Source organism: Enterobacter sp. BIDMC109 (assembly GCF_001037885.1).
Lineage (GTDB): Bacteria > Pseudomonadota > Gammaproteobacteria > Enterobacterales > Enterobacteriaceae > Enterobacter > Enterobacter hormaechei_C.
Window position 1 is genome coordinate 1658395 of sequence record NZ_KQ090002.1, and the last position, 56284, is coordinate 1714678.

At 52.7% G+C, this 56284-nt stretch carries 62 protein-coding genes and 3 tRNA genes (2 of these 65 running past the window's edge); 48 read left to right on the forward strand and 17 right to left on the reverse strand.

Annotation, left to right across the window (positions count from 1 at the left end; translation table 11 throughout):
• From SK62_RS07875 to yedD, 24 genes are all read left to right on the forward strand, one after another.
• Positions 1 to 946, forward strand: the 3' portion of a protein-coding gene (locus SK62_RS07875; protein ID WP_048249437.1) for a DUF2213 domain-containing protein. 443 nt of this gene lie to the left of the window's left edge; 946 of the gene's 1389 nt are visible here — the last part of the coding sequence; its start codon lies beyond the left edge, outside the window; the stop codon is at positions 944 to 946.
• A gap of 3 nt (positions 947 to 949) precedes the next feature.
• On the forward strand, positions 950 to 1378 hold the full coding sequence (locus SK62_RS07880; RefSeq protein WP_032104751.1) for a hypothetical protein: 429 nt from the start codon (positions 950 to 952) through the stop codon (positions 1376 to 1378).
• An 11-nt stretch (positions 1379 to 1389) separates the two neighbouring features.
• Positions 1390 to 2484, forward strand: coding sequence for a major capsid protein (locus SK62_RS07885; RefSeq protein WP_048249438.1), 1095 nt, complete (start codon positions 1390 to 1392; stop codon positions 2482 to 2484).
• 10 nt (positions 2485 to 2494) lie between these two features.
• Positions 2495 to 2860: a hypothetical protein gene (locus SK62_RS07890; RefSeq protein WP_048249440.1), complete on the forward strand. Its 366-nt coding sequence runs from the start codon at positions 2495 to 2497 to the stop codon at positions 2858 to 2860.
• A gap of 2 nt (positions 2861 to 2862) precedes the next feature.
• Entirely contained in the window at positions 2863 to 3243 is a 381-nt protein-coding gene (locus SK62_RS07895) for a DUF7370 family protein (protein WP_048249442.1), read from the forward strand.
• Positions 3243 to 3416, forward strand: a complete 174-nt coding sequence (locus SK62_RS07900; RefSeq protein WP_048249444.1) for a hypothetical protein — start codon at positions 3243 to 3245, stop codon at positions 3414 to 3416. The genes SK62_RS07895 and SK62_RS07900 overlap by 1 nt, the downstream gene beginning before the upstream one ends.
• Positions 3416 to 3766: a hypothetical protein gene (locus tag SK62_RS07905; RefSeq protein ID WP_048249445.1), complete on the forward strand. Its 351-nt coding sequence runs from the start codon at positions 3416 to 3418 to the stop codon at positions 3764 to 3766. Before SK62_RS07900 ends, SK62_RS07905 begins: the two co-directional genes overlap by 1 nt.
• A gap of 2 nt (positions 3767 to 3768) precedes the next feature.
• A complete protein-coding gene (locus tag SK62_RS07910) occupies positions 3769 to 4137 on the forward strand; it encodes a hypothetical protein (protein ID WP_032668719.1) in 369 nt (122 codons plus the stop codon).
• Positions 4134 to 4523, forward strand: coding sequence for a phage tail termination protein (locus SK62_RS07915; RefSeq protein WP_045332036.1), 390 nt, complete (start codon positions 4134 to 4136; stop codon positions 4521 to 4523). Before SK62_RS07910 ends, SK62_RS07915 begins: the two co-directional genes overlap by 4 nt.
• Before the next feature lie 69 nt (positions 4524 to 4592).
• On the forward strand, positions 4593 to 5345 hold the full coding sequence (locus SK62_RS07920) for an Ig-like domain-containing protein (protein WP_048249447.1): 753 nt from the start codon (positions 4593 to 4595) through the stop codon (positions 5343 to 5345).
• Positions 5346 to 5395: 50 nt separating this feature from the next.
• Entirely contained in the window at positions 5396 to 6091 is a 696-nt protein-coding gene (locus SK62_RS07925) for a DUF6246 family protein (RefSeq protein WP_032668721.1), read from the forward strand.
• 108 nt (positions 6092 to 6199) lie between these two features.
• Complete coding sequence (locus SK62_RS07930; RefSeq protein WP_045623203.1) at positions 6200 to 6529, forward strand: hypothetical protein; 330 nt, start codon at positions 6200 to 6202, stop codon at positions 6527 to 6529.
• A 43-nt stretch (positions 6530 to 6572) separates the two neighbouring features.
• On the forward strand, positions 6573 to 9248 hold the full coding sequence (locus tag SK62_RS07935; RefSeq protein ID WP_048249449.1) for a tape measure protein: 2676 nt from the start codon (positions 6573 to 6575) through the stop codon (positions 9246 to 9248).
• Between the two features lie 10 nt (positions 9249 to 9258).
• Complete coding sequence (locus tag SK62_RS07940) at positions 9259 to 9486, forward strand: hypothetical protein (protein WP_032673497.1); 228 nt, start codon at positions 9259 to 9261, stop codon at positions 9484 to 9486.
• Positions 9487 to 9527: 41 nt separating this feature from the next.
• Entirely contained in the window at positions 9528 to 10025 is a 498-nt protein-coding gene (locus tag SK62_RS07945) for a hypothetical protein (RefSeq protein ID WP_048249451.1), read from the forward strand.
• Between the two features lie 118 nt (positions 10026 to 10143).
• Positions 10144 to 10704 (forward strand): HNH endonuclease, encoded by a 561-nt coding sequence (locus SK62_RS07950; RefSeq protein ID WP_048249452.1) that lies wholly within the window; start codon positions 10144 to 10146, stop codon positions 10702 to 10704.
• Positions 10682 to 11152 (forward strand): hypothetical protein, encoded by a 471-nt coding sequence (locus SK62_RS07955; protein WP_048249454.1) that lies wholly within the window; start codon positions 10682 to 10684, stop codon positions 11150 to 11152. Before SK62_RS07950 ends, SK62_RS07955 begins: the two co-directional genes overlap by 23 nt.
• Positions 11153 to 11165: 13 nt before the next feature.
• A complete protein-coding gene (locus SK62_RS07960; RefSeq protein ID WP_048249456.1) occupies positions 11166 to 11531 on the forward strand; it encodes an NlpC/P60 family protein in 366 nt (121 codons plus the stop codon).
• Positions 11518 to 13995, forward strand: a complete 2478-nt coding sequence (locus SK62_RS07965) for a host specificity factor TipJ family phage tail protein (RefSeq protein WP_048249458.1) — start codon at positions 11518 to 11520, stop codon at positions 13993 to 13995. Before SK62_RS07960 ends, SK62_RS07965 begins: the two co-directional genes overlap by 14 nt.
• A gap of 55 nt (positions 13996 to 14050) precedes the next feature.
• Positions 14051 to 16219: a tail fiber/spike domain-containing protein gene (locus SK62_RS07970; protein WP_048249460.1), complete on the forward strand. Its 2169-nt coding sequence runs from the start codon at positions 14051 to 14053 to the stop codon at positions 16217 to 16219.
• Between the two features lie 90 nt (positions 16220 to 16309).
• Positions 16310 to 17281 (forward strand): acyltransferase family protein, encoded by a 972-nt coding sequence (locus tag SK62_RS07975; protein ID WP_048249463.1) that lies wholly within the window; start codon positions 16310 to 16312, stop codon positions 17279 to 17281.
• A gap of 283 nt (positions 17282 to 17564) precedes the next feature.
• A complete protein-coding gene (locus SK62_RS23045; RefSeq protein ID WP_181008176.1) occupies positions 17565 to 17735 on the forward strand; it encodes a hypothetical protein in 171 nt (56 codons plus the stop codon).
• Positions 17735 to 19003, forward strand: coding sequence for a Y-family DNA polymerase (locus tag SK62_RS07985; RefSeq protein WP_048249465.1), 1269 nt, complete (start codon positions 17735 to 17737; stop codon positions 19001 to 19003). Before SK62_RS23045 ends, SK62_RS07985 begins: the two co-directional genes overlap by 1 nt.
• Before the next feature lie 348 nt (positions 19004 to 19351).
• The gene (yedD, locus tag SK62_RS07990) at positions 19352 to 19765 is read left to right on the forward strand and encodes a lipoprotein YedD (protein ID WP_003859613.1); all 414 of its coding nucleotides are present in this window, start codon (positions 19352 to 19354) and stop codon (positions 19763 to 19765) included.
• A 102-nt stretch (positions 19766 to 19867) separates the two neighbouring features.
• Here the strand turns inward: yedD and amyA are convergent, their stop codons facing one another.
• The 4 genes from amyA to fliD all read right to left on the reverse strand — a co-directional run bounded on the left by amyA (position 19868) and on the right by fliD (position 23678).
• Positions 19868 to 21355, reverse strand: a complete 1488-nt coding sequence (amyA, locus tag SK62_RS07995; RefSeq protein WP_003859614.1) for an alpha-amylase — start codon at positions 21353 to 21355, stop codon at positions 19868 to 19870.
• Between the two features lie 98 nt (positions 21356 to 21453).
• Positions 21454 to 21825 (reverse strand): flagella biosynthesis regulatory protein FliT, encoded by a 372-nt coding sequence (gene fliT, locus SK62_RS08000; protein WP_006811148.1) that lies wholly within the window; start codon positions 21823 to 21825, stop codon positions 21454 to 21456.
• Positions 21825 to 22235 carry a flagellar export chaperone FliS gene (gene fliS / locus SK62_RS08005; RefSeq protein WP_003859616.1) on the reverse strand — a complete coding sequence of 137 codons (411 nt, stop codon included), beginning with the start codon at positions 22233 to 22235 and terminating at the stop codon, positions 21825 to 21827. The genes fliT and fliS overlap by 1 nt, the downstream gene beginning before the upstream one ends.
• Positions 22236 to 22265: 30 nt before the next feature.
• Positions 22266 to 23678, reverse strand: coding sequence for a flagellar filament capping protein FliD (fliD, locus tag SK62_RS08010; protein ID WP_017693218.1), 1413 nt, complete (start codon positions 23676 to 23678; stop codon positions 22266 to 22268).
• Between the two features lie 269 nt (positions 23679 to 23947).
• Between fliD and SK62_RS08015 the strand changes: the two genes are divergently transcribed.
• The 8 genes from SK62_RS08015 (at position 23948) to sdiA (ending at position 31109) form a co-directional block, all read left to right on the forward strand.
• Positions 23948 to 25258 (forward strand): FliC/FljB family flagellin, encoded by a 1311-nt coding sequence (locus SK62_RS08015; protein ID WP_045328696.1) that lies wholly within the window; start codon positions 23948 to 23950, stop codon positions 25256 to 25258.
• Positions 25259 to 25421: 163 nt separating this feature from the next.
• Positions 25422 to 26141 carry an RNA polymerase sigma factor FliA gene (locus tag SK62_RS08020; RefSeq protein ID WP_003859623.1) on the forward strand — a complete coding sequence of 240 codons (720 nt, stop codon included), beginning with the start codon at positions 25422 to 25424 and terminating at the stop codon, positions 26139 to 26141.
• 54 nt (positions 26142 to 26195) lie between these two features.
• A complete protein-coding gene (gene fliZ / locus SK62_RS08025; RefSeq protein ID WP_015570235.1) occupies positions 26196 to 26747 on the forward strand; it encodes a flagella biosynthesis regulatory protein FliZ in 552 nt (183 codons plus the stop codon).
• Positions 26748 to 26833: 86 nt separating this feature from the next.
• Positions 26834 to 27634: a cystine ABC transporter substrate-binding protein gene (gene tcyJ / locus SK62_RS08030; RefSeq protein ID WP_003859627.1), complete on the forward strand. Its 801-nt coding sequence runs from the start codon at positions 26834 to 26836 to the stop codon at positions 27632 to 27634.
• 103 nt (positions 27635 to 27737) lie between these two features.
• The gene (gene dcyD, locus SK62_RS08035; RefSeq protein WP_017693220.1) at positions 27738 to 28724 is read left to right on the forward strand and encodes a D-cysteine desulfhydrase; all 987 of its coding nucleotides are present in this window, start codon (positions 27738 to 27740) and stop codon (positions 28722 to 28724) included.
• 21 nt (positions 28725 to 28745) lie between these two features.
• Entirely contained in the window at positions 28746 to 29414 is a 669-nt protein-coding gene (gene tcyL, locus SK62_RS08040; RefSeq protein WP_003859632.1) for a cystine ABC transporter permease, read from the forward strand.
• Positions 29411 to 30163: an L-cystine ABC transporter ATP-binding protein TcyN gene (tcyN, locus tag SK62_RS08045; RefSeq protein WP_003859634.1), complete on the forward strand. Its 753-nt coding sequence runs from the start codon at positions 29411 to 29413 to the stop codon at positions 30161 to 30163. Before tcyL ends, tcyN begins: the two co-directional genes overlap by 4 nt.
• 223 nt (positions 30164 to 30386) lie before the next feature.
• Complete coding sequence (sdiA, locus tag SK62_RS08050) at positions 30387 to 31109, forward strand: transcriptional regulator SdiA (protein ID WP_047719438.1); 723 nt, start codon at positions 30387 to 30389, stop codon at positions 31107 to 31109.
• A gap of 64 nt (positions 31110 to 31173) precedes the next feature.
• Here the strand turns inward: sdiA and SK62_RS08055 are convergent, their stop codons facing one another.
• Complete coding sequence (locus tag SK62_RS08055) at positions 31174 to 31398, reverse strand: DUF2594 family protein (RefSeq protein WP_003859644.1); 225 nt, start codon at positions 31396 to 31398, stop codon at positions 31174 to 31176.
• A gap of 464 nt (positions 31399 to 31862) precedes the next feature.
• On the opposite strand from SK62_RS08055, the gene uvrY reads away from it, so the two are divergent.
• From uvrY to SK62_RS08090, 7 genes are all read left to right on the forward strand, one after another.
• Positions 31863 to 32519 carry a UvrY/SirA/GacA family response regulator transcription factor gene (uvrY, locus tag SK62_RS08060; protein ID WP_017384478.1) on the forward strand — a complete coding sequence of 219 codons (657 nt, stop codon included), beginning with the start codon at positions 31863 to 31865 and terminating at the stop codon, positions 32517 to 32519.
• Positions 32516 to 34348, forward strand: a complete 1833-nt coding sequence (gene uvrC, locus SK62_RS08065) for an excinuclease ABC subunit UvrC (RefSeq protein WP_017384477.1) — start codon at positions 32516 to 32518, stop codon at positions 34346 to 34348. The genes uvrY and uvrC overlap by 4 nt, the downstream gene beginning before the upstream one ends.
• A 56-nt stretch (positions 34349 to 34404) precedes the next feature.
• Positions 34405 to 34953, forward strand: coding sequence for a CDP-diacylglycerol--glycerol-3-phosphate 3-phosphatidyltransferase (pgsA, locus tag SK62_RS08070; RefSeq protein ID WP_003859652.1), 549 nt, complete (start codon positions 34405 to 34407; stop codon positions 34951 to 34953).
• 163 nt (positions 34954 to 35116) lie between these two features.
• Positions 35117 to 35192: transfer RNA gene (locus tag SK62_RS08075), tRNA-Gly, on the forward strand.
• A gap of 51 nt (positions 35193 to 35243) precedes the next feature.
• Positions 35244 to 35317: transfer RNA gene (locus tag SK62_RS08080), tRNA-Cys, on the forward strand.
• A gap of 11 nt (positions 35318 to 35328) precedes the next feature.
• Positions 35329 to 35415: transfer RNA gene (locus SK62_RS08085), tRNA-Leu, on the forward strand.
• A gap of 250 nt (positions 35416 to 35665) precedes the next feature.
• Positions 35666 to 36592, forward strand: a complete 927-nt coding sequence (locus SK62_RS08090) for a LysR substrate-binding domain-containing protein (protein WP_039270517.1) — start codon at positions 35666 to 35668, stop codon at positions 36590 to 36592.
• A gap of 5 nt (positions 36593 to 36597) precedes the next feature.
• On the opposite strand, the gene SK62_RS08095 is transcribed toward SK62_RS08090, so the two are convergent.
• The 6 genes from SK62_RS08095 to SK62_RS08120 all read right to left on the reverse strand — a co-directional run bounded on the left by SK62_RS08095 (position 36598) and on the right by SK62_RS08120 (position 42209).
• Positions 36598 to 37068: a hypothetical protein gene (locus tag SK62_RS08095; protein WP_017384432.1), complete on the reverse strand. Its 471-nt coding sequence runs from the start codon at positions 37066 to 37068 to the stop codon at positions 36598 to 36600.
• Positions 37069 to 37233: 165 nt separating this feature from the next.
• A complete protein-coding gene (locus tag SK62_RS08100) occupies positions 37234 to 37950 on the reverse strand; it encodes an ABC transporter ATP-binding protein (protein WP_047719439.1) in 717 nt (238 codons plus the stop codon).
• Positions 37947 to 38822 carry an ABC transporter ATP-binding protein gene (locus SK62_RS08105; RefSeq protein ID WP_017384430.1) on the reverse strand — a complete coding sequence of 292 codons (876 nt, stop codon included), beginning with the start codon at positions 38820 to 38822 and terminating at the stop codon, positions 37947 to 37949. The genes SK62_RS08100 and SK62_RS08105 overlap by 4 nt, the downstream gene beginning before the upstream one ends.
• Positions 38819 to 40093 (reverse strand): high-affinity branched-chain amino acid ABC transporter permease LivM, encoded by a 1275-nt coding sequence (gene livM, locus SK62_RS08110; RefSeq protein ID WP_015570245.1) that lies wholly within the window; start codon positions 40091 to 40093, stop codon positions 38819 to 38821. Before livM ends, SK62_RS08105 begins: the two co-directional genes overlap by 4 nt.
• Before the next feature lie 11 nt (positions 40094 to 40104).
• Entirely contained in the window at positions 40105 to 41019 is a 915-nt protein-coding gene (locus SK62_RS08115; protein WP_003859667.1) for an ABC transporter permease subunit, read from the reverse strand.
• Positions 41020 to 41087: 68 nt separating this feature from the next.
• A complete protein-coding gene (locus SK62_RS08120; RefSeq protein ID WP_015570246.1) occupies positions 41088 to 42209 on the reverse strand; it encodes a branched-chain amino acid ABC transporter substrate-binding protein in 1122 nt (373 codons plus the stop codon).
• 411 nt (positions 42210 to 42620) lie between these two features.
• On the opposite strand from SK62_RS08120, the gene SK62_RS08125 reads away from it, so the two are divergent.
• Complete coding sequence (locus tag SK62_RS08125) at positions 42621 to 43289, forward strand: YecA/YgfB family protein (protein ID WP_003859671.1); 669 nt, start codon at positions 42621 to 42623, stop codon at positions 43287 to 43289.
• A gap of 316 nt (positions 43290 to 43605) precedes the next feature.
• On the opposite strand, the gene tyrP is transcribed toward SK62_RS08125, so the two are convergent.
• Positions 43606 to 44817 (reverse strand): tyrosine transporter TyrP, encoded by a 1212-nt coding sequence (gene tyrP / locus SK62_RS08130; protein WP_047719602.1) that lies wholly within the window; start codon positions 44815 to 44817, stop codon positions 43606 to 43608.
• 191 nt (positions 44818 to 45008) lie between these two features.
• Here tyrP and SK62_RS08135 point away from each other — a divergent pair, with 191 nt between their 5' ends.
• On the forward strand, positions 45009 to 45245 hold the full coding sequence (locus SK62_RS08135; protein ID WP_003859673.1) for a YecH family metal-binding protein: 237 nt from the start codon (positions 45009 to 45011) through the stop codon (positions 45243 to 45245).
• Between the two features lie 36 nt (positions 45246 to 45281).
• Here SK62_RS08135 and ftnA read toward each other — a convergent pair whose 3' ends face one another.
• Complete coding sequence (gene ftnA, locus SK62_RS08140; RefSeq protein WP_003859676.1) at positions 45282 to 45779, reverse strand: non-heme ferritin; 498 nt, start codon at positions 45777 to 45779, stop codon at positions 45282 to 45284.
• Between the two features lie 200 nt (positions 45780 to 45979).
• The gene (gene yecR, locus SK62_RS08145; RefSeq protein ID WP_015570249.1) at positions 45980 to 46318 is read right to left on the reverse strand and encodes a YecR family lipoprotein; all 339 of its coding nucleotides are present in this window, start codon (positions 46316 to 46318) and stop codon (positions 45980 to 45982) included.
• Positions 46319 to 46563: 245 nt separating this feature from the next.
• Here yecR and SK62_RS08150 point away from each other — a divergent pair, with 245 nt between their 5' ends.
• A complete protein-coding gene (locus tag SK62_RS08150; protein ID WP_003859680.1) occupies positions 46564 to 47202 on the forward strand; it encodes an RpiB/LacA/LacB family sugar-phosphate isomerase in 639 nt (212 codons plus the stop codon).
• Positions 47203 to 47244: 42 nt separating this feature from the next.
• Here SK62_RS08150 and SK62_RS08155 read toward each other — a convergent pair whose 3' ends face one another.
• Complete coding sequence (locus SK62_RS08155) at positions 47245 to 48663, reverse strand: MFS transporter (RefSeq protein ID WP_047719441.1); 1419 nt, start codon at positions 48661 to 48663, stop codon at positions 47245 to 47247.
• Between the two features lie 214 nt (positions 48664 to 48877).
• Here SK62_RS08155 and azuC point away from each other — a divergent pair, with 214 nt between their 5' ends.
• Together azuC and SK62_RS08160 are read left to right on the forward strand one after the other, a co-directional pair.
• Positions 48878 to 48961, forward strand: coding sequence for a stress response protein AzuC (gene azuC, locus SK62_RS22845; RefSeq protein ID WP_003859682.1), 84 nt, complete (start codon positions 48878 to 48880; stop codon positions 48959 to 48961).
• Between the two features lie 106 nt (positions 48962 to 49067).
• The gene (locus tag SK62_RS08160; protein ID WP_003859683.1) at positions 49068 to 49319 is read left to right on the forward strand and encodes a DUF2766 family protein; all 252 of its coding nucleotides are present in this window, start codon (positions 49068 to 49070) and stop codon (positions 49317 to 49319) included.
• Positions 49320 to 49399: 80 nt separating this feature from the next.
• Here SK62_RS08160 and SK62_RS08165 read toward each other — a convergent pair whose 3' ends face one another.
• Both SK62_RS08165 and SK62_RS08170 read right to left on the reverse strand, forming a co-directional pair.
• Entirely contained in the window at positions 49400 to 50743 is a 1344-nt protein-coding gene (locus tag SK62_RS08165) for an anaerobic C4-dicarboxylate transporter (RefSeq protein ID WP_017693227.1), read from the reverse strand.
• A gap of 576 nt (positions 50744 to 51319) precedes the next feature.
• The gene (locus SK62_RS08170; RefSeq protein WP_047719442.1) at positions 51320 to 51823 is read right to left on the reverse strand and encodes a non-heme ferritin-like protein; all 504 of its coding nucleotides are present in this window, start codon (positions 51821 to 51823) and stop codon (positions 51320 to 51322) included.
• Between the two features lie 503 nt (positions 51824 to 52326).
• On the opposite strand from SK62_RS08170, the gene SK62_RS08175 reads away from it, so the two are divergent.
• From SK62_RS08175 to araH, 4 genes are all read left to right on the forward strand, one after another.
• Positions 52327 to 52884 carry a DJ-1/PfpI family protein gene (locus tag SK62_RS08175; protein WP_047719443.1) on the forward strand — a complete coding sequence of 186 codons (558 nt, stop codon included), beginning with the start codon at positions 52327 to 52329 and terminating at the stop codon, positions 52882 to 52884.
• 316 nt (positions 52885 to 53200) lie between these two features.
• Complete coding sequence (gene araF, locus SK62_RS08180) at positions 53201 to 54190, forward strand: arabinose ABC transporter substrate-binding protein AraF (protein ID WP_017384422.1); 990 nt, start codon at positions 53201 to 53203, stop codon at positions 54188 to 54190.
• 71 nt (positions 54191 to 54261) lie between these two features.
• Entirely contained in the window at positions 54262 to 55776 is a 1515-nt protein-coding gene (gene araG / locus SK62_RS08185) for an L-arabinose ABC transporter ATP-binding protein AraG (RefSeq protein WP_047719444.1), read from the forward strand.
• Between the two features lie 14 nt (positions 55777 to 55790).
• Positions 55791 to 56284 carry the 5' portion of an arabinose ABC transporter permease AraH gene (gene araH / locus SK62_RS08190; RefSeq protein WP_003859689.1) on the forward strand. Its footprint extends 487 nt past the window's final position, so only the first 494 of its 981 coding nucleotides appear in the window; its start codon is at positions 55791 to 55793; the stop codon falls past the right edge of the window.

The following is a 56284-nucleotide window of genomic DNA, read 5'->3' on the forward strand; positions in this document are numbered from 1 at the left end:
TTCCGGCATAGCAGCCAACGGCGAGTCGAAGGGGAAAAAGTACAACGAAATCGCCACAAACATGATGTTTGACCATGTGGCTGTGCTGCTTGATGAGCCAGGTGCCGGAACGCCGGAGGAGGGCGTTGGCATCTTTGTTAACTCAGAAGGTGATGAGCAGCAGATCGAAGTTGCCCGCCTGGCTGACGGAATCGACTGCACCCGCGATGGCCTGATCAACAAAACCAAATTCTTCTTTACCAATGCCTCCAACTTTTCCTTCGACGACATCCAGCGCGCAATCAGTGAAAAGCTGCGAGAGGGTCGATCTGATGACAACTGGCTTTGGCCAGAGTCGGTATGGCCTGACACCTTCGTATATCGGGATGATTCCCGTTATTTCAAACAGAAGTACATCATCGACGATGACGGCAACGCCCAATTCGTCGGCGAACCTGTAGAAGTCGTGCGCAAACAACCTGAGTACGAGATTAAAACCAACGGAGAGAACGATCCGATGAAAGAGCTGATTATCAATGCGCTGCAAGCCGCTGGTAAGCCGACCGAAGGCAAGTCCGACGCCGAGCTGATGGACGCATACAACCAGATGAAGGCCGACGAAGCCGCCGCCAAGAAAAATGGCGACGAAGAAATCGACCCAGCAACCGGCAAGCCCAAGAAAAAAGAGCAGGCTACAAATAACGAAGAGATGCCAGCGTGGGCGAAAACACTAGCCGATCGCGTGGACGTCGTTTTCAACAGCCTGAACGCGAACGCCGACAAAGAGAAAGGCGAAAAGCGCGGGGCTGTGAAACTGGCGATGAACATGAGCGATGAAGAAGTCGCAGATCTGGACGGCAAGGCGCTCGACGCTATGTACGCCAAGTGCCAGACCTCTTTCGGCCTGAACGGTGCATTCCGCAACCAGGCTACCAACACCCAATCAGTCAGCGAAATGCCGGAGTAAAAAATGGCTAAAGACGGAAAACACGTAATTCACGCCGGTGGCGTATTCCCTAATCCGCTGCTCAACCGTGAAGGCCGCGCCACCGCGGTCAAGCCCGGCACCCTGGGCTTCTTCGATGCTGGCGTCTTCAAGGTGTCGGTAGATGGTAGCGAAACAGCGATTATCTATGTCGCTGACTTCGACTATCTGCGCTGCAAGACGGTAGATGACACGTTTGCTGTCGACGATCTGCTGGTGGGGATCCATCCACTGCCTGGCATGTTCCTGAACGTCCGCGCTGCCGCCGGTACCTACAAAAAAGGCGACGCTCTCTCAATCGTCAACGGCCAGGTGAAGAAATGGGCCACTGGCGAATCAGATCGCTGCTATTGCGACGAAGAGCGCTCAATCACCGCCGCTGCTGGCGACCTCATTCGCGTAGTGATTAAGTAAGGAGTCACTGAATGCTTGTTTATTCTAAATCGCTGGGCGAAAAGACCGGCAACCTGGCCGTGAACCAGTACCAGTTTGGTATGCTGACGCAGGAGCGTAATGCCGCTTTGAATCATCAGGGCATTAACGTAATGCAGGAAATGGCTGATCGCCTGAATGCAGTCAATCAGCTGAATGGCATCAACGCCGTTCGCTCCCCTGCTGACTTGTACAAGGCCTTTGACCAGACCGTGATGCGTCAATTTCAGCCGAACACTGAGTTCACTCTGTTCAACGACCTGATGCCGCTGTCTCGCTCGGTGCGCATCAACCAGACCGTGTACGAATATGCTAAGTCCGGCGGCCGCATGTGGGCTCACACCTCTATGTCAGGCCAGATCGGCGCGGCGTTGGATGCGGTGCAGTACCAGTACGACGGCACGATGGTTCCGGTGCACGATACCGGCTTCAAATTCCACTGGCGTGAGCCTCGCCTGAACAACCCGGATGCGTTCGACATCATCTCTGATGCTCAGTTCGAGTCCACCAACGAAGTCCGTCGCCAGTATGTGGATTACATCTACAACGGCTATCGTGACGCGGAAGGCAACTACATTAAGTTTGATGATAAGACCTGGAAAGGCCTGAAGAACGACGAACGTGTGGCTCTGGTTGATCTGGGTGCATCTGGTCTGAATATCGACTTTACCAGCGCCTCCGCCACGGCAGAGCAGATCCGCAATGCGGCGATTAAGCTTCGCGACACTCTCAAGCTGACCAACAATCAGTACGCAGAGCAGACCTGGTATGTGTCGAGCGCCATCATTTCAAACCTGGAGCGCTATTTCAGCGACAACTACCAGTCTGACACCATCCTGCAAGAGCTTCTGAAACTGTCCGGTATTGCCGCGATTAAAGAAGATGCTCAACTGACTGGTAACCAGATCCTGATTGTTCCGCTGACAGCTGGCGTGATTGCTCCAATTGTAGGTCAGGCGTTCGGCACCGTTGCCGACCCGCGTCCGTTCTACAACAGCGATTACATCTGGCGTACCTGGGGTGCTGCTGGCCTGATGGTTAAGACCGACATCAACAGCAAGAAATCTGTCATCTACGCATCGAGCTAAGGGGTAAGACATGGCACTGGTAGAAATCATAACAGACAATCTCTATGCCGGTGCCAACCTCCGAAAACTGGAGGTTGGTTCGGTGGTAGAGGTAGACGATGCAACGGCAAAACGTTGGATCGACACTGGCAAGGCAAAGGAGACCGACAAGAAGAAAGGCGAAAAGCTGACATTCGAAGTGTCCACCCCTTCCGCCAAAGCAGCGGACTTGAGTGGACTGCAAAAGCAACTTGCCGACGCACTGGAGCAGAACCAAAAGCTAATCGCCGATGGTGAAGCTAAAGACAAGGCTCATGCCGACGCACTGGCAGCAGAAACAAAACGCGCTGACGAAGCCGAAGCAGCATTGGCGGAAGCAATCAAGAAGGCGAAATAACCATGGCTGACCCAATCACAGCGGCAGACGTGCAGGCGTTCCTCGGTGAATTGGGTTACTCCATCCCGGGCGCGCTGCTGGATCCGATCCTCTGCGTGGTGAACAAGATTATCCCGTGCCTCGATGGTGCTGGCTATGACGACTGCACTGCGAAGCTGATCTTGATGTACGCCGCCGCGCTTATGGCTACGTCGTCCGGCGCGCGCCGCATCAAATCGCAGGGTGCGCCTTCTGGCGCGTCCCGTTCGTTTGAGTATGGCGACGACAGTATCACCTGGTTGCGCGACTCGCTGGCCCGGCTAGATACCAGCGGCTGCACCGGAGAGCTGCCGATCAGCGCCGGTAACAGTGTGGGCTTCTTCGCTGTGGTCGGAGGCTGCTGATGACGTACAAATCAGTTAAGCACGGGCTACCGCGTTCCTTCACTCGCGTATGGGTGATTACCGACACAGGGCGGGAGACTACCGGCTACGTGAAATCGGACGGCGAGTGGCATATCAACTGCGCGCGCATCCGGGCGACTGGCGCGAAGGTGCTGCGCTGGAAGGAGGGCTGATGTCATCGGTAGCGAACTGGAGCTATACCGCCACGGCGACCATCTGGCGCAAGCTGGAAGGTAATGACGAATACGGCGATCCGCGCGGCTATGCGGAACCTGAGCAAATCCTCTGCGATTACGAGGGCGGACTCAGCAAGAAGTTAGCCAGCCTGGGTGCTGAAATCGTCGTAAAGAATACGGTCTGGACGGAGTTCGCTCTGGCGGCCGCAGGTGATTATCTGCTGATTGGCGTTTCGACCGAGGCTGACCCGGTTGTGGCGGGCGCTGACGAGGTGAGGCAGGTTATTCGCTATGCTGACACGTTCGAGCGCCTGGCGGATGATTACGCCATCCTGACGGGAGTGTAGCCATGGGCATCAAAGTTAAGGGTATTAGCCAGGCGAAGAAAAACCTTAATGCTCTGGTTGGTGATATTCAGGGGAGAAAGGTCGTCAGAGCCATGCAATCAGCTTTGATTATCGGCGGATCTCAGGCGGCGCTCTATACCCCGATCGATACATCAACCCTCATCAATAGCCAGTTTCGCGAGATTACTGTAAATGGAAATCGCGTGACGGGCCGGGTGGGTTATTCGGCTAACTATGCTGCATACGTCCATGACCCAAGCGTACCTCAGAACTTCCGCCGGGCGACGGCAAGGAAGGAGTTTTTAACCAAAGGGTTTGATGATACCCGCAGGCAAATCGACGCGGTAATTAAGAAGGAACTATCACTTTGACCACTCCGATGTATAAGCGTGTTCGCAACGTGCTCGTTGATGCTGGGCTTACTACTGGCTACATCATCCAGTCTTTGTCTTGGGTAGATTCTGGAAAACTAACCGATCGGTTCATTGTCTTCCGCCCAAATGGCGGCACGGCGATAGACCGGGATATGGCAGCTGATTATTACGTTCTGGTTGACGTTATTGCAGGAACGGCTAAGGGCGATAAGGCCAAAGCCGAGGCCGATGTTGAAGCCATTATCGAATATGTGAAAGCCAATCCGATGACAAATCGCTGCCTGGGGCAAATCTCAAATATGGGCGGCATACCATCACCTGTAATGACTACCGAAGGGCGTATGGTATGGCGCCTGCAATTTGCCTGTCTCTTCGGCGGATAGCTAAAAATCAACATCACACAAGGTCGCTCTGAGCGGCCTTCTTTATTATCAGAAATGAGGTAAGCAACGATGCAAGGCTGCTCCAATAACGAACAACTAATTGGTCGCGCGAAGACGCTGGAACTGGCGTACGGATGCGCTGACATGGTGCCGGAGGAGGGTGACTGGAAGTTAATGGGTCTTCCAACTTCGGCTACGTGGGATTTAAGTCCTGAGGCGCTGACGTCTGATGCGGATAATGGCGGATTCAGTTCAAACCTGATCTCCAGTCTCGATCCAACCTATTCGATTGAAGGTGAGGTACGTGTTAAGGACCGCACCGACGAATTCGGCGTTCAGCAGTTCGTGAAGTATATCGTTGATGAGGTACGCGCCCGCCGTCAGCCTGGCGTGTGGATGCGTTTCCATTGGGGCGATTATTATCACATCGGCTACATGGTGCCGTCTGGTGCCAGTGATGGTGGCGGCGTAAAGGAAATTGTCACCTACAGCTTTGAGTTCAAGCTGGCAGATGGTTCTACTTTCCAGATCACCGAAGCTGATGGCGATATCGCGGTAACAGGCGTGACGGTTACACCAACCAGCAGTTCTATTGCGGCTGGTTCAAGTACAACATTCACCGTGAACATTTCCCCAGAAGATGCTGACAATAAAGTATTTACTGTCACTTCATCCGTGCCAGCTCGCGCTACGGTGGCTTTCTCAGGCAGTACCGTAACTGTATCTTCCCCATCGGGGGCTACGGCGGGAACCGCAGTGATTACTGTCACCACTGATGATGGTGCATTCACGGCAACCCACACCGTAACTGTCACTGTGTAAGCAAAACAAAGGGTAGATCGCTGCCCTTGATTTTGCTTATGGGGGGATAGATGACACCAGTTAAAGAGTTTGGAGAATGCCTTATTAGTGTCGGGGATAAGGACTACTTTTTCCGCCCGTCATTTCTCGCGATATCAAGTATCGGCGATCCGGTAGAAATCGTTCAGACGTTTTACGATCTTTATAATGATGAGGCCGCTAATCTCATCAAGAAGGCTGCCGAATCCTACATTCATTCAGAATATGATAGCCTGCCTGAATATGTAATTCACTACATCAAGAGCGGCATACTAAGCCGTAAGGCGATCATGGCTGCGCATGCGGTTTTGTCTGCATGCTGTGAGGATGATGTAGGGGATCTTATCGGCTGGATGAAGCCAAGTAAAAGCCGGAAGCGCGGATTTATGTGGCGGCAGGGTATTATGTCGCCTCAGGAAATGGTCATTATCGCTCAAAGCTTGATGATGCACGGAGTTATCGGGAAGGGAAACTTACGTAAGCTACAGCGCCACGAATCGAACGAGCCTACCAATGAATTCAGGGCGTCGGATTACATTATTGCTGCGAGAAATCACTTTAACATCAGTAAAGAAGAGGCCGCGCAGTTGACTATGACAGAGTTCCAGATGATGTTGGTTGCTAAATACCCTGAACAGAAGGGGTATACGCGGGATGAGTACGATAGCGCGGCAGATGACTACTTTGCGCGACGCAAGCGCAGGCTGGCAAGGGAGAATCAGAAGTAACCGATCTTCGGTCTACCAGCTTTTGAAGTCAATAAATCAACCTTTTCCGTTGCAACTGTGCTATTCCTGGTTAGGATGTTTCCACCTTTACCAATGGGGAATATGGACATGAAGAGGTTAGCCTTGGCATTGCTTGCAGTGGTTTCTTTTGGGTGCTTCGCGGCGGAAGAAATGAGAATTCCAACCGATACCAAAGCCACTTATACAGTCCTCGATAAAGACATTAATGGAAGTATGGCGACAATAGTCACAAAAAGAGTGGGACCTTCCGGGACCATTTTTACAAAACGCCTTTATGATTGCTCATCATGGACCGTGAAATATTTAGGTGAGGGTGAGTCTCTTGAGCAAATGAAGTCATCAAAATCTGATTCAAGAATGGCGAATATAGTAGAAGGCTCAATAGCAGATTACATAGGCCGAAAGGCCTGTCAGTGAGAATAACCCGCTCCGGCGGGTTTTTTTATGCCCGGAGAAAAGCATGGCCAACAGTGAACAGGTTGGGAATATTGTTTATCAAGTCCAAATGGACATAGCAGAGCTTATTGAAGCACAGCGTAAAGTAAACGATCGGCTTGATAAAATGGGCTCCAATTTCGACCGAGCATCCGGGTCGGTTAGCCGATTTGAGGGAGCGCTTAATAAAGTAGGAGTGGCGATTGCCGCAGCTTTCACCATCGAGACGGCCAAAAGGCTGATTGCGATTGGTGATGAGATGGCTACCTTGCAGGCCAGGATCACCAGGCTCAGCCCAAGTATTGATACAGCGAAAGAGACTATGTCAGCTCTTTCAGCTATTGCATCACAAACAGGTAACAGCCTTTCTGAAACAGAGCGTTTGTGGGAATCACTGACCACAGCATTAAAAAGCGCTGGTGCAACTAACTCTCAGATCCTTGCGCTTACTTCGACGCTTCAAAAGATAGGCACTATCGGTGGTTCATCCTCAGAGGAAATGGCTAACGCACTTCGCCAGTTCGGGCAGTCAATCGCCGGCGGCACAGTACGAGCCGAAGAGTTCAACTCCATCCTTGAGCAAATGCCAGAGCTTGCTCGCCAGATTGCGTCTGGACTTGGAATATCGATTGGTGATCTCCGCAAGAGAATGCTGGAGGGCAAGTTAACGGCTGAAGATGCCCTTAACGCTATTCAAAAACAATCCCAGTCTGTTAACGAAGAGTTCGACAAGATGCCTGTCAATATCGACAGGGCGAAAAATAGTCTGGACGTAGCATTTAAAAACGCCATTAACGACATCAATAATGCGATTGGCTTAACCTCGACCCTGGCGGGGTTGATGCAAAGTGTTGCTGATAATCTTAATTACTACAATAAAAATGTCGGTGATGCTTCCAGGATGCCGAAGCTTATCAAGCTACAGCAAGAATTAAATTCCGAGCTTAAAGATGGTCAGCGCTGGTATGAGACAGACTCAGTATTCCAGGCGCGCCGTGCGCAGGCCGCCGTTCAGTTAAAGCAGGTCGAAGGTGAAATTGCTCACATCAGAGCTAAAGCAGCAAGTGATGCTAAGAACAACCAAGGGTTCAAGACCGAAACAAGCGGAGACGATGCAGCAACATCAAAGCTGGTGAAAAACTCTGAGCGCAGGCTCGCTCTAGCCAAACTGGAAGGAGAGGCAAGAGCAAGGCTTCAGGCTCAGTATGATGCTGCCGACGCTGGGGTTACGGATCCGAAACGCATCAAGACTCTTCAGGATGAATATGCGGAGACGTACCGAGTAACCGAGGCGAGAAAGGAAAGCAATAAAACTGGCAAGAAAACTGAGGCGCAGTCCGAATCAATTGCAAATAAGCTTGAAAATTTGCGTCAGCAGTCAGAATTGGCAGCTGATTCAACGGAGGAGCTAAGCAGAGAGCAGGCCATATTACGTGCTCAGCAGTCACTGGGAAATTCTGCAACCCAGGAGCAAATCAAAAAGGCCGGTGAATATGCAGCAAAAGCATGGGATGCATCAGCGGCAGCCAAAGGGGTTACGGAAGCACTTAAGGCAATTCCTTTGCAGGCGGAGAATAAATCCTACGCCGAATCCATGCAAAATCTGAAGGCCGCACTGAACGCTGGGAAAATAGATCTCAAGGAGTATAACGCTGCCACGGAGAAAATGGCGCTCGAGCACCAGAATAACCTCGCCAAGATTAACGCCCAGGCCACAGTCAATCCGGTAGCTTCTGCCCGAGCCGAAGTTGACCCGGTACAGCAACTGGTGAACGAAAATAACCAGAAGTTAGCCCTGATGCAGCAATATCAGCAGCAGGAACAGGCGATACTCCAGCAAAGTTACCAAAAAGGGAAAATAAATTACGATCAGTTCGTTGCTGCAAAGGCAGCTACCGATGCCCAGTACCTTGCCTTGAAGACTGCGCAGGAAAACCAGTTCAATGAGCAGATGACAGCCGCTCAGTGGCAATTGCTCAGTCAACAAGGTCTGGGTTATGAAATGCTGACAAGCGCGGTGGATGCGTTTTCAGGTAATGCATCCAATGCGTTAACCGGGCTGATCACCGGAACGATGTCAGCGCAGGATGCTATGCGTTCGCTCGGGAATACGATGCTGAACAGCGTGGTCAATGCGCTGGTCCAGGTTGGGGTTGAGGCACTCAAAAACTTCATTATCGGTCAGACATTGGGCGCAGCGGCTACTGCTGCTGGAGCATCTCAGGCTGCAATATTGGCTACAGCTTGGGCTCCTGCCGCCGCCATGGCTAGCCTCGCTTCATTTGGGGCCAACTCAGTTCCTGCCATGACAGGAATTGCTTCAACGGTAGGCCTGGCACAGGGCCTTGCTTTAACCGGTATGCGTTACAATGGCGGCCCGGTGAATGCAGGAGGTCTTTATCAGGTCGGTGAGCGAGGGAAGCCGGAGATTTACCAGGCCAGTACCGGTAAGCAGTACATGATACCGGGCGACAACGGCAGGGTGATCAGCAACAAAGATATGACCGCAGGGGGCGGAGTTAGCGTCATAATCAACGTTCAGAATATGACGAGTGCCACATTTGACGCTCAAGCTACGAACAACGGGGATGGTACAATAACCGTGGATGCCATTATTGCTGACTTGAATAATGGAGGTCCTATATCGCAGGCTATCACTGGCAATACAACTGCGAAAAGAACACCTCGAGGTCAGTTATAAGGAGATATATGTGGTTATTGAGCCAAACGATGTGCAATCAATACCAACAGAGATAGGCAAGCCTCATAAGCTTTATCCAAACAGGGCAGTAGAGTTTGTCTTTACTCTAAAGGATGGCTCTACAATTAAAGGCATTGCTCCTGCTGGAGAGGATCTGGAATTTATTAATCATGGGGATATCGTTGACATTAAAATCAATGTTTACGAAGCACCGCCTGGTCCAAGATCCGTTGAATAATCAAACCCGCTTCGGCGGGTTTTTTAATGCCTGGAGCTTAGATGCCAATTATCGACTATCCCGACTGGCTGCCGCTGGCGCAGAAGGCCAGCAAAAACATGACTCTCGATACCGGGTTCCAGACCGATCAGCCAGCGGTCGGCCCGGCTATCTTCCAGAACCTTACTGACGACCTGAAAGTGACCTGGTCCCTGACGTGGATTTTCACCTTGGCTGAGGAACGAGCATTCCAGCAGTGGCTACGCAGCCCAAACTATCTCAACCGGGGCCTGAACTGGTTCAGGATGAATATCAATCTGGGCGGCAGTGGTCTCCAGTTGCAAGAGCTTCACTTCACGCAGATGCCGGTGCAAACCAGTATCGACGGCGGGGTGGTGACATGGACAGGAACCGTTATTGCCAACCATCTGTACAACGCCGATGACGAGTTCGACGACATCATTGTTGAGCTGCCGCCGCCGTGGGATTCGTGGCTGGATATCGTTGTCACGGGTTATCCGGACGGACGCGATCCGGAGAGTCTGCCTCGCGTTGATTAATTTTCATGCACAGGTAGCAAATGGTATAATAAATAAGCGCCTAGGGTAGCTCCCGAAAAGGCGGAACGTAGACCGCTCTGGCGCAACCATCATCTACGAAACCTGCTACGAGGTTTATATGAACTTAATTACTCCTCAATATCTATTTGAGTGTTTTGATTATAACAAAAATAATGGAGAGCTATTCTGGAAAGCTCGCCCCATTCACCACTTCAAAAGTGTAAAAGGTCAGCAAACTTTCAATGGGCAATTTGCCGGGAAAAAAGCTGGCAGATTAAATAATCGCGGTTATTTCAGGATTGCTATTAGTGGCAAGGAGATTCTAAACCACAGGATTGTTATAGCCTTGGAAACAGGCGTGATGCCTACAGACGAAGTGGACCATATCAATGGGATCAGGACAGATAACAGATACGAAAACTTACGAGTGGTTTCTCGCCAGGCAAATGCCAAAAACATGAAATTAAATATCAATAATACTAGTGGCATATCTGGCGTATCTTGGAATAAAAGAAGAGCAAAATGGAAAGCGGCGATCTGGATGAATTGCAATGAAATTCATCTCGGTTTCTTTGACTCTATTATTGACGCCTTTAATGCCAGGATAATCGCGGAGGTAAACTTCGGTTACCATAAAAATCATGGAAGGGTACAGCATGCCTACCTTCAGAGCTTATAAGCAGCAGCGCCCGACGCGCGGACTGTACGACACCATCACGTTCTACCATCCATCCTTCGGCTATGTCCGCCTGGTCGATAAGCAGTTCTTCCCGAAGACGCTTGGCGGCCAGACGTACACACCCGCCCGTTTTGAAATCGAAGAGAGCCAGCAGAGCGGTACGCCGGTGATCGACGCTACGGTGAAGTTAGGGCGTCTGTCGTCTGACATCAAAGCGCTGATGAAGCAGTGGAAGGGGGCGGACAGGCTGACAGCCATCACGGCCACGCGGCAGATATTCGACAGCGGAGACGTGTCGGTGCCGATTAAGTCGTGGCAGCTTTACGTCAAGACGGTGGACATCGATGCTGATGCCGCATCGGTCACTCTCTCCGTCACCAACCCTCTGAATAACAATATTGGTCGCCTTTATGATCCAGTCGAGTACACGGGACTTCAGTACCTCTGATTTTATCAGCAGGATGATCGGCGTGCCGTGGGCTAACCGGGCCTGTTCTTTCGAGAAAGTCGACTGCTGGGGATTGTGCGTGCTGTATTACCGGCACGTTCTCGGTATCGAGCTGCACCAAACTCCGGACTACGAAGCCGGGGCCGACTTCTTCACCTGCTATCAGGGCGACGTCGTCTTCTGGCGCCAGGCCGATAAGCCGGTCGAGGGCGGGATATTCGTTGGATACCGCGGCGCGCAACCGGCACACGTTGGCCTGGTACTGAACCGGCAGGTGCTGCACTCGCGTGGAGAGAACGGAAGCGTGCGCATGGACTCGTTACTGGTCATTCAGCGGGCATTCACCAAAGTGGAGTACTTTTCGTATGGCGCTGGTTGAGATATCGAATTTTCCGGGAACGCCTAAGCTGCGTTGTAGGGTGCCAAACGGCACCCTTTTTTATGACTGGCTGGCGGCCAATGACGCTACTTTCCACCGCGACCTGCTGATCGTCCGCAATGGTGTGAAGCTGGGCGACGATGACGAACTGGCGTTTGAGCTGAGTGAGCTGGACCACATCCAGATATTCGACCAGCCGAAGGGCATTGTCGGCGACATCCTGAGCCCGATTTTTAAAGTCGTTGGCCAGGTGTTTTCGTTCCTGGCGCCGAAGCCGGCAATCGCGAACAACGGCGGTAATACCGTCGACTCACCGAACAATAGCCTGACCGGTCAGACAAACACCGCGCGCGTCTACAAAGCCAAGCCGGATATCTACGGCCAAATCCGTTCGTTCCCGGATCTGATTCAGGAATCGGTATTTGAATACGTTCACCAGACGTCTACCGACGGAGGCCTGAAGTACGTCACAGAGTGGATGTGCATCGGGATCGGCAAATACGATTACGAGTCCGTGCGCTACTCAGAATCAAGCCTCGGTTCACTGGCCGGTGCCGAATTCCAGTTCTTCCAGCCTGGCGAAGTTATCCCGCAGATCGTTGAGGGGTACGGATTCGATGACGTTGACGGTCAGGAAGTTCCCGGTCAGAACGAAGCCAGCGACTTCCCGATCGAAACAGCAACGGCAAACACGGTCGTCAGCGGAACGTATTCCGGCGGCCAGATAGCGATGAAAATCGTTAAGCAGGCTGAGTTCGACTATTTCATGGGGCTGGTTCTGCCGCACGCGGTTACCTTCACCATCAACGTGACGTACAGCACCGCCTCCGGCAACGTTACTACCGATGCTACATTCTCCGGCACGCTGATTTCCGCGGTTGAAACAAACGACGGCGCGGTTGTTAACCCGGTGCGCTGGTACACGTTCACGATGAACCAGCTGGAGGGGCCGCAGGACATCCCGGCGAATGCCACGATCAACACCACGAAATTCGTCCTCAACGATAACGAGGCGCTGGTAGTGGGGCCGTTCTTTTCCCCGGTCGAGTCAACGCAGCTGTGGCTGCATACTCAGTCCAGCCTCGGCGGGAAGAAAGAGACCAACTGGAAGGTGGTTATCTGGAAGATCGACGACGAGTACAACCAAGTCCCTGGTACGCAGCAGACGTTTACATACAGGCAGACGACGCCGCATCAGTCGACGAGTGAGGTGTTTTATCGCACTGACAAGATCACTCCGACCGGCGGCTTCGGGAAGTACGCGGTCAGCTTCCAGCGCACGGACAACTCTGGCGACGCGTCACTTCTGAAGGTCGAAGAGATCCACAGCATTAACATCCGTACGAATGTCGTCCACCCGACCGACACGCTGGTGCGCGTAAAAGTCAGGGCGACGGAGAATGCCCTGGGCAGCCGTGAGCGCAAATACAACGCGCTGGTGACGCGCCACACCATCACATACGACCTCGACACGCAAACGGTGGATTACACGCTGCGGCCGTCGCGCTCGTTCGCTGATGCGGTGGCGCATACCTGGTTGATTATGGGTGAACAACCGGTAAGCAGTATTGACCTGTACGGTCTGTACTCTATTGCTGAGAGCCTGCCTGATGAACGGCTGGGCTACTTCGACTACACGTTCGACGACGAGAACGACTCGCTTGGCGACCGGGTGCAGGCGATCTGCAATGCGGCGTCGGTGGTGGCGTACTGGGATGACGGCGTGCTGACCTTCACTCGCGACCAGAAGGTTGACTATCCGGCTGCCGTATTCAACCGGGCCAACATGAAGACGGACGAGTACAAAATGACGTACGAAGCCACGTTGCCTGGTGGTTATGACGGTGTGCAGGTTTCCTACGTTCACCCGACCACGAACAACAAGACGTACATCAACTACCGCGTGCTGAACGGTGCCATCGTTGAGCAGGAAGCGGAAAACCCAAACAAGCTGAAGATCGTCGGCTTCCGTAATGAGTATCAGGCCCGGGAGCGAGCATTACGCGAAACCAAGCGCCTGATCTACTCGCGCGTGAAGATGAACGCCAAGGTGTTTGAGGACGGCATTATCCAGGTGGGTAGCGTCATCCAGATGCCAGACATCTACGACAGCAACCAGCAACAGGGTTACATCACCGGGCGCGCCGGTAATAACTTTGATACCAGCGAGCCGATCACGTTTACCGGTTCGATGTATGTGCTGGTGACAGACAGCCTGGGTAACCCGACGCTGCGCTATCCAGCGGCGGCGCGTGGCGACACGAAGTACGGATTCACCGCAGCAATACCCGATATTCAGCTCAACATCTGGAACGGAGACACTGTGCAGCTACCTTCGCGCTATCTCATTGCGACGGTTGAGGAGCTGGACAGTCAGCTATGGACGGTTAATAGCATCAAACCGAACACCGATAACACGGTATCTCTTACCGTCGCGGAATACAGCGACGCTATCTACGAATAAGCCCCATCCCAACAAACAACACCCGGCCTCGCGCCGGGTTTTTTATGGAATAAATATGGCTACGCAACCAACTCAAGATGCAGTACCAAGTGAATCACCTCGCGACTTGAAATTTAACGCGGGGAAAATTGACGAGTTCGTCACATCGATGGGGTGGACCTATACCGATCGCTTTGGTCAGAAGCACTACACCATTGAGGGCATCAACTATCTTTCCCAGCAGGCAATGGCCGCCTACGGTTACGTAATTCTTACAGGGAAAACTTTCACCACCGGCGCGACTATCAACAACCCTAATGAGGTGCTGCTGAACACCGCAGACGGCGAATATTACAAATGGACTGGTTCGTTTGCATCCGGCCCGAAAGTTGTTCCGGAAAACTCTACACCTGCCAGCACTGGCGGCATTGCGCCTGGTGCATGGATTGGGGTTGGTGATTCTTCATTGCGTGCTTCGCTGGCGGCTACAAGCGGAGCTGGCCTGGTGGGGATTTCGGTGGGCTCTGTCTATCCTGCCGGTACAGTCGGTTCTGCCATTCAATACCGCACCCCTCAGATGTATGGTATTGAACCAAGCACCACAAACATCATTGGCTCCGCTCTGGATGCTATGTTTGCCGCGGGAGGGGATATTCGTTTCGAGAAGCCTGGTACATATATCACTGATAGAACATGGGTGCTTAGAAGCGGAACCCGCTTGTGGATTGGTCCTGGAGTAACGATAAAACTTGCTAACGGCTCAAATGTACCTGTTTTCAAGAACTATTCATACGCAAATAGCTCAGCCGTAGATGCGTATATCGAGATCTGGGGTTCAGGAACAATCGATTATAATGGGGCCAATCAGACTGTTGTCGGCCTTGGATCGATGGCGTCAATCCTTAAAGGAATAACCAGCCTAAAAATTGGTGGTGGTATAAAGGTTATTGGCGCTAACAAATATGCATGGCTGGTCTGTAATGTCACATACTTAACTGCTGTTGGATTGAATTTCGACACCAATAGTGATGGACTGCACTGCCAGCCACCAATCCGCCATGCCTACATTCGGAACCTTAAGGGTAAAACTGGCGATGATATGCTGGCTTTTACTATTGGTGACTATGCAAATTACAATATAAGTGAGCCTGGTGATTTTTCTGATGTAGACGCTGAAGGGTTATTTTGTAATTACGCTCATTGCGCAGTAAAGATTACAGGAGATGGAACTGGTAACTTTGTTCGCTTCCGCATCTCAGGAATTTATGGAGATACTGAACAGTGTGTTGTTCGAGTTTGGGGCGATGCAAACTTAACAAAGACGGTTGTTAAAAACCTGACCATCGAAAACATCTTTGCTAAGCCAGGTAGCACTGGGTCAGAATTCGCAGCAATTGAGATTAATGACAGGGGGTTTGGTACCTCTGGGTATAGCATTGAAGTTGATACGTTCTTGATCAGAAACTTACGCTCACAAAACGATGCACAGCAATCCGTCTATTTCGCTGGCACCTTCGGCTCGGTAATACACGATTTAGTTATAGACGGCTTGCCGCGCTCTGCGTTCGCCATATTTGGCGTAAATAACGCGTCAACATTAGCCGTAGATAACCTGACAATCAAGAATGGTAATATAATTTTCCAGGATAATGCCAACTCTGCCGTTGTTGTGAATCGTGGCACAATAACAAATATGAACATTGAAAATGTTGCATGTAATTTTGTAAGTACAAACAATGGTCAAATAGCTCGGTTAATAGCAGGTTGCACCGTAACACGCGCAAACTGGGTTAATGTGTATCAGCTACGCGGCCAGCGTGGGTGGAACCATATCACATCTGCTATGACTGGCGGCACTGAGCTAAACTTGACAAATTACACTTGTGACGGCGAAGGCCGTATCGCACAGGTTACTGGTTCAACTCTATCGGTGAGAATGTCTAACTGTCGCCGTATTAACGATACCGGCGCTCAGACCGCATTCTTTGCAAGTGGTGGAGCAATTACGTTGTCTGGTAGTCTGGAAACCGGGTTTAACACTATCGGCACAAACTCTGGCGGTGTTATCAAAACAACGGCAGGCGTTCACAATATCCCATGTAACGTTGATCTTCTCACATCCGTAGATGGTGCGAGCGTGCATAACCTGAATACCTCTCTTTCATGTGGGGCTGGAAGGGTGTTGGTGCAAACCAAGGTATGGAAAAACCTTTTCTCTGGGGCTACATATACCAGCAGCATTTGATGGACAGGTCACAGGGATGTGATTATCGTTTGATAAGATAGGCAAAGATTTGTAGCATCAACTGACGATTCTTAATCAGGTGATTATAAAATGCGCAACAATGCATTGGATGCAGCGAAACTCCTTGCTTGTTTCTTTATCATAGTGGTTCATGTGGGTAATTTCCCAGAAATGCCACAACCTTTTGGTGAACTGTTCCGTGCATCCTCAAGATGGGCGCTACCTTTCTTCTTTCTTGCCTCTGGTTACCTGATGGGAACCTCTGCGCATGATGACATTGGTAAAAAGCTTAATAAGTTGGTTAGCATTCTTTTCTGGTCATCCATGTTATACATTCCTATTTTGTATAGAATGATGCAGGGTGATATATGGCGGATTATTGGTAAAGTTGTATCTAATGACGCCCTTCACGGCGGAACATTCTTCCACTTGTGGTTTTTAAATGCATTAATACTTGGCGTTATATTGACAAATTATTTTATAAAAAATGTAAGCATTAAGATATCGTTGTTTATATCAACAGCAATTTTGTTGGCGTGCTGGTACGGTGATTTGGTCAAGTCACTTCATTATGATATTTATATATTTTATGCATTGAGAACATTGATCGCGTTTTCGCTTGTTTATCTTGGGTGGTTCTTTGCTAAAAGTGGAATATTAAATAATATATCAACAAGAGTCTCTACGTCTGCAATATTTCTTGGTATAGTATTAATGGTCGTCGAGGTATACGGATTTGGTCAACTATTTAATGCCGACATGGTAGAAAGGCAATTTCCTCTGTTAGCTGCTCCGGTAAGTGTGGCATTGCTGAGCTTATGCGTGAATAAAAATATTGGTGATAATATTTTCTCTAAACTTGGCAGAGACTATTCACTGGGGGTATATCTTTTGCATCCATTCATTCTTTACATACTGACACATGATGTCGGGCCATATATAGGAAATAATTCGATGCTAAAGCTACTGATTAGTTTTAGCTCATCTATCATCATACTGATGATAGTTAAGAGAATATTTCCAATAGCGTACAGGAAGCTTAATGGAATAGGTGTGAAGTAATCTTCCTCGCAGCCCACTTCGGTGGGCTTTGCTCAAATAAATTCCCTGCCTCTTCATCCACTTACCAATCAGCTTACTCGTCTCGCTTGATCTGCGCCCATGAAAGATAATACTGTATGTACATACAGTTAATTGTGAGGTGTTTATGCCACGCACAGCAGACATTCATGCCGCACCCGTTGCGCATGCAGAGCCTTTCCTTCCTCCTTCTGCAAGCATTGTCGAAACGCAGGAAGGCTATGATGTCGTTGATAAGGCAGCTCTAATCAGACGGGGAGAAACATTGCTCATCTGGTTTTGCGGACGCCAGCAACATGCGTACTGGGCCGGTGATGCACTGATCACTGATGATGGTGAAGCCATTGAAGGCGAGGCGCTGGATGACGTTCGCCTTGTTGGCGTGGTCACGCATACCATTAGCCCGGTATGGGTAGACGACAATCCGGTGATGTGATGTTTGCCCTTGTAGATGTGAATTCGTTTTATGCGAGCTGCGAAACGGTATTCAGGCCGGACCTGTGGGGGAAGCCGGTTGTCGTACTCTCGAATAATGACGGCTGCGTGATTGCCCGATCGGCGGAGGCCAAAAAGCTCAGTATTAAAATGGGCGATCCGTACTTCAAGTGTAAAGACTACTTCCGGCAGCAGGGCGTGGTTTGCTTCAGTTCAAACTACGAACTCTACGCCGACATGAGTAACCGGGTTATGACAACGCTGGAGGAAATGAGCCCTCGCGTCGAAATTTACAGCATTGACGAGGCCTTTTGTGACCTGACCGGAGTAAGGAACTGCCGGGACCTGACTGAATTTGGGAAAGAAATCCGTGCGACGATATTACAGCGGACACATCTCACAGTCGGAGTCGGCATAGCCCAGACCAAGACGCTGGCGAAGCTGGCCAATCATGCTGCGAAAAAATGGCAACGGCAGACTGGCGGGGTGGTTGACCTCTCAAACGTCGACCGGCAGCGCAGGTTAATGGCACTGGTGCCGGTAGAGGATGTCTGGGGCGTTGGCCGGCGCATCAGCAAGAAGCTGAACGCTATGGGCATCAAAACGGCACTGGACCTCTCAGAACAAAGCACGTGGATTATCCGCAAGCACTTCAATGTCGTGCTGGAGCGAACCGTCCGGGAACTGCGCGGCGAGCCATGCCTGGATCTGGAGGAGTTCGCGCCGGTGAAGCAGGAAATTGTATGCAGCCGATCTTTTGGCGAACGCATTACTGACTATGAGCAAATGCGGCAGGCTATTTGCAGCTACGCGGCCCGTGGTGCTGAAAAGCTTCGCGGCGAGCACCAGTATTGCCGTTTTATATCCGCCTTCATTAAGACCTCTCCGTTTGCCCTTAATGAGCCGTATTACGGAAACAGCGCATCGGTAAGGCTGCTCACGCCAACGCAGGACAGCAGAGACATCATCAACGCCGCGGTAAAGTGTCTGGATAAAATCTGGAAGGACGGTCACCGGTACCAGAAAGCGGGTGTCATGCTGGGCGACTTCTTCAGCCAGGGCGTGGCCCAGCTCAACCTTTTCGATGACAGTGCACCTCGAGCTGGTAGTGAGAAGTTAATGGAAGTACTGGATCACCTGAATGCAAAGGACGGAAAGGGAACGCTCTATTTTGCTGGACAGGGAATACAGCAGCAGTGGCAGATGAAGCGAGAAATGCTGTCGCCTCGATACACTACGAGATTTTCAGATTTGCCTGTTGTCCGATAAAAGAGGTGCGCACCTGATAAATCTTACAATCGGATCGGTGGTGATTATGCTGATGGTATGGGAAGGCGTAAAGCGGCAAGTTGCGAAACTGGAAGGAGCTACGCAAAGTTTGGCGGTGGGGCATGGATGGGACACAAAACAGCACTCGTTCTAAGGCGAACTTAGACGACTGATGTTTTCGACGACTATAACCATCTGTTATTTGGTGCGCTCTTGGACGATCTTTGTCGATTAATAAAAATGTATGCTCATGTGATGGGGATGCAGGTTTAATCAATACCTATCTTACGCTGGCAGCCTGATGGCTTTAATGCCACAATATTTTTTTCTTCGCATGCAGGAAAGATGATGAAAAAAGTAGCAATTGTGGCTGCGATGCTGACGTTAGCGGGATGTGTTCAGGTAGATAACTATCAGGAAGTGATTAAGCACCCGGTACCTTCGCAACTGGCAGGTTACTGGCAGTCGAAAGGGCCGCAGAGCGCGATGGTGAGCCCGGAAGCGATCGCCACGCTGGTGGTGACGCCAGAGGGGGATACGCTGGATTGCCGTCAGTGGCAGCGCGTTATCGCGGTGCCGGGTAAGATCATGCTGCGTTCAGATGATTATTACAACGTGACGCGTAAGCTGGATGTCTATCCGCTGGAGCGTGATGGGGCGGCGCTGGAGTATGACGGTATGGAACTGTACAAGGTTGACCGTCCAACAGTGGAATGCGCAGATTACCTGAGCAAGAATCCGCTGGAGAGTAAGCTTCCGTAGCGGTAAAAGCAAAACGGCAATCATATTGCCGTTTTTAGGGTTTGCTCCCTCTCCCGGTGGGAGAGGGTCGGGGTGAGGGCATCAGGCCGCACTTTCCCAGCACTACAGCGCGTCCTCAATCACCCAGACGCTGACGCTTCCCCCGTTACAGAAGAACGTCCCTTCGCCATCCGCCGCCGTGGTCACGGTTTCCTCGCGGTTGCCTAAAAAATCACGCCAGGTCTTATTGCCGTAATTTTCCCCGAGGCAGATGGTCTTCTCGCCGTCATCACCATTCGACAGCACCACCACACAGCCCGGGTGCTCCTCAGTCCCGCTGCGGCTGAACGCAATGCAGTTTGGATGATCGAAAAACAGCGTCTGCACGCCGTGGGCAAAACGCTGCCGGGCGAGGATCAGCTCGTGGAGCTGTTCAATCACCGGCATATCGATGTGATACGTCTCGCCATCCCCGCCGGTGTCGTCATAGCTGGCGCCAAAAAGATCCGGATAGAACACGCTCGGCACGCCGTTTTCACGCAGCAGGATGAGCGCGTAGGCCAGCGGTTTGAACCAGGCTTCAACCGGGGCTTCCAGCGCCTGCAAGGGTTGGGTATCGTGGTTGGCTACCAGGGTCACGGCATGGAACGGATCGGCTTCCACTAGCGTACCGGTGAAAATCTGGCTCATATCGTAGTCGCGTCCCTGGCGTGACGCTTCGTGAAATTTCATTTGCAGCGGCGCATCAAACAGCATGGTTTTGCCGTCCACCTGATTGATGTAGTGCTGCAATTTATCCACTTCGTGAGACCAGTATTCCGCCACAATAAACAGCGGCTGCGGGGCCACCTCCTGGACGTGCTCAATCCACTCTTTATAGAACCAGGCCGGGATGTGTTTTACCGCGTCCAGGCGGAAGCCGTCGCAGTGGGTTTGCTCCATCACCCAGCGCGCCCAGTATTTGATCTCCTCCGTCACCGCATGGTTGCGAAAATCGATATTTTCACCCATCAGGTAATCGAAATTGCCCATCTCGTCGTCGACCTGATCGTTCCAGCCTTCGCCGGTGTAGTCGTTCACGATTTTGAAGATACCGTCCTCATTGGGGTTTTCAATGTGGTCGATACCGCTGAAGCATTTGTAATCCCAGATAAATTGCGAATACTGCCCGGCCCGAACGGGGAAGGTGTAGCGCGTCCAGGCTTCGCATTCGATGATCTCATCGCTGATTTGGGTGCGATCCTGAGCATCCACGCGCTGCACGCGGACGGGTTCCTTTTCATCGGCCCCCATTTTGTGGTTGACCACCACGTCCAGAAGCACCGCAATCTGGTTGCTTTTTAAGGCGTTGATGGCCTCCAGCAGCTGGGCTTTATCGCCGTATTTGGTGGCGACGCTGCCTTTCTGGTCAAACTCACCGAGGTCGAAAAGGTCATAAGAGTCATACCCGACGGAATAGCCGCCGGATGCCCCTTTATATGCTGGCGGTAACCAGACCATATTGATGCCGATTTCGTTCAGGTTGGGGGCTAATGCCGTGACTTCTCGCCACAGTTCACCGCCGGTGGGGTAGTACCAGTGAAAACATTGTAAAAGTGTTGGGTTGCGCATGCACCATCTCCATGAGGTCGCGAAACTCAAGTATGGAGCAGGTTTGGCTGAAATGCCTGGCGAACGAAACGGTTAACGCTCGAACGCCAGTTAAATGGCTAATTAATATCGCTATTACTTTGCGGAACCAGGACATGACCGCCCTGGTTACCGTAGGTGGAGAGAACGGTTTTCTGGATGGAGGATTGCCCAACCAGCTTCGCCAGCTCATCCATTCTGGCTTGCAGCAACGTTTTTACCTGGCCTTCGTTGTCCAGGATCACCCGCAGCGTCGGGCGAAGCTGCTCCTGAATCTGCATCGAAGGTTCACTTTCCTGAGTGAGACGAGCCAGTGAGTGCACCGCATTAACATAGTCGGTTTCACAGATGATCAGATCATCCCATAGTCCCTGCCGGGCCAGTCGCAACATCAACTGGCTCTGCTCAAGGAGTTGCTGATAAAGGGCATAAAGTTGCGGTGCGTTACTCATTAGACGGCGTCCTGCATCAGTTGTGGCGTACCGGCAACCTCCTTCCACCCGTCAGCGATATTGCGCAGCAAGTTTTCCACCTCTTCGATGGCGCTGGCGTCGTTATTCACGTTGGCGTGCAGGAGGCGACGTACCATATAGGCATAAAGGGCAATCAGGTTTTGCGTAAGCTCATCACCGTTATTTTCCACCAGGCCAACCTTCAGCCCGTTTTCGATAATGTTGATGGCTTTTGAGAGCGCCAGCCCTTTTGCCGGGATATTACCGTCTGCCAGGAACAGACGCGCGCGTACCAGCGCGCTGAGGGCTCCATCAAATAGCATGATAACCAGCTGCTGCTGGCTGGCGCTCATCACCGCGCTTTCAACTTCTATCTTTGCGTAGGCTTGCGTGCCTTTTGCGCCGTACATGTTATCCCCCTCGGGTCTGATTAGCGTTTACTACTTGTTGCTGGACGTATTTTCGAACTGCTGCGTCAGGTAGCTGCTGGTGTTGTTCAGCGAGGTCATCAGTACGTCCAGCTGGGTAAACTGGGCTTTGTACTGCGCCACTCTCGCGTCAATACGTTCGCTCACGGCGTTATATTGATCCGTTAACTTGTTCAGCGTTTTGCTGACGCCATCTTTGGCCGCCTGGATAATGCCTTTACTGGAAAGCCAGTCAGTCAGATGGGTGGCCATGGTGGTAGTGATCCCGGTGGTTTTACCGTCACCCACAACCAAATCTTTCACGGCAGACGGGTTATCCGTCAGCGCTTTTTTCAGCTTGTCGCTGTCCAGCTCCAGCTTGCCCGTGCTTGGATCTGAAGTAATGCCGACCTGAGACAGCGTTTTATAGGCGGTTCCGCCGACGGAGTTGCCCAGCATGGTTTTCAGCTGCGTCTGAATAGTACGCAGCGTGCTGTCCCCGAGCAGGGCACCGTTGCTGGAGTCCTGCGCATCTGTACCCGCATCAACTGCCGTATATTTGGTTAATGATGCAAAGCTGTCCTGAAGGGTGTTGTAGGCATCCACCCAGGCTTTCATCGCCGTTTCCGCTTTCGACGTATCTTTAGCGATCGTCAGCGTCTGGTTACCGGTGGTGACGTCGTTCAGGTTCAGGGTGATATCTTCCAGCGCATCGCTGATAGTGTTGCTGCTGTTTTCGATATCAACGTTATTCACCTTCAGCTTGGCGTTCTGCGCGGTGACGCTTTCTGTCATGCCGTTGCTGGCGTCGGTGCTGGTGCCGTTGTAACCCATAAAGGATTGCAGGGCGCTGTCGCCGCTCACGCTGATGCTGACCGCGTTGTCCGCCCCGGTTTCGGTGGAGGTGATGGACAGACGGTACTGACCATTACCGACGTTAATAATACTGGCGGTCACGCCGGCGTCAGCTTTGTTAATCGCATCGCGAATGCCGGTCAGCGAGGAGTTTGCCGCGCTGATATCGACGGTCACCGGATCTTTACCGTTACCGGCGGTAAAGGTGATCTTGCTGTCAGCCGTGGCAATGGCCGTTTTGGTATCCGGCTGCGCGTTTTTGGTCGTCAGGGTTTGCGCCTGCGCCAGCTGCGACACGCTGATGGTGTATTTACCGGCAATCGCGCTGCCGGTAGTGGTGGCGCTGAATGCCGTGGTACTGCTCGACGTGCTGGTCGCTGTAAACAGGTCGGCTTTATTCAGCGCGGTGTTGGCGGTCTGAAACGCTTCCAGTGAACTTTTCAACGTGCCGTAAGCGCTCAGCTTGGCGGTATACGATGTCTGTTGTTTGGAAATTGGCGTCAGCTGTGCTTTTTCGGCCGTGGTCAGACTATCCAGAATGTCTGCTAACTTAAGACCCGAACCAATCCCCAATGATGAAATACTTGCCATATTTATTCCTTAATCTATCGACACGTAGAACGAATAGTGGGGTTATCGGCCTTAATGGGGGAAAGTTTACGGTTAATTTCTTTTTTTTAATGGCGGGAATAACGGTAATAGAGAAGAGCTTTTCCGTGGCTAAAAAAATTAACGCGATCCTGAAAAAATATCTAAAGGTTGGTTTGGACCAGACGATAACACCTTTGACGGCGATGAAGCCGAAGGGTGGAAACCCAAATCTAACCAAACAGATTTGATGAACAACAGGAATCGAAATCATGGCACAAGTCATTAATACCAACAGCCTCTCGCTGATCACTCAGAACAACATCAACAAGAACCAGTCCGCTCTGTCTTCTTCTATCGAGCGTCTGTCTTCTGGTCTGCGTATCAACAGCGCGAAAGATGACGCTGCGGGCCAGGCTATCGCTAACCGCTTCACCTCTAACATCAAAGGCCTGACTCAGGCTGCACGTAACGCTAACGACGGTATCTCTCTGGCGCAGACCACTGAAGGCGCGCTGTCTGAAATCAACAACAACCTTCAGCGTGTTCGTGAACTGACCGTTCAGGCAACGACCGGTACTAACTCTGATTCTGACCTGTCTTCAATCCAGGACGAAATCAAATCCCGTCTGTCTGAAATCGACCGTGTATCTGGTCAGACTCAGTTCAACGGCGTGAACGTACTGGCTAAAAACGGTTCTATGGCGATTCAGGTTGGTGCGAACGACGGCCAGACTATCAACATTGACCTTCAGAAGATTGACTCTTCTACTCTGGGGCTGAATGGATTCTCCGTTTCAGGTCAGTCGCTTAAAGTTAGTGATACCATCACTCAAATTACCGGCGCAGCGGGTGTTAAACCTGTAGCCGTAGACCTTAGCGCTGTCGCAGGAGATCTTTCTTCTGCTACAGGCAAGACCATTGATGCATCCAGCCTGACATTACATAACACCTTAGATTCAAACGGTGTGGCAACTGATCAATTCGTCGTTAAGTCAGGAAGTGATTTCTATTCAGCTTCAATTAATCATGGAACTGGTGCAGTTACCTTAAACAAAGCTGATGTTGAATATAAAGATACTGATAATGGTCTCACGACTGCTGCTACTCAGGCGAAACAGCTTATTAAGGTAGCGGCAGACAAAGATGGCAATGCTGCTGGTTATGTAACGTTCCAAGGTAAAAATTACGCTACTACCGTTGCGACAGCTCTTGATGACGATAACTCCGTTACCTCTGATGCTAATAAAGTTGTAGTTGAACTTTCTACTGATACCCCAACTGCACAATTCGCTGGCGCATCTACTGCGGATCCACTGGCTCTGCTGGACAAAGCAATCGCGTCCGTAGACAAATTCCGTTCTTCACTGGGTGCGGTTCAGAACCGTCTGAGCTCTGCCGTAACCAACCTGAACAACACCACCACCAACCTGTCTGAAGCGCAGTCCCGTATTCAGGACGCCGACTATGCGACCGAAGTGTCCAACATGTCTAAAGCGCAGATCGTTCAGCAGGCCGGTAACTCCGTGCTGTCCAAAGCTAACCAGGTTCCTCAGCAGGTTCTGTCTCTGCTGCAAGGCTAATCGCCTGATTACGCTTAAACCCCGCTTCGGCGGGGTTTTTTCTGTCCGCATTTACGCGTAACCCCCCAAATAACCCCTCATTTCACCCACTATTCACCCGATTAAAACCCCTCCAGAATCGGATAATCATGCCGATAACTCAACTAACGCAGGGCTGTTTATCGTGAATTCACTCTATACCGCTGAAGGTGTAATGGATAAACACTCGCTGTGGCAGCGTTATGTTCCGCTGGTGCGTCACGAAGCATTGCGCCTCCAGGTGCGTTTGCCGGCGAGCGTGGAACTGGACGATCTGCTACAGGCGGGCGGTATCGGGTTATTGAATGCAGTTGACCGGTACGACGCTCTGCAAGGAACGGCATTTACGACTTACGCAGTGCAGCGTATTCGTGGTGCGATGCTGGACGAGCTGCGCAGCCGCGACTGGGTGCCGCGCAGCGTTCGCCGCAACGCGCGCGAAGTGGCGCATGCGATGGGGCAGCTGGAACAGGAGCTGGGGCGCAACGCGACGGAAACCGAAGTAGCGGAGCGTCTGGGCATTCCTGTTGAAGAGTATCGCCAGATGTTGCTCGATACCAATAACAGCCAACTCTTCTCTTATGATGAGTGGCGCGAAGAGCATGGCGATAGCATCGAGCTGGTGACGGATGAACATCAGCAAGAAAACCCGTTACACCATTTACTGGAAGGGAATTTACGCCAGCGCGTGATGGAAGCGATCGAAGCTTTACCGGAACGTGAGCAACTGGTGTTAACCCTCTATTACCAGGAAGAGCTCAATCTCAAAGAGATTGGCGCCGTGCTGGAGGTGGGCGAGTCTCGGGTGAGCCAGCTGCACAGCCAGGCCATTAAACGCCTGCGCACAAAACTGGGTAAGTTATAGGTGAGTCATTCGCCTTGGAAATGCCGCACAACGTATTGACAACCAGGAGTTATCATGACGGTGCAGCAATCTAAAAGACGGCCTTTAAGCCGCTACCTGAAAGACTTTAAACACAGCCAGACGCATTGCGCCCACTGTAAAAAATTACTCGACCGCATCACGCTGGTTCGTCGCGGTGAAATCGTGAATAAGATTGCGATTTCCCGCCTCGACACGCTGATGGATGAAGCCGCCTGGCTTGAAGAGCAAAAAGAGTGGGTAGCGCTTTGCCGTTTCTGTGGCGATCTCCATTGCAAAGAGCAAAGCGACTTCTTCGATATTATCGGCTTCAAGCAATTCCTGTTTGAACAAACGGAGATGAGTCACGGCACCGTGCGTGAATACGTGGTTCGCCTGCGCCGCCTGGGTCAGCATTTGACCATGCAAAATATCTCCCGCGATCTGCTGACAACCGGATACCTGGATGAAAATCTGGAGCCCTGGCTGCCCGCCACCAGTACCAACAATTACCGCATCGCGCTGCGAAAGTACGCGCAATATAAAGTCCAGATGCCGGGCGTCATAAAGCAGAAAGTCCGCGCCGGAACAACTTCTGATATATATTAAAAAAGAATAAGATGTAGCGCAGCCGCCTTTGACGTTGCAGGCGATTTCTCTACACTACTCAAAAATTCCACTGTATCGGAGTACTTATGAAATTAGCACTTCTGGGTCGTCAGGCGCTGATGGGGATGATGGCCGTTGCGCTGGTCGCGGGGATGAGCGTGAAAACGTTCGCGGCAGAGAATCTGCTCAACAAAGTTAAAGAGCGCGGCACGCTGCTGGTTGGGCTGGAAGGAACCTATCCTCCGTTCAGCTTCCAGGGCGACGACGGTAAACTGACCGGTTTTGAAGTGGAGTTTGCGCAGGAGCTGGCAAAACACCTCGGCGTTAAAGCCTCCCTGAAACCCACCAAATGGGACGGGATGCTGGCGTCACTGGATTCCAAACGTATTGACGTGGTGATTAACCAGGTAACCATTTCTGACGAGCGTAAGAAGAAGTATGACTTCTCCACGCCGTACACCGTGTCCGGTATTCAGGCGCTGGTGAAGAAAGGTAACGAAGGCAGTATCAAATCCGCAGCGGATCTGAAAGGTAAGAAAGTCGGCGTCGGTCTGGGCACCAACTACGAAGAGTGGCTGCGCCAGAACGTGCAGGGCGTGGACATCCGTACCTACGATGATGACCCGACGAAATACCAGGATCTACGCGTAGGCCGTATTGACGCCATTCTGGTTGACCGCCTGGCAGCGCTGGATCTGGTGAAGAAAACCAACAATACCCTGGCTGTCGCGGGTGATGCGTTCTCCCGTCAGGAGTCCGGCGTGGCGGTGCGTAAAGGTAACGAGGATCTGCTGAAAGCCATCGACGGCGCCATTGCTGAGATGCAGAAAGACGGCAGCCTGAAGGCGCTTTCTGAGAAGTGGTTCGGCGCAGACGTGACGAAATAAGTCTCTGACTGACAAAAAAAGGCGCTTTTAAAAGCGCCTTTTTTATTTCTCGCGCGTCTGCGTGCATAATGAAATAACAATTGTTTGCGTGACCGGAGGAACCATGTCACTACAGAATTTAACGCGCTTTCCCCGTCTGGAATTTATCGGCGCACCCACGCCGCTGGAGTATCTGCCGCGATTTTCTGACTACCTGGGGCGCGATATTTTCATTAAGCGTGACGATGTGACGCCCATGGCGATGGGCGGAAATAAGCTGCGCAAGCTGGAATTTCTCGCCGCCGATGCCCTGCGTGAGGGGGCGGATACGCTGATCACCGCCGGGGCAATTCAGTCTAACCACGTTCGCCAGACGGCGGCAGTGGCGGCGAAGCTGGGACTCCACTGCGTTGCCCTGCTGGAGAACCCGATCGGGACGCAGGCAGAGAATTACCTGACTAACGGTAACCGTTTGCTGCTGGATCTGTTCAACGTGCAGGTTGAAATGGTCGACGCGTTGACCGACCCGGCTGCACAGCTCGACGAGCTGGCGACGCGTCTGGAAGCGCAGGGTTTTCGTCCGTACGTGATCCCGGTTGGCGGCTCGAATGCGCTGGGTGCCCTCGGCTATGTTGAGAGCGCGCTGGAAATCGCTCAGCAGTGCGAAGGCGCGGTGAGTTTATCCTCGGTGGTGGTGGCGTCCGGCAGTGCGGGGACCCATGCTGGTTTAGCGGTCGGGCTTGAGCAACTGATGCCGGAGGTCGAGCTGATTGGCGTGACGGTTTCCAGAAGCGTTGCGGACCAGAAGCCGAAAGTCGTCACCCTGCAACAGGCGGTGGCTGAACAGCTTGCGCTTCAGGCGAAGGCAGAGATACTGCTGTGGGATGACTATTTCGCGCCGGGCTATGGCACCCCCAATGATGAAGGGATGGAGGCCGTTAAGCTGCTGGCCCGTCTCGAAGGTATTCTGCTCGACCCGGTCTATACCGGCAAGGCAATGGCGGGCCTGATCGACGGCATCGCCCGCAAGCGCTTTAAGGATGAAGGACCCATTTTGTTTGTTCATACTGGCGGGGCGCCTGCGCTGTTTGCCTATCATCCTCATGTCTAAAAATCAGGTAGAAAAATAATAATGCAAGAAAGTATTCAACTGGTTATTGATTCGCTGCCGTTCTTGCTTAAGGGCGCGGTGTTTACTTTACAGCTCAGTATCGGCGGGATGTTCTTCGGGCTGGTGCTCGGGTTTGTGCTGGCACTGATGCGCATGTCGAACATCTGGCCGGTGCGGTGGCTGGCGCGGTTTTACATCTCCGTGTTCCGCGGAACGCCGCTTATCGCCCAGCTGTTTATGATTTACTACGGGCTGCCACAGTTTGGTATTGAGCTGGATCCGATCCCGGCGGCGATGATTGGCCTGTCGCTGAATACCGCGGCGTACACCTCTGAAACGCTGCGTGCGGCGATCTCCTCCATCGATAAAGGACAGTGGGAAGCGGCGGCCAGTATCGGGATGACCCCGTGGCAGACGCTGCGCCGGGCGATCCTGCCCCAGGCGGCGCGCGTGGCGCTGCCGCCGCTGAGCAACAGCTTTATCAGCCTGGTGAAAGACACCTCGCTTGCGGCGACCATTCAGGTGCCGGAGCTGTTCCGTCAGGCGCAGCTGATCACCTCGCGCACGCTGGAAGTGTTTACCATGTATCTGGCGGCCTCGCTGATTTACTGGGTGATGGCGACGGTACTGTCCGCTCTGCAAAACTATTTTGAAAACCAGCTTAACCGCCAGGAGCGTGATCCAAAATGAGTGCAATTGACGTCAAAAACCTGGTGAAAAAATTCCATGGACAAACGGTGCTGCATGGCATTGATCTTGAGGTTGAGCAGGGCGAAGTGGTAGCAATTATCGGCCCGAGCGGGTCAGGCAAAACCACGCTGCTGCGCAGCATCAATTTACTGGAGCAGCCCGAAGGCGGGACGATCCGCGTGGGTGATATCACCATTGATACCGGGAAACCCATCAGCCAGCAAAAAGGGCTGATTCGCCGCCTGCGCCAGCATGTCGGCTTCGTGTTCCAGAGCTTTAATCTCTTTCCGCACCGCACGGTGCTGGAAAACATTATTGAAGGGCCGGTCATCGTCAAGGGGGAACCTAAGGAAGACGCGACGGTCCGCGCCCGCGAGCTGCTGGCGAAGGTTGGGCTGGCAGGGAAGGAGACGAGCTATCCGCGTCGCTTATCTGGCGGGCAGCAGCAGCGTGTCGCCATTGCGCGCGCGCTGGCGATGCGCCCGGATGTGATCCTGTTTGACGAACCCACATCCGCGCTCGATCCTGAGCTGGTCGGGGAAGTACTGAACACGATCCGACAGCTGGCGCAGGAGAAACGCACGATGGTGATTGTGACGCATGAAATGAGCTTCGCTCGCGACGTTGCCGATCGGGCTATTTTCATGGATCAGGGGAGAATAGTTGAGCAGGGGCCGGCTAAAGCGCTGTTTGCCAATCCGCAGCAGCCCCGTACCCGTCAGTTCCTTGAAAAATTCTTAATGCAGTAGCATTTTAGCGTTCAATTTGCTCCAGATGCCGCTTCTGGAGCAAATTATCCTCCCTTAAACTCCGTTCTGTTGCTTTTTTATTCCGCCTGATGTGGATAAGCCATCGCCAAATTAAAGATAATCTGCCTGTGGCCGATATTTTATATAAATAATCATGCTTTATGTGTTAGGTTATATTCACCATAATAATGATTATCTTTATCAGAGGCTTCATTCAGTAAGTATGAGGGATATAGACTTTTTCACCTGGCGACGGGAATGCTTCCTCCGGTTTCAGGAAATGACCTGTGCCGAAGAGGTATATCAGGAACTTCAGCGACAAACGCAGGGGCTTGAATTCGATTATTATGCGCTTTGTGTTCGACACCCTGTGCCATTTACCCGCCCGCGAACATCCGTCCATTCCAGTTATCCGCAACAATGGATGGCGCAATATCAGTCCGAGAATTATTTCGCCATTGACCCGGTGCTGAAGCCGGAGAATTTCATTCAGGGACATTTGCCCTGGACGGATGAATTATTCACGGATGCCCAGCAATTATGGGACGGCGCGCGGGACCACGGTTTACGCAAGGGAATAACGCAGTGTCTGATGATGCCAAATCATGCGCTCGGTTTCCTCTCCGTGTCATGTACCAGCTTACAGGCACACTCGATATCCAGTGAAGAAGTTGAGCTGCGTTTACAAATGCTCGTCCAGATGGCGCTCACTACACTGTTGCGCTTTGAACATGAGACGGTGATGCCGCCTGAAATGAAATTCAGCAAGCGTGAGCGGGAAATTCTGAAGTGGACCGCAGAAGGGAAGACGTCGGCAGAAATCGCCATCATTCTCTCCATCTCGGAAAATACCGTCAATTTCCATCAAAAGAATATGCAGAAGAAATTCAACGCACCGAATAAGATCCAGATAGCGTGTTATGCCGCGGCGACGGGGCTTATCTGACTGATATCACGTTCTGCGTGTCAGACGAGAAAACGGCTGAATGCTTTGCATCCAGCCGTTTTTGTTACTGGCGGTAGGCTTGTTTAATTTGCTTAACCGTATTGGCAAAAACAGCGGATTCCGCCTGGTCTTCCATCTGCGCGATCTGTTTTTCCATTTTAATGATCACACGACCAGCATCAGCCTGGCCCATCGCCTGTAGCATAAGCGTCAGCAGCGACTTCAGGCAGTTTACTTCCTGTGCCAGTTCCTGGTTATTCTCGGCAGTGGCAAATTCAGGTGTGCTCATTTATTTTCCTCATTATAAAACAGCGCATGAGCGCGACGATGAAAGTTAAGGCGGCGGAGTATACCACAAGCTACGGCAAAAAATGCAGTGGTTGTTTTTTATACTTATCGCGCAGTGATTATTGGGCGGCGCGGATTATGAAGGTACTCTGTCCAATATGTTAGCGACAATTAAATGTTTATCCCCGGTTCGCCATTCGTTAATTGTTGTTACAAAAAATCGCGCGCTCTTTTTCGTCAGAATTAACAACTGTTTTAGTAACTTTTTGAATGTCGATGCTAAAAAATAGCGGTAAAAGCCCAGCGGACAAGGGTTTTCTTTCCACTTGCTGTACAGCCTAATTTCCAAAAACGAGACCAGAATCGTATAGACGATTTTTTAGCGTTTTAATCTTGCATGGAAAACCGTTAATATAAACCCAATTAGCAGTCAGTAGCGTTATCCCTATTCTGGAGACATTTCCTTTGATCAACGTCCTTCTTGTTGATGACCACGAACTGGTGCGCGCAGGGATACGACGCATTCTTGAAGATATAAAGGGTATTAAAGTTGCCGGCGAGGCGTGCTGTGGCGAAGATGCCGTCAAATGGTGTCGCGCTAACTCCGCAGACGTGGTGCTGATGGATATGAACATGCCCGGTATTGGCGGGCTTGAAGCCACGCGCAAAATCGCGCGCATGTTCGTTGATACCAAAGTTATCATGCTGACCGTCCATACCGAAAATCCGCTGCCTGCCAGGGTTATGCAGGCGGGTGCTGCCGGGTATCTCAGTAAAGGCGCCGCGCCGCAGGAAGTTGTCAATGCGATCCGCACCGTACACGCCGGGCAGCGCTACATCGCTTCTGATATTGCTCAACAGATGGCTCTGAGTCAGATTGAACCGGAAAAAACGGAATCTCCGTTTGCCAGTTTGTCTGAGCGCGAATTGCAGATTATGCTGATGATCACTAAAGGTCAGAAGGTGAATGAGATTTCAGAGCAGCTGAACCTCAGCCCGAAAACGGTCAACAGCTATCGCTATCGAATGTTCAGTAAACTGAACATTCACGGTGATGTCGAACTGACTCATCTGGCCATTCGCCATGGTTTGTGTAATGCGGAGTCGTTAATAAGTCAGTGAGTGAAGCGTTCGATTCAAAAGCATTTCTGAAAACCGTCACCAGCCAGCCAGGCGTCTACCGTATGTACGATGCTGGCGGTACGGTTATCTATGTCGGTAAGGCGAAAGATCTGAAAAAACGCCTTTCCAGCTATTTCCGCAGCAACCTTGCCTCCCGTAAAACCGAAGCGCTGGTCGCACTTATACACAACATTGATGTCACCGTAACGCATACGGAAACGGAAGCGCTGCTCCTTGAGCACAACTACATTAAGTTGTATCAGCCGCGCTACAACGTTCTGCTGCGCGATGACAAGTCCTATCCGTTTATCTTTCTGAGCGGCGACACGCACCCGCGGCTGGCGATGCATCGTGGCGCTAAGCATGCAAAAGGTGAATATTTCGGCCCGTTCCCGAACGGTTATGCCGTGCGGGAAACGCTGGCGCTTTTGCAAAAAATCTTTCCCGTTCGCCAGTGCGAAAATAGCGTTTATCGCAACCGCTCCCGGCCATGCCTGCAATATCAGATTGGCCGCTGCCTGGGGCCGTGCGTTGAAGGGCTGGTGAGCGAAGAAGAGTACGCGCAGCAGGTGGAATATGTCCGCCTGTTTTTAGCCGGGAAAGACGATCAGGTGCTGACGCAACTGATTGCCCGTATGGAAAAAGCCAGCGCGGCGCTGGAATTTGAGGAGGCCGCACGCATCCGCGACCAGATTCAGGCGGTGCGCAGGGTGACCGAGAAGCAGTTTGTTTCCAATACGGGCGACGACCTCGATGTTATCGGCGTAGCCTTTGACGCCGGTCTGGCCTGCGTTCATGTGCTTTTTATTCGTCAGGGCAAAGTGCTCGGCAGCCGCAGCTACTTCCCGAAAGTGCCGGGCGGCACTGAGCTGGGTGAAGTGGTGGAGACCTTCGTCGGCCAGTTTTATTTGCAGGGCAGCCAGATGCGTACGCTGCCCTCGGAGATCCTGCTCGACTTCACGCTCGATGATAAAACCCTGCTGGCGGAGTCGCTTTCAGAGCTCGCAGGCCGCCGGGTGAATGTTCAGACGAAACCGCGCGGCGATCGCGCGCGTTATCTGAAGCTGGCGCGAACCAATGCCGCCACGGCGCTGACCACCAAACTGTCCCAGCAGTCGACCGTCAGCCAGCGTTTAACCGCGCTTGCTACGCTGCTTAAGCTGCCGGAAGTGAAACGCATGGAATGCTTCGACATCAGCCATACGATGGGTGAGCAGACCGTGGCGTCGTGTGTGGTCTTTGATGCCAACGGTCCGCTGCGGGCAGAGTATCGTCGCTATAACATCACCGGCATTACGCCCGGTGACGATTATGCCGCCATGAACCAGGTGCTGCGCCGTCGCTATGGTAAAGCGATTGAAGAGAGCAAAATCCCGGACGTTATCCTTATCGACGGCGGGAAAGGGCAGTTGGGGCAGGCGAAGGCGGTATTTGAATCGCTCGACGTGGAGTGGGATAAGAACCATCCGCTGCTGCTAGGGGTAGCGAAAGGGGCAGATCGTAAGGCTGGCCTGGAAACGCTGTTCTTTGAGCCGGAAGGCGAGGGCTTTAGCCTGCCGCCGGATTCCCCTGCGCTGCACGTGATCCAGCATATCCGCGATGAGTCGCACGATCACGCCATCAGTGGGCACCGTAAAAAACGGGCGAAAGTGAAAAATACCAGTACCCTTGAGACGATTGAAGGCGTCGGGCCAAAACGTCGCCAGATGCTGTTGAAGTATATGGGCGGATTGCAAGGATTACTCAACGCCAGTATGGAAGAAATTGCAAAAGTGCCGGGTATTTCGCAAGGGCTGGCAGAAAAGATCTACTACTCGTTGAAACATTGAGGGCTCTGTAGCAACATAGAGCTAAATTTTACTGACAACAGACAGTTACCGTCATCATGCGATTTAATATCCCTACGTTGCTCACTCTCTTTCGCGTTGTGCTCATTCCGTTCTTCGTCCTGGCATTTTACCTGCCGGTCGTCTGGGCGCCTTTTGCCTGTGCGCTTATTTTCCTGATCGCTGCCGTGACGGACTGGTTTGACGGTTATCTGGCGCGTCGCTGGAACCAGAGTACCCGCTTTGGCGCGTTCCTCGATCCGGTTGCGGATAAGGTGATGGTGGCAATCGCGATGGTGCTGGTGGCGGAACATTATCATACCTGGTGGGTAACGCTGCCTGCCGCGACCATGATTGGCCGTGAGATTATTATCTCTGCCCTGCGCGAGTGGATGGCGGAGCTGGGTAAACGCAGCAGCGTGGCGGTGTCCTGGATCGGTAAAGTTAAAACCACCGCACAGATGGCGGCGCTGGTATGGATGCTGTGGCGTCCGAATGCCTGGGTAGAGTGGGCCGGCATTGGTCTGCTGTGGGTTGCGGCGGTGCTGACGCTGTGGTCAATGCTGCAATATTTGAACGCTGCGCGCGGTGATTTGCTTGAACAGTGATCGTTTCGGCTTAATTTTCAGCAAACGATCCTGAGATGCAAAAAATAACGTTGACTCAAAACGTCATATCAGTAGAATGCAACGCATCGAACGGCGGCACAGTTAGCCGGACGACAATGAAATCAAGTGGTTAGGAAGTAGTTAAATAGTTACTTGATGACATGCGGGAATAGCTCAGTTGGTAGAGCACGACCTTGCCAAGGTCGGGGTCGCGAGTTCGAGTCTCGTTTCCCGCTCCAGATTAATGCATCGGCAGCTTGCGGGTGCAGGTCGAAAGACAACAGATTTAAGGCGCGTTAGCAAAGCGGTTATGTAGCGGATTGCAAATCCGTCTAGTCCGGTTCGACTCCGGAACGCGCCTCCACTTTCTTCCCTGGCCGGATGGTGGAATCGGTAGACACAAGGGATTTAAAATCCCTCGGCGTTCGCGCTGTGTGGGTTCAAGTCCCACTCCGGCTACCATGGGAAAAAGCAGAATAATCAAAGCAATAAGCAGTGTCGTGAAACCACCGAAAGGTGGTTTTTTTGTGCCTGCCATTCTGCTAATCAACAACCTTCATTTCTGACCCTCACGTAATAAAACAACGATCCTTTTCAACGGAATTAAACAGATACCCATTATGCTATCGTGTAGCGGGCGCGATTTGCAGTGTGAAGATTTGCAGGTTTGCGATCCTGATTCCCCATGCCATCACCTCATTTAAGGGACGCTATGTCTTTACCGCCATTGTATGCACTGCGTGCGTTTGAAGTTGCTGCGCGGTTGAACTCCTTCAGTAAAGCCGCTGAAACGCTCAATATTACGCCGGGCGCGGTCAGCAGACATGTTCGTACCCTTGAACTGTGGTTCGACTGCGAGCTTTTCAGAAGGCAAGGTCCTCGCGTGGAGGTCACTGAAGCCGGGCGAGTGCTTGCCGGACAGTTGAACGAAAGCTTCACGAGCATTGAATGGGCCTGCCGGGCATTTCGCAGTGAAAACCATCTGCTGCGGTTAAAAGCACCCAGCACCTTGACCATGAGATGGCTTCTCGACGTGCTGCGATCTTTTCGCAACAACCATGCAAAACCACAGGTTGAGATTGCCAGCGTCTGGATGGACATTGACACCGTTGATTTCAATCTTGAGCCCTACGATTGCGCCATTCTTCTCGGCAATGGGCGTTTTGGTGACACAACGGAAAGCCAACTGCTATTTCATGAATGGCTTATCCCGGTTTGTACTCCATCACTTATCGAACCGGCCCGGCAGCGGCTTCCGCAATGCGATCTGATCCATCCTTCACCGGACAGACGTGACTGGCGGCGCTGGCTGCGAAGAACAGGATTGTTCCCGGGGCTCGATATGAGCAGCGGTATGGTGTTCGATACCCTTGAACAGGGAAGTATTGCCGCGATGAACGGGCACGGCATCGCTATCGCCGACCTGCATCTCACGCTTGATGCCCTGAAAAGTGGCCTGCTGGGCCTGCCTTTCAGGGAAGCTATCGCGACGGGGGATGGCTACTACCTCGTCTGGCCAAAAAATTCACTCAAAAGAGAGAGCATTCAGCATCTTCTGGCCAGGCTGCAAAACCATACCCCGGTCGTTCCGGCGCTGGATATCGATTATCTGGCATACGATGACAGTCGGATTTATTAATACCGTTATGAATAAGATATATTTGCCATCTTTTTATAACGTTCTGGCAAAGCGCTGTTCAGGTTGAGCACCTTATCCAGAATATAAAATGCTGGCGTGTTTTTCTGCTGTTCAGCGTCAATAATTGCCGCGCGTAATAGCGTGGCGGCAGACGAAATCTTGTTAAAATAGTCCTCAGACTCCGGCGTCTGTAATTCACCAGAAGTGGCGTAACGCACGTCCGGCCAGCCAGAGAAGTTGAGCAGCGGGAGAGGGTTGCCTGCTTCGGGCTGACAGGATGAAAGCAACGCAGCTGCTTTTTGGGGATCGCGATAGGCAACTGAAAGCATATACGCGCGCTGCGAAAACGGTAACAGGGCGTCAGAATGATTTTTGGTGGAGATAAGCATGGTCATAAAATTCGCTAAATCGCCACCTGATGGGGTTTCAGATGGCGATATAATTTTCATTAACTGAAATAAAGCATCAAGTGTCATGTTTGCCCCGGTTCCTCACATTATGACTATTCAGTTTGCGCCTGAATGTTTTAATTGGCCCACCGTCCGGGTAGGTCGAGAGGATAATATTGGAAGGCGTACGTTTTTGAAAAACGATTAATAATCGCAATCACTGTGAGTTTTTCTCACTATAGCCTTTTCGTTTCACACGCCACCCAGATACGCCTTTCTCACCTCCGGATCCTTCAGCAACGCCTCGCCGCTGCCGCTTAACCGAATCTGCCCGTTAACCATCACATAGCCGCGGTCGGACAACTTCAGCGCGTGGTGCGCATTCTGCTCGACCAGAAAAATCGTCATTCCGTTACGGGCCAGTTCGCGCAGCGTCTGGAAAATCTGTTTAACCACGATTGGCGCGAGGCCGAGGCTGGGTTCATCCAGCAGCAGAAGTTTAGGACGGCTCATCAGCGCGCGGGCGATAGCCAGCATCTGCTGTTCACCGCCGGAGAGCGTCATCGCCCGCTGGTTACGTCGCTCCTTGAGGCGGGGGAAGAGGTCGAACATGCTTTGCATATCTTCCGCTGCATGCTGATTGCCGACGGGGATTGTCCCCATCAGCAGGTTCTCTTCTACAGACATATCCGGGAAAATGCGTCGTCCCTCAGGTGTCTGCGCGATGCCACCGGTGGCAACATAGTGGGTGGATTTGTGGCTGATATCCTCGCCGCAGAAGAGGATCTGCCCGTTGCGGATCCGGGGCTGACCAAAGACAGACATCAGTAATGTTGACTTCCCCGCGCCGTTAGCGCCAATCAGGGCTACGGTTTCCCCTTTATTAACCTCAAGCGAAACCTGCTTCAACGCCTGGATCACCCCGTAGAAAACATCCACATCCTGAAACTGAAGCATCGGTTCGCTCACAGGTTTACCTCACTTTCGTCGGTGCCCAGATACGCGGCAATCACTTTTTCATTGTGCTGGATCTCAGCCGGTTTACCTCTGGCAATCACATCGCCGTGATCGAGCACAATGATGTCATCTGAAATGCCCATCACCATCCCCATATCATGCTCGATCAGCAAAACCGTGATGTCATGGTGGTCGCGCAGGAACCGGATGATCTCACTCAGCTTGTGCGTTTCCACCGGGTTCAGGCCGGCAGCAGGTTCATCGAGACAAATCATCTCCGGGCCGGTACACATGGCGCGGGCGATTTCGAGGCGTCGTTGCTGGCCATAGGACATTTCCCCGGCCAGACGGTTCGCGCAATCCACCAGATCCACCACCTCCAGCCAGTAAAACGCCCGGTCCAGCGCATCGTTCTCTGAGTGACGATACGCAGGGGTGTTCAGCACCCCCGCCAGCAGATTGCGGTTGACGCGCATGTGCTGTGCCACCAGCAGGTTTTCCACAACGGACATCTCGCGGAACAGGCGGATGTTCTGAAACGTGCGCGCAAGACCCGCGCGGTTCACCAGATGCGTGCCGCCAAACATCTTATAGAACAGGCGTTGACCAAGCTGCGCCGGGTTGAGCCAGTCGCCCGGCTGGAATTTCTGGCCGAGCACCTGAATGACATTGGTGGTTTTATTTCGTGCATTGAACAGAATGTTGCCGCCGGAGGCCCGGTAGAAACCGGTCAGGCAGTTAAAGACGGTCGTTTTTCCCGCGCCGTTAGGCCCAATGAGTGCGGTAATGGAGCCGCGCTGCACCTCAAGATTGACGTCGTTTAAGGCCTTGATCCCGCCGAAGTGCATCATCAGATGTTCTACACGTAAAATCGTTGCGTTCATGGCGCCACTCCTTTACGCACGGCAAATCCGCTGCGGTTGATGCGGATCAGACCGCGAGGACGCCAGATCATCATCACCACCATCAGCATGCCAAACAGCAGCACGCGATATTCCGCAAAGCTGCGCAGCAGTTCCGGCGTGACGGTCAGCACAAAGGCGGCCAGTACGACGCCGACGGTGGAGCCCATCCCGCCCAGGACCACAATGGCGAGGATCAGGGCCGATTCAAAAAAGGTGAAAGAGGTCGGGTTAACAAATCCCTGGTAGGTGGCAAAAAACACTCCGGCGATACCTGCCGTCGATGCGCCCAGGGTGAAGGCCGAGAGTTTGACCAGAACGTGATTCAGCCCCATTGAACGGCAGGCAATCTCATCCTCACGGAGCGCTTCCCACGCCCGTCCAATGGGCATTCGGGTCAGCCGGTGTTTAATGTACAGCACCAGCATGACTACCAGGAACAGCACCGCATAGATGAAGATAAACTTCAAGTTGGGGTTATAGGTCAGGCCGAAGAACTCGTGGAAGGGGACGCCGCCTTCTTTGGCGCGTCGGCCAAACTCCAGGCCAAAAAAGGTCGGGGCAGGGGCTGAAACGCCGTTAGGCCCGCCGGTGAAGGTGAGCCAGTTGTTCAGCACCAGGCGGATGATCTCGCCAAACCCGAGCGTGACGATGGCGAGATAATCCCCGTGCATGCGCAGCACCGGAAAGCCGAGCAGGGCGCCCGCGCCCGCGGCCATTAGCGCCGCCAGCGGCAGCATGCTCCAGAACCCAAGCCCCAGATACTGATACCCGAGCGCCAGCCCGTAAGCGCCGATGGCATAGAAGGCGACATAACCCAGATCCAGCAGCCCTGCCAGGCCAACAACAATGTTCAGCCCAAGACCGAGCAGGACGTAGATCAGTCCGAGAATGGCAACCGTCAGAACGTATTTAGTGGCCACAAACGGGAAGCAGATCGCCAGCGTGACAATCAGCGGAATGATCCAGCGCATGCGGCTTTTATACGCCGGCGGCCGGACATACACCCCCGCATTGTCGGATTCAAACCGTGCCTGTAAACGTCTTCCGGCCGCCGTAGCTGAAAAGGCGCTCAGTAAAAAGCGTCCCACCATCACCGTGCCTACAATCCACGCCAGCCGCTGGCCGTCAAAGGTAAAGCTGTAACCATCCAGTATCACGCCCGCAATCGGGCCGAAAATAATCAGGGCGATCATTCCGGAAAAAATCGAGTCCAGAATGCAGCGCTTCAGGGAAAAACCGTCAGAGGTCATCGCGTTGTTCCTTACACTTTAGCCACGACGGGGCGGCCCAGCAGCCCCTGAGGACGAAAGATCAGAATTAGGACCAGCAATCCAAACGAGAACACGTCTTTATAATCCGAGTTCACCATCCCGGAGAATTGCGCTTCTGCGACGCCCAGAATCAGCCCGCCAAGCATCGCACCGGGCAGAGAGCCGATGCCGCCCAGCACCGCCGCCGTAAAGGCCTTGATGCCGATAACAAACCCGACGTAAAAATCAAAGGTGCCGTAATTCATGGTGATTAGCACGCCCGCCAGCCCGGCCATGGCTGCGCCGATAACAAACACCAGCGAAATAATTCTGTCGGTGTTGATGCCCAGGATGGAGGCCATCTTACGATCCTGCTGTACCGCACGGCACATGCGTCCTAAGCGGGTACGGTTGATAATCCAGGTCAGCACCAGCATGCCCGCGAACGAGGCGATGAGAATAAAGACTTTGGTATAGGTTATCTGGACAAACCCTTCGCCGAGGTGAAAACGCAGCACGCCATCAAGCATGGTGGGCACGCCCTGCTGCCGCGGGCCCTGGCTGAGCTGGACGTAGTTTTGCAGTATCAACGACATCCCGATGGCCGAAATCAGCGGTGCCAGACGCGTCGAGTTGCGTAGCGGCTTATAGGCGATGCGCTCAATCGTCCAGCCATAAACGCCGGTGACCACGATGGTGAAAACCAGCGTCCCCAGGATCAGCAGCGGAAAGGAGTGGAGTCCAAAAAACGCCAGCAGGGCCAGGCCAATGGCCGAGAGATAGGCGGAGATCATATACACTTCGCCGTGGGCGAAATTGATCATACCGATGATGCCGTACACCATGGTGTAGCCGATGGCGATAAGACCGTAGACCGAACCCAGCGTTAAGCCATTAATTAATTGTTGCAGGAAGAATGTACTCATGGTCGCGCACCTGAATAAAGGGTTACGCCGACAGTCAGACCTGCCGGCGCTGAGCAGATTCCGTCCCGTTATGGCACTTCTTTATATTTGCCTTTGTCATCCCACTGATAGACCACGTAGTCAGAGACTTTGAGGTCACCTTTGCTGTCCCAGGCTTTTTTACCCATCACCGTGTCGACAGGGTTGGCCTTCAGCCACTCGCTGGCTTTTGCGGAATCCGTCCCTTGCGTGGCCTTGAATGCCGCCGCGATAGCCTGCACAGACGCGTAGGCGTAGAGGGTGTATCCTTCAGGTTCAAATTTACCGGTGCGGAATTTCTCGATGACGGCTTTTCCGTCCGGGATCAGGCGTGGATCTTTACCGAAGGTCATGTAAATACCGTTGGTGTATTGCGCCCCACCGGCGGCGGTGACCATCTCTTCATTGACGATACAGTCTCCCGAGAAGAACTTCGCCTGCACGCCCTGTTCACGCATCTGGCGAACCAGCGGGCCCGCTTCCGGGTGACAGCCTCCGAAGAACACCACGTCCGGTTTTTGTGCGCCAATTTTGGTCACCAGCGCGTTAAAGTCTTTCTCCCCGCGGGATAACCCTTCGTACATCACCTCCTTCACGCCGCGTTTCGCCAGCGCCGCCTTAGTGGCGTCCGCCAGCCCCTGGCCATAGGTGTCTTTATCGTGGATGATGACCACCCGTTTGGCTTTCAGCTTATCAAGAATGAAATCGCTGGCGACCTGGCCCTGCTGGTCGTCACGTCCGCACATGCGAAATATATCGCTCATGCCACGTTCGGTAATAAGCGGGTTCGTTGAGCCGGGGGTGATGGAGAGGATCCCGGCATCGCTGTAGACCTCGGAGGCGGGCATGGTCGACGAGGAGCAGAAGTGGCCGACGACCGCTTTCACCTTATCCTGATCGACTAAGCGGTTGGCAACGGCGACGGCCTGTTTGGGCTCGCAGGCGTCGTCGCCCTGAACCAGTTTGATTTTCTCACCGTTGATCCCGCCGGCGGCGTTAATGTCTTCCGCCGCCTGCGTAGCGCCATGCCAGTATTGATCGCCGTAGGTTGCGTTCGGGCCTGTGAACGGCCCGGCCACGCCGATGACGATATCGGCCTGCGCGGAAAAGGCCGTCACCAGACAACCGGCCAGCACCAGGGAGAGGGGAGTTTTGGTAAATTTCAGCGACATTATTATGTTCCTTAGCAAAGAGGTTTTTGCACCAGGTATAAACCCGAACGCCTGATGGCATCGTAAATCCAAAAACAAGAGCGAGAACAAAATGCACTTTAGAAGCAATCTCATGCTTAATACGGCGAGGATCCCACGCACCGCGAAGCGCGCAGAACATTAAGCAAAAAGGTTGCCAGAATGGTTAATCCCTTGACCGGGTCACAACACGTTGAGTATAGAGCGCCGTTTTATGCGTCTTTGCGGGATGAGATGAATTTACAGCGGAGATCACATCTCCTTAACAACAAAGCCCATAAGTTGTGCAACGGTCACGATTTGCACGTTTTTGCAGCAATAAAGACCTAAACTTCAGATAGGCACGTGCGGCGATCTATGTCAGGATCGTTTTTTTTATCAGGAGTATCAGCAATGGCTGAAGGCCCATTAAATGAAAGCGAGATGGCGTGGCTGGAAGAGACATTAATCTCTTACGGTCACGACGATGCATCCGTGATTGACGTGTCCGAACTGGACGGCATGCTTACCGCAGTACTTTCCGGTCCCGTTGTGGTGGAGCCCGACACCTGGCTGGTGGCGGTCTGGGGTGGTGAGAAATATATTCCGCGCTGGAAAAACGATCGTGAGATGAACCGTTTTATCGATCTCTGCTTTAAGCACATGAACGATATTGCCGAGCGTTTGAGCGAATACCCGGATCAGTTTGAACCGCTGTTTGGCTATAACGACGTTGACGGTCAGAGCTATACCGTGGTGGAAGAGTGGTGCTATGGCTACATGCGCGGCGTGGCGCTGACGGACTGGTCATCCCTGCCGGAAGCGCTGGAAGCGGACCTGGCGGTGATTGCCCTGCACGGGACGGAAGAGAACAGCGAGAAGCTGGATGCGCTGACCGAAGAGGAGTACATGGCCAGCATCGAGAGCATTCAGCCTGCGGCGCTGCGTTTGTATAACTACTGGGTGGCTAACCCGCAGCAGCCGGAAGCGAAAAAGCCGATCGTGAACGGGTCGAAGGTGGGGCGTAACGATCCGTGCCCGTGCGGGAGTGGGAAGAAGTTTAAAAGCTGCTGCCTGCATTAAATCATTAATTACTGTGGCCTGAATGGGGCACGGGTGTTGAGTCCCCGCTAAAATCGGCGAACCGGAGACCAGATGACAAGGGCTGGACGCCATGGATGGCGGCCAGAGGCGAATCGAGACAGGATGTCGAGTTGAGCCGACCGCAGGCAGATGGTCGGGAGGTGAGCGCAGTGCGAAGCACCGATTTTCCGCGGGGCCGCGGGGATTGATAAGGGGGCCGCGGCGGCCCCCTTATCCCGTTCACATGCTGTGAAAAAATTATATTCTGTTGATCTTAAGGTGAACGGAACAGTACCTCAGGACCTGTATAAATAAGTTATCCCACTTCCGGCAGCATCCCCGCTGCAATCAAAATCTGCACCAGAATAATCACCACCCCACAACCAAACACCGCGCAAAGCATTGGCGTACCGCCCGCTACGCGATACCCCTGCTGCGGATGTTGCTGGCGGCTCTTCCACGCCAGCAGGGAAGGCAGCAGCAGGGCCAGAATGGATAACGCCACGCCAGCATACCCCAGCGCCATCACAAACCCGCGCGGGTAAAAGAGCGCGAAGGCCAGCGGCGGCAGGAAGGTCATCGCCCCCGTCTGTAAGCGTCCCGCAACGGTATTGCGACGCTGGAACAGATCCGCCATATAGTCAAACAGGCCAAGCGCCACGCCGAGGAAGGAGGTTGCCAGCGCCAGGTCTGCAAACAGATGTACCGCCAGCTCCACGTGTGAAGAGGCCACCACGTTACGCAGGGCAACCAGGAATCCATTCAGACCAGAATGCTCTGCCATCAGGCCGATAAAGGTATTGGAATCAATACTGCCCAGCGTCACCAGCTGCCAGAACAGGTAAGCAATCAACGGAATGGCGCTGCCGATAACAAAGACGCGGCGCAGCTTGCGAATATCACCGTTCATATAGCTCACGATGCTCGGCACGCTGCCGTGAAAACCGAAGGAGGTGAAAATAACCGGGATGGCCGAAAGCGCCAGACCTTTCTCCAGCGGGAGGGAGAGCAGGTTAATCTTGTGAACATGCGGTGCCAGCAGCACCAGCATCACAATCAGGAAGAGAATTTTGGCGCTGAACAAAAAACGGTTAAACAGATCGACCAGCGATGTGCCCGCGCAAACCACGCCGCCACCGATCAGCGTAAAGACAATGGCGCCTGTTTCCGGTGAAAGTGACGCGCCGAAGCCGTCATTGATACTTGACGCAATCAACTCCCCGGCGCCGCTGATGTAAGCGGCAGTCAGGGCGTACATCAGGAACATCATGCTGAAACCGGTGATCCACTGCCCGTAGCGTCCAAGATAGCGTGCAGCCAGGGAGCCTAAGCCAGTATCGGCAGGGACATGCTGATAAACCTCCAGCAATAATAGCGCGGTGTAACACATCAGGGCCCACAGACCGCCCAGCAGCACTACGGTAACCCCAAACCCGACGCCGGCGGCAGCCAACGGCATGGCCAACATTCCTGCGCCAATTGTCGTTCCGGCGACGATAAAAATACTTCCCAGAGTTCTGTTCTTCACGCTTTCCTCTACAACGCTTCCATACCGCGACTCATTCTGCGGCGCAGAGTAAGGGAAAAGCACCATCTCGTCAAATCACCGTTACATAGGGTGTAATAATTAATTTACAAAAAGAAAAGGGTAACCTGAGCCAGCGCAAAGCGTGCCGTGGAGGGAACGTTTAGTCTGCTTTTTATTTGCGAGAGGTAACCATGTCAATTCACGGACACGACGTGCTGAATATGATGATTGAGTCAGGTGAGCGCTATACGGAGGAGAGTCTGGTTGAGGCGATACATGCCCGCTTTGGCGAAGCGGCGCGTTTCCATACCTGTTCAGCTTCGGAGATGACGGCCGCGGAGCTGGTGGCGTTTCTGGCGGCGCGCGGAAAATTCATTCCGGCAGCAGACGGATTTTCCACTCACGAAAGTAAAATTTGCCGCCATTAAATAATGCGGTGCTGAAAACTCAGCACCGCTTTTCTGTTAATTCTGGGTATCGAGCGTCGACAGCTCTTTATCAATGAAGTACAGACCTTCCCCGGATTTACCTGCCAGAGATAATTTATCCAGCACGGATTTAAACAGCTTCTCTTCTTCGTGCTGTTCAGCCACATACCACTGAAGGAAATTAAAGGTTGGATAATCCTGGCTGGTCATGGCGGCATGAGCCAGTTCATTAATTTTCTGGGTGATCAGCTGTTCATGCTCATAGGTGGCGCGGAACAGTTCATCAAGAGAGCCGTATTCGGCAAAAGGCGATGCCACGTTATCAATGCGCGGCAGGCTGCCGGTGTCCGTCAGGTAATCAAACAGACGCTGCATGTGCGTCATCTCTTCCTGGGCATGACGACGCAGGAAGGCGGCCGCCCCTTCAAAGCTGTGATAGCTGCACCAGGCGCTCATCTGCTGATAAAGCAGGGAAGAAAAAAGCTCAAGATTCATTTGCGCATTGAGCTTGTCGATCATTTCAGTTTTTAACATGGTGCAGCTCCGGTTTATTAATTCTGGTTCACGATGAGCGACACTATAATTTGTTATTTAATTATTTGCAAAAAGTAAAATAAATATTTCTTTATTAAAAATACGAATGGGAATAAAACGCATTGCCGCCATTTATATTTATTAATGAGAATTGTTTTAGTTCTTATTAAATAAACTGCCAGCGTGACTGGCAGTAGCGGTTAATACCACGGATTCTGGCTGGAAGAGGTAACAGCATATCCCTGACATTTATACTGAATGGTCACACTTTCGTTCAGACAGAGTGAACCGCTGATCAGGGTGCAGGTTTTAATTGGCTGCCCGTAGGCTGACGCAGTGGCGTAGCCCATATGTTGACAGGCTTTGGTTGCCGTACCGTTATTAACATACTCATCAGACCAGGCGTTTTGCAGCATGGCCTGGCCATAGTCGAGGCGCACAATTCCGTTTGGGGCATCCGTACTGCTGACTTCTGCCTGACGGTTGATACTGCACCCGGCGAGCAACAGGATCGTTCCGGCTATGATTACACGTTTCATGGTTCACTCTGCGTGACGGGAAATACGCCATTGTAACCAACGCGATGGTACGCAATGGCTGGAATAGCCGGAGGATCTGCCCTCTCACTGTGCAACGAGCCGGGCCACCGCGCGAAATTGTGAGCGCATCTTTGTTTTTTAAAACAAGTTTTCACTTAATTTGAAAGTGCGTTTGTTTGATAGTAAGGTTAAGTTGAAAAGGTATCCACAGCGGGATCGCCCGCCATGCATTCAGGAGAGACAAGATGAAGATTGCACTGATGATGGAAAACAGCCAGGCCGCTAAGAATCCCATCATCCTTAATGAGCTGAAAGCCGTTGCTGATGAGAAAGGTTTTCCGGTCTATAACGTCGGTATGAGTGATGAGAACGATCATCATCTCACCTATATTCACCTGGGCATCATGGCGAGCATTCTGCTTAACGCTAAAGCCGTTGATTTTGTTGTTACCGGCTGCGGTACCGGGCAGGGCGCGCTGATGTCCCTGAACATCCATCCGGGTGTGATTTGCGGTTACTGCATCGATCCTGCGGATGCTTTCCTGTTTGCGCAAATCAACAACGGTAACGCGCTTTCTCTGCCGTTTGCTAAGGGCTTCGGCTGGGGGGCAGAACTGAACGTACGCTTTATCTTTGAGAAAGCGTTTACCGGACGCAATGGCGAAGGCTATCCACCAGAGCGTAAAGAGCCGCAGGTGCGTAACGCCGGGATCCTGAACCAGGTGAAAGCGGCGGTGGTGAAAGAAAACTATCTGGATACCCTGCGAGCAATCGATCCTGAGCTGGTTAAAACAGCCGTATCAGGCCAGCGCTTCCAGCAGTGCTTCTTCGAGAACTGCCAGGACAAAGAGATTGAAGCCTTCGTGCGCGGTATTGTTGGCTGATTTACTTTGCCGGGCGGTGAGTTGCCTGCCCGGCAGATAGCGTTACTTTTTCGATGAGACCGCGCTGCCCGCATCTTTAGTCAGCCGCAGCGTGTCAACCATTCCCACCAGGCAGATCAGCGCGATTGCCACAAATGCCAGCCGGAAGCTCATTCCCGGCATACCGGCAACCCCCATCGCCTCACTGACTTTTTCCCCGATACGAATACCAATCGCCCCGAGCGTGATCCCAAGCCCCACGGCAAGCTGCGTTGCAGTTGAAAACAGGGTATTGGCATAGCTCATCTGCGCCGATGGCACATCCGCAAAAGCCAGCGTACTGATGGCTGTAAACTGAATCGAACGGAAAACGCCGCCCAGATAAAGGATCAGCATGATGAGCCACGCGGGCGTCTGCGGCGTAATAAACGCGCAGGCCAGCAACGCCAGGACATTCAACGCACCGTTAATCAGCAACAGCCGCTTAAACCCCAGGCTGCGGATAAGCGGCGTCGTCGCCGGCTTAATGGTGAGATTGCCAACGAAAACCGCCAGCACCAGCAGGCCAGAATGGAACGCGTCCATGCCAAAGCCGACCTGGAACATCAGCGGTAACAGGAACGGAACCGCGCTGATGGAGGCGCGAAACAGCGATCCGCCGTACAGGGTGACGCGAAACGTCGACACCTGCATCGCATCGAGCCTGATCATCGGCCAGGTTGCCCGCTTAAAGTGACGCAGCGCCAGGCTTAAGGCGACGACACCGACGATAAACAGCGTGGCGGTTAATCCTGTTCGCAGAGGCTCTGCGCCCATCAACTCCATCGCATAAACCAGGCTCACCATAGCAAGGGTGGTGACAACAAAACCCGGTAAATCAAACGGTCGGCGCGTATCTTCATGCAGGTCTGGAATGATGCGCAGCGCCAGCAAAATGGCGATTATCCCCAGCGGCACGTTAATAAAGAAGATCCAGCGCCAGTCGGCATAGCTGGTAATGAACCCACCCAGCGGCGGGCCGATGATCGGCGCGACCAGCGCAGGCCACGTCAGGGTGGCGATTGCCGTGATGAGCTGATGTTTTGGCGTGGTGCGTAGCACGGCCAGGCGACCTACGGGCACCATCAGCGCGCCACCCATGCCCTGGAGGACGCGCATCGCAACGAACTGATCGAGCGTGGTGGACAGGCCGCAAAATACCGAGGCCAGCGTGAAGATCGCCAGCGCGAGGGCAAACACTTTTCGCGCGCCGAAGCGGTCGGCGATCCAGCCGCTGGCGGGGATCAGTACGGCCAGGGTGATCAGATAGGCGCTGATGCCGATATTCAGATCCACCGCCTGGTCGCCGAAGCTTTTTGCCATATCCGGCAACGCGGTGGCGATCACCGTCCCATCCAGAAACTCCATAAAGAAAGCACCGGCCACCAGCAGCGCCGCAGGCGATAATCCACGGCTCTCTTTGCCGGATACGTTTTCACTCATTCTCTTCCTGCCCGCTCAAAAAATTTTATAAACATTTACTGGAATTTATAAGCCTGTAACGTGCGGATTTATCATGGCTTTTTTTAACAAACCAGCAGCACTGAGGGTTTAATAACCGTGATGCAGGTCACAAAATGGTTGATTTTTGTGATGGTGGTCATATTATAAGCGTATTGACAATAACACCTGCATAACACGTTACTGGAGCAACATAATGAAACTGCGCAAAATCCTGAAAAGCATGTGGGCAAACTACTGCACAACGTTTAAAGACGTCCCGCCGGGTGCGATGTTCTGATAAAAAAACCTGCTTCGGCAGGTTTTTTTATGTCTGCGGACGACGAGAGGGAGATGGAAGGGCGTCTGTTTTGCTACTATGGCGCCCTTTGAATAAGGAGAACCCCATGTCACAAAACCTGAGCGCCGATCAGGAACTGGTATCTGACGTCGTCGCCTGCCAGCTGGTTATCAAACAAATCCTTGATGTGATTGACGTTATCGCGCCGGTTGAGGTACGCGAAAAGATGTCGACCCAGCTGAAAAACATCGATTTCACCAACCATCCTGCTGCGGCGGACCCGGTTACGCTCCGCGCGATCCAGAAAGCGATTGCGCTGATTGAACTCCGCTTCACACCGCAGGGTGAGTCACACTAAAATAAACCGATGTTTTAAAATTAGAAACTCTTTTCTGCTTTTACGTCGAAGGGCGACAGAGCCTGTCGCCCGCAGAAGGATCAGAAGAACGTCTGCACCAGCAGATAGCTCACCACGCAGGCACAGCTGACGCCAATCAGCCCCGGCAGAATAAAGCTGTGGTTGATGATGAATTTACCGATGCGGGTGGTGCCGGAGCGATCGAACCCGATACAGGCCAGATCGCTCGGATAGGTGGGCAGCACAAAGTAGCCGTAGGATGCCGGGAAGAAGGCCACCAGCATTTTCGGATCGATGCCCAGCATCAACCCCATCGGGGCGACCGCGGTCAAGGCCGCAGCCTGGCTGTTGACCAGTTTTGATACCAGGAACAGCACGATGGCATACGTCCAGGGATGACTTTTCACCACCCCCTCCAGCGCCATTTTCAGCTCGTCGAGATGCGCCTGAAAAAAGGTATCGCTCATCCACGCCACGCCAAACACCGAGAAAATCGCGACCATCCCCGCCTTAAATACCGCCCCGTTTGAAATGGCCGACGCATTCACCTTGCAGGTCATCAGCATGATGGCCCCGGCGATCAGCATCATCATTTGAATGACAAGGTTCATCGACAGGGCCGTCATTTTGCCTTTGATCTCAAACGCCGGACGCAGCTCGGGCAGCGCACCCAGCAGGACCACTACGGCAATCCCGGCGAAGAAGATCCACGTGGACCAGTAGGCCTGTTTCGGGAAACGTTGATCCATCAACGTCTCCGTTCCTCCATAGATAAACTCCCGCTGTTTCGGATCTTTCAGCTTTTCCTGAAATTCAGGATCGTCTGCGAGGTTTTTCCCGCGACGCAAGCTCCACAGCGCCGCAATGGCGACGCCAGACAGTGAGGCCGGTACGGAGACCGCAAGAATTTCGAGGATCCCCCACGCGTGGCCGATACCGTGCTGCGCACCCAGAATCGAGACCAGCGAAACGACGGCCACGGAAACGGGGGAGGCGGTGATCGCCATCTGAGATGCCACCGAGGCCACCGCCATCGGCCGTTCCGGGCGTATGCCTTTTTTCAGGGCGATATCCGCGATAATGGGAAACATGGTGTAGACGACGTGCCCGGTCCCGCACAGGAAGGTCAACATCCAGGTGGTAAACGGTGCGAGAAGGGTGATGTGCTGGGGATGTTTACGCAGCAGGCGCTCTGCAAACTGCATCATTACATTCAGGCCACCGGCGGTCTGTAGCGTGGCCGCACAGCCGATGACGGCGAGGATCGTGAGCATCACGTCAACCGGCGGTTTACCGGGTTGCAGACCAAAGACAAAACTCAAAACAAACAGGCCGATGCCGCTTATCAGCCCCAGGCCCATCCCGCCGAAGCGGGTGCCTATCAGCAGGCAGAGAATAATGACAATAAACTCAATGGTGATCATGATGCTCCCTCGTTAATGAATGTAATTAAACAAATCATTACACGATGTATGGTTATTCATTGGGAGCAAGATCTGATTTGTTAAATGTCAGCAAAAGCAGGGAGTTGGTACCCACTCCCTGACGGGCTGAGGGATCCCCAGTAATTTGAAAGCAAAAGCGATAACGTTGCCTTCAGAATAACTGAAGGCTTTCAGCGATGCCTCGGTCCGGCTGTAAATCGCTGAGGCGTTTCCTGTAGGCCGGGGCGAGGCGCAGGGATGCGCCGAGAGGGCGGGCTTTACAGGGATGTTACCTCCGCCCGTCCCCGATAAGCCGGAAGGAATAAGCCGAAGGTACCGCGAAGCGGCGATTTTCCGCCGGAAGCCCGGGTCGCCAGGGTGGTGGCGACTGAGCCACCCTGGCACGTTCACCGGTTATGCCGTGACAGAGTAGCAAGGAACATAAAGTGAACGGAATGACCACCAGAGCCGTATGTTCCCCCTCACCCCAGCCCTCTCCCTCAAGGGAGAGGGGGCCGTCTGTGCAGGCATTATTTTGTGGGGAACTCTCAGCCCTGACGGGAGCGGGTGAAGGACTTAGTGGTGTTGCACGGTAGCAATGTCGAGAAGATGGCGGTCCGTCTGCTCCAGACAAATCCCCGCGCGTTTCGCGTTGCGGATTTCATCTGCGAGCGTCTTCAGCAGCCAGCCATCCTGCTGCTGCTCTCTGTCCATATCACGTAAAAACTTGAGGGTAATGATGTCCCGTTGCGCTTTGGCTTCATCAGCCAGTTTGCTCAGCTTCGCACAGCGTTGCTCATACTCTTCGAGCGTTTTCTGAAACAGTTCTTCCAGAGAAGTGTAATTATCTTCAATCGTTTCAAGCTCTTTGACGGTAGGGTTTGCCCCGACAGCTTTCAAAAAGTTAAAGACGCGCATCATGTGCGTGACGTTACTTTGCGCCTGAGTACGAAAGAAGGTGGCAGTGCCGTTGAGGCTTTTTCTGGAACACCACGCGCTCAAATGCAGATGCAGATTTGAAGCATAAAACTCCAGGTTCATCTGGGCATTCAGTTTTTGCATCATCGTTTGGGTAGTCATTCTCATATCCTTATTGACTGTGGGACTTGATGTCCGCTACTTAACCTGACCCGGCAGGTATTGACGATTGAATGGCAGAAATAGATTTCTGCAAGGTAAAAAACTCGAAAATTCACTTCCTGTGTTCGATTTAAATAAGCATACGCTTCTCTTTGACTTAAGAAAACTCTTAATAAGGCTGTGTTTACCATACATTACAAATTTAAATATAGCCCAGAATAGAAAGAGGGTTAAGAGATTGTATTTAATATAACTTGTTGATTTTAATGGGTGTGAAATTAATATCGCTCATTTTTATCGTTTCAGGAAACGTTCTTTGGCGGGAAATTCTGTAAAAGTGTTAAATCAGAAATAATATCTGCAAATATATCCTGTCGTATCAAATTTGAGCTAAATCAATTTTCACTCAATATACGGTTCTGTGATCGCGTCGCAAGATTGTGATCTGATAAAGAGTGAAAATGAAACGCTGTTTTACATTGTTTCATTCGTTGAGGTTTATGATGGCTAACGTTGCGGTGCTGCTGGCACCCGGTTTTGAAGAAGCAGAAGCGATTATCACGATTGATATTCTGCGGCGTTTACAGATTGAGGTGGAGACGCTGGCCTGTGCGGAGTCCCGTGCGGTAGTGAGTTACCACAATATCCCCATGGTGGCTGACAGTACGTTAACGGAGCGCATTAATACGCTGTATGACGCAGTCGTGTTGCCCGGTGGGCCGCAGGGGAGCGTCAATCTTGCGGCTAGCAAGCAGGTGCTCCGCTTTGTTTCCGCGCATGACGAGCACGGCAAACTCATCTGCCCAATCTGCTCTGCGGCCGCGCGGGTGCTGGGCGGTAACGGGCTACTGAAGGGGCGTCGCTACGTCTGTTCCGGCGATCTCTGGCAGAGCGTTGATGAGGGAGTATATGTGGATGCGCCGATCGTTGAGGATAATAACCTCATCAGCGGCAAGGGGCTGGGGCACGCTTTTGACTTTGCGCTGGCGCTCTCTGCTCGTCTGTTGGGTGACGACGCCCCCGTGCGCGATCATGCTGAACACATCTATTACCGCTGGTAATTTTTCTGCCGGGCGCTAAAGCGTCCGGGTTACAGGGATTTCTTAGCTGACCTTATGGATAATCCTGCTTAACTCCCTTCCATTTGTAGGACAATTAGGTCCTTTTTTATGTCATTTTTCGCTGAATTTATGTACGCAATTACTGTAATTCTGCGGTGTGATGTCGCTCTCTTATGGATGATTAATTTCCCGCTAAAACTATCTCCAGCAATAACGCTTATGACGAGGTAAGCGCTAATGCCTTGTTTTAAGTCCGATTAAATAAGTTGTTCGCCATTATTCCCTACAGATAAGAATGCTAAAGCTGGAGTTTACCATGCACAAATTTACTAAAGCGCTGGCGGCCATCGGCCTGGCTGCCGTTATGTCACAATCCGCTATCGCTGAAAATTTAAAGCTCGGTTTTCTGGTTAAACAGCCGGAAGAGCCGTGGTTCCAGACCGAATGGAAATTTGCTGATAAAGCCGGAAAAGATTTGGGATTTGAGGTAATTAAAATCGCTGTACCTGACGGTGAGAAAACGCTGAACGCCATTGATAGCCTGGCGGCCAGCGGCGCGAAAGGTTTCGTTATCTGTACGCCGGATCCAAAACTGGGGTCAGCGATTGCCGCGAAAGCGCGCGGTTACGACATGAAAGTGATTGCGGTGGACGATCAGTTCGTGAACGCCAAAGGTAAACCGATGGATACCGTTCCGCTGGTAATGATGGCGGCCACTAAAATCGGTGAGCGTCAGGGCCAGGAGCTCTACAAAGAGATGCAAAAACGCGGCTGGGATGTCAAAGAGACCGCCGTGATGGCCATTACCGCTGACGAGCTGGACACCGCCCGTCGTCGTACCACCGGGTCCATGGACGCCCTGAAAGCGGCTGGCTTCCCGGAAAAACAGATCTACAAAGTTCCGACCAAATCCAACGATATTCCGGGCGCCTTTGATGCGGCGAACTCCATGCTCGTCCAGCATCCGGAAGTGAAGCACTGGCTGGTGGTGGGGATGAACGACAACACCGTACTGGGCGGCGTGCGTGCAACGGAAGGCCAGGGCTTTAAAGCACCGGACGTGATCGGGATCGGCATCAACGGCGTTGACGCCGTGAGCGAACTGTCTAAAGCGCAGGCGACCGGTTTCTACGGCTCTCTGCTGCCAAGCCCGGATGTCCACGGCTATAAATCCAGCGAAATGCTCTATAACTGGGTGACCAAAGGGGTTGAGCCGCCGAAATTCACCGAAGTGACCGATGTGGTGCTGATCACTCGCGATAACTTCAAAGAGGAGCTGGCGAAAAAAGGACTGGGCGGTAAGTAATACGCTGTGATTGCGCCCCTCACTCACCGTGAGGGGCCAGACGTACACACTACAGGAATCACGGAGTCGTTATGCAACAGTCTGATCCGTATCTCTCTTTCCGCGGCATCGGTAAAACGTTCCCCGGTGTAAACGCGCTGACCGATATCAGCTTCGACTGCTATGCCGGCCAGGTTCACGCCCTGATGGGGGAGAATGGCGCGGGAAAATCCACGCTGCTAAAAATTCTCAGCGGCAACTACACGCCCACCACCGGCACGCTGGCTATTCGCGGCGAAGAGGTGGCCTTTGCCGACACCACGGCAGCGTTAAATGCGGGCGTCGCTATCATCTATCAGGAGCTGCATCTCATTCCTGAAATGACCGTGGCGGAGAACATCTATCTGGGCCAGCTTCCGCATAAAAGCGGCGTGGTCAACCGCTCGCTGCTCAACTATGAAGCGGGCTTGCAGCTCAAGCACCTTGGGCTGGATGTCGATCCGCAAACGCCCCTTAAGTATCTCTCCATCGGCCAGTGGCAGATGGTGGAAATTGCCAAAGCGCTGGCACGTAACGCCAAAATTATCGCTTTTGACGAGCCAACCAGCTCGCTCTCGGCGCGTGAAATAGAAAATCTCTTTCGCGTGATCCGCGAGCTGCGCAAAGAGGGCCGCATCATTCTGTACGTTTCTCACCGAATGGAAGAGATTTTTGCCTTAAGCGATGCCATCACCGTGTTTAAAGATGGCCGCTACGTGCGCACCTTCACCGATATGCAGCAGGTCAACCATGACCAACTGGTGCAGGCGATGGTCGGACGCGATCTGGGGGATATTTACCACTGGAAACCGCGCGAGTATGGCCCTGAGCGTCTGCGTCTGGATAACGTCAAAGCCCCGGGCGTGCGCACGCCCATTTCACTCTCGGTGCGCAGCGGCGAAATCGTCGGGCTGTTTGGCCTTGTGGGGGCAGGGCGCAGCGAGCTGATGAAAGGGCTGTTTGGCGGCACCCGAATAACCCAGGGCCAGGTTTTCGTCGACGGGAAAAAGGTCGATATTCAGAAGCCTGCGCAGGCGATTAACGCGGGGATTATGCTCTGCCCGGAGGATCGAAAGGCCGAGGGCATTATTCCGGTGCACTCGGTGCGCGACAACATCAACATCTCTGCCCGGCGCAAGTTCATCCGTGCGGGATGTCTGATTAACGACGGCTGGGAGGCGAGCAACGCGGATCACCATATCCGTTCGCTGAACATCAAAACCCCCGGGGCTGAACAGCTGATCATGAACCTGTCCGGCGGCAATCAGCAAAAAGCCATTCTGGGGCGCTGGCTGTCGGAAGATATGAAGGTCATTTTGCTGGATGAGCCAACGCGCGGTATCGACGTGGGGGCGAAACACGAAATCTATAACGTCATCTATGAACTGGCAAAACGCGGTGTGGCGGTCCTGTTCGCCACCAGCGATCTGCCTGAGGTGCTGGGCGTCGCCGACCGCATTGTTGTGATGCGTGAAGGTGAAATTGCCGGTGAATTGCTGCATGAACAGGCGAATGAACAACAGGCGTTGAGTCTCGCCATGCCTAAAGTTAGCCAGGCTGTCGCCTGAGTAAGGAGTCAATGATGTCCTCTGTTACTACATCCGGAGCGCCGAAGTCGGCTTTCAGTTTTGGCCGCATCTGGGACCAGTACGGCATGCTGGTGGTCTTTGCTGCCCTGTTCGTCGCCTGCGCGATTTTTGTGCCGAATTTCGCCACGTTCATCAATATGAAGGGGCTGGGGCTGGCTATCTCCATGTCCGGCATGGTGGCCTGCGGAATGCTATTCTGCCTGGCCTCCGGCGATTTTGACCTGTCGGTTGCCTCGGTGATTGCCTGTGCAGGCGTCACCACTGCCGTGGTGATCAACATGACCGAAAGCCTGTGGATCGGCGTGCTGGCCGGGCTGCTGCTCGGCGTGCTGAGCGGCCTGGTGAACGGGTTTGTCATTGCGCGCCTGAAGATTAACGCCCTGATTACGACGCTGGCGACCATGCAAATCGTGCGCGGTCTGGCCTATATCATCTCCGACGGGAAAGCCGTGGGGATTGAAGACGAGCGCTTCTTCACGCTGGGCTA

Coding starts and splice junctions, on each gene's coding strand:
- SK62_RS08150 (WP_003859680.1), top strand. CDS start 46,564: ATGAAGATTGCACTGATGATGGAAAACAGCCAGGCCGCTAAGAATCCC.
- SK62_RS07895 (WP_048249442.1), top strand. CDS start 2,863: ATGGCTGACCCAATCACAGCGGCAGACGTGCAGGCGTTCCTCGGTGAA.
- SK62_RS08105 (WP_017384430.1), bottom strand. CDS start 38,822: ATGAACGCAACGATTTTACGTGTAGAACATCTGATGATGCACTTCGGC.
- fliZ (WP_015570235.1), top strand. CDS start 26,196: ATGACGGTGCAGCAATCTAAAAGACGGCCTTTAAGCCGCTACCTGAAA.
- SK62_RS07910 (WP_032668719.1), top strand. CDS start 3,769: ATGGGCATCAAAGTTAAGGGTATTAGCCAGGCGAAGAAAAACCTTAAT.
- tcyN (WP_003859634.1), top strand. CDS start 29,411: ATGAGTGCAATTGACGTCAAAAACCTGGTGAAAAAATTCCATGGACAA.
- SK62_RS08165 (WP_017693227.1), bottom strand. CDS start 50,743: ATGATCACCATTGAGTTTATTGTCATTATTCTCTGCCTGCTGATAGGC.
- SK62_RS07925 (WP_032668721.1), top strand. CDS start 5,396: ATGACACCAGTTAAAGAGTTTGGAGAATGCCTTATTAGTGTCGGGGAT.
- SK62_RS08155 (WP_047719441.1), bottom strand. CDS start 48,663: ATGAGTGAAAACGTATCCGGCAAAGAGAGCCGTGGATTATCGCCTGCG.
- fliS (WP_003859616.1), bottom strand. CDS start 22,235: ATGTACGGCGCAAAAGGCACGCAAGCCTACGCAAAGATAGAAGTTGAA.
- SK62_RS07985 (WP_048249465.1), top strand. CDS start 17,735: ATGTTTGCCCTTGTAGATGTGAATTCGTTTTATGCGAGCTGCGAAACG.
- SK62_RS07945 (WP_048249451.1), top strand. CDS start 9,528: ATGCCAATTATCGACTATCCCGACTGGCTGCCGCTGGCGCAGAAGGCC.
- amyA (WP_003859614.1), bottom strand. CDS start 21,355: ATGCGCAACCCAACACTTTTACAATGTTTTCACTGGTACTACCCCACC.
- ftnA (WP_003859676.1), bottom strand. CDS start 45,779: ATGTTAAAAACTGAAATGATCGACAAGCTCAATGCGCAAATGAATCTT.
- tcyJ (WP_003859627.1), top strand. CDS start 26,834: ATGAAATTAGCACTTCTGGGTCGTCAGGCGCTGATGGGGATGATGGCC.
- SK62_RS07900 (WP_048249444.1), top strand. CDS start 3,243: ATGACGTACAAATCAGTTAAGCACGGGCTACCGCGTTCCTTCACTCGC.
- araF (WP_017384422.1), top strand. CDS start 53,201: ATGCACAAATTTACTAAAGCGCTGGCGGCCATCGGCCTGGCTGCCGTT.
- SK62_RS08125 (WP_003859671.1), top strand. CDS start 42,621: ATGGCTGAAGGCCCATTAAATGAAAGCGAGATGGCGTGGCTGGAAGAG.
- dcyD (WP_017693220.1), top strand. CDS start 27,738: ATGTCACTACAGAATTTAACGCGCTTTCCCCGTCTGGAATTTATCGGC.
- tcyL (WP_003859632.1), top strand. CDS start 28,746: ATGCAAGAAAGTATTCAACTGGTTATTGATTCGCTGCCGTTCTTGCTT.
- SK62_RS08015 (WP_045328696.1), top strand. CDS start 23,948: ATGGCACAAGTCATTAATACCAACAGCCTCTCGCTGATCACTCAGAAC.
- SK62_RS07885 (WP_048249438.1), top strand. CDS start 1,390: ATGCTTGTTTATTCTAAATCGCTGGGCGAAAAGACCGGCAACCTGGCC.
- SK62_RS08160 (WP_003859683.1), top strand. CDS start 49,068: ATGTCACAAAACCTGAGCGCCGATCAGGAACTGGTATCTGACGTCGTC.
- pgsA (WP_003859652.1), top strand. CDS start 34,405: ATGCGATTTAATATCCCTACGTTGCTCACTCTCTTTCGCGTTGTGCTC.
- SK62_RS08095 (WP_017384432.1), bottom strand. CDS start 37,068: ATGACACTTGATGCTTTATTTCAGTTAATGAAAATTATATCGCCATCT.
- SK62_RS07930 (WP_045623203.1), top strand. CDS start 6,200: ATGAAGAGGTTAGCCTTGGCATTGCTTGCAGTGGTTTCTTTTGGGTGC.
- SK62_RS08090 (WP_039270517.1), top strand. CDS start 35,666: ATGTCTTTACCGCCATTGTATGCACTGCGTGCGTTTGAAGTTGCTGCG.
- SK62_RS08170 (WP_047719442.1), bottom strand. CDS start 51,823: ATGACTACCCAAACGATGATGCAAAAACTGAATGCCCAGATGAACCTG.
- SK62_RS07965 (WP_048249458.1), top strand. CDS start 11,518: ATGGCGCTGGTTGAGATATCGAATTTTCCGGGAACGCCTAAGCTGCGT.
- SK62_RS07960 (WP_048249456.1), top strand. CDS start 11,166: ATGATCGGCGTGCCGTGGGCTAACCGGGCCTGTTCTTTCGAGAAAGTC.
- livM (WP_015570245.1), bottom strand. CDS start 40,093: ATGACCTCTGACGGTTTTTCCCTGAAGCGCTGCATTCTGGACTCGATT.
- fliD (WP_017693218.1), bottom strand. CDS start 23,678: ATGGCAAGTATTTCATCATTGGGGATTGGTTCGGGTCTTAAGTTAGCA.
- SK62_RS07880 (WP_032104751.1), top strand. CDS start 950: ATGGCTAAAGACGGAAAACACGTAATTCACGCCGGTGGCGTATTCCCT.
- SK62_RS07920 (WP_048249447.1), top strand. CDS start 4,593: ATGCAAGGCTGCTCCAATAACGAACAACTAATTGGTCGCGCGAAGACG.
- SK62_RS07975 (WP_048249463.1), top strand. CDS start 16,310: ATGCGCAACAATGCATTGGATGCAGCGAAACTCCTTGCTTGTTTCTTT.
- araG (WP_047719444.1), top strand. CDS start 54,262: ATGCAACAGTCTGATCCGTATCTCTCTTTCCGCGGCATCGGTAAAACG.
- SK62_RS08120 (WP_015570246.1), bottom strand. CDS start 42,209: ATGTCGCTGAAATTTACCAAAACTCCCCTCTCCCTGGTGCTGGCCGGT.
- SK62_RS07935 (WP_048249449.1), top strand. CDS start 6,573: ATGGCCAACAGTGAACAGGTTGGGAATATTGTTTATCAAGTCCAAATG.
- azuC (WP_003859682.1), top strand. CDS start 48,878: ATGAAACTGCGCAAAATCCTGAAAAGCATGTGGGCAAACTACTGCACA.
- SK62_RS07970 (WP_048249460.1), top strand. CDS start 14,051: ATGGCTACGCAACCAACTCAAGATGCAGTACCAAGTGAATCACCTCGC.
- yecR (WP_015570249.1), bottom strand. CDS start 46,318: ATGAAACGTGTAATCATAGCCGGAACGATCCTGTTGCTCGCCGGGTGC.
- fliT (WP_006811148.1), bottom strand. CDS start 21,825: ATGAGTAACGCACCGCAACTTTATGCCCTTTATCAGCAACTCCTTGAG.
- SK62_RS08175 (WP_047719443.1), top strand. CDS start 52,327: ATGGCTAACGTTGCGGTGCTGCTGGCACCCGGTTTTGAAGAAGCAGAA.
- SK62_RS07905 (WP_048249445.1), top strand. CDS start 3,416: ATGTCATCGGTAGCGAACTGGAGCTATACCGCCACGGCGACCATCTGG.
- SK62_RS07950 (WP_048249452.1), top strand. CDS start 10,144: ATGAACTTAATTACTCCTCAATATCTATTTGAGTGTTTTGATTATAAC.
- SK62_RS08135 (WP_003859673.1), top strand. CDS start 45,009: ATGTCAATTCACGGACACGACGTGCTGAATATGATGATTGAGTCAGGT.
- SK62_RS07955 (WP_048249454.1), top strand. CDS start 10,682: ATGCCTACCTTCAGAGCTTATAAGCAGCAGCGCCCGACGCGCGGACTG.
- yedD (WP_003859613.1), top strand. CDS start 19,352: ATGAAAAAAGTAGCAATTGTGGCTGCGATGCTGACGTTAGCGGGATGT.
- SK62_RS08115 (WP_003859667.1), bottom strand. CDS start 41,019: ATGAGTACATTCTTCCTGCAACAATTAATTAATGGCTTAACGCTGGGT.
- SK62_RS07890 (WP_048249440.1), top strand. CDS start 2,495: ATGGCACTGGTAGAAATCATAACAGACAATCTCTATGCCGGTGCCAAC.
- SK62_RS08055 (WP_003859644.1), bottom strand. CDS start 31,398: ATGAGCACACCTGAATTTGCCACTGCCGAGAATAACCAGGAACTGGCA.
- sdiA (WP_047719438.1), top strand. CDS start 30,387: ATGAGGGATATAGACTTTTTCACCTGGCGACGGGAATGCTTCCTCCGG.